Genomic DNA, 57,671 nt, shown 5'->3' with positions numbered 1-57,671 from the left:
TGAACAAAAGCAACGACGACGAGTTCAACTTCGTTTTCGCTCAATTCGGCTCCGAACGGCGGTTCGAGGACAATAACCTGCATTTCCTGCTCGATACGATCTACTCCACGTCGGACTTCGTCACCGTCCCGTTGATGACCGACCTAGTATCAGCGATCGAAGACGACGGTGACGGGACCGACTCGATCTACTTCAATACGTACAAAGAGAACGTTAAGCGATTCATCGAGACTGCAGAGCAACTCAATAGTAAACCGATCATGGGGACCTTACCCCAACTCCCGTGGGGTCTCACGAACGAAATCGTTGAGCTCTACCTCGACAAGGGCATTCGTGCGTTCTGTTTCGATTTCAACGGGCGAACCGTTACAGCGCAGTTCCAACTGTCAAACATGGTCGTGCCGCTCCTCCGTGAGATTGGGAAACGGAAACTGCAAGAAGAGGTGTTCTTCTACTGCTTGAACGCGAATCGCGGTCGCGGTTCAAGTGAAACCGATTTCGTCCCTGCGCGTGATTTCATCTCGCTCGGATTCGGATTCGATATCGTCGGTGACAAACACATGGCGTTACCATTGCCTGCTGATTTCTACGATAAGATGGACGAGACGGGGCCCGAGTTCCGAATGTTCCATCGGGATGAGTACTACTACAAGAACCATGAGTACGATTCTGATTTGATTGATCGACTTCCCTCTGAGACAGGGCTTGACCGGGAAAAGATAGCCGAGAATTCGAGCGATTACCACCGTCGGAAGTACGAAAAACTCCTGAACGGGGAGCAGCAGGCGTTAGAGACGATCGACCTTCGGCCTGCAATCGATGAAAACCGGGCGATCGACCATATCGAATCAAAGTCCGGGGTTGACGACCGGGTGATCTCGAACCTCCAATCGTCCAAAGAGGAGTTCGAGAATGAACGGAAGCAGCAACGGTTGAACGACATCTGGTGAAGGCGTTGACAAGGAGGTGAGTTCGGCCCAGTTCTCACGCCCAGGATGCTCGGCTCCAGGTGCTAACAAAGTCAACCGATTGCTCTGTATTCCGCACCGCACTCGTGGCACTCCGAATTAGCGTTGTAGCCAGTCGCCTCGATATGCCGTAACCGCACTGAACCCCTTCCACAGATGTTTCCTGATGGTAGGTGTAGAACACGGTTAAGAGAGGGTATATCCTTCGATGTCACGGAAAACATTAGTTTTCCTTGGTTCGGCCTCTTTCCCTTTTCCATCATCATCAGACATGGATTCATGCGTGGCTCAATTTAGGGGGCGAATCGAAAACTGAACTTCATTAGTTACACATCTCAATGCGGAGATTTGCTCTACCCTTTCGAATGCGGCGACTCCGGTGGGAACAATCGGTAATGAACGAGTGGTGGCATTTCAACGGCATCCTCTGGGATGTTAGAGGGTGTGCTAAGGAGGTCTAGTACACCGGTGAGATGTTGGATGCCTACTGCTGCAACGATCGTGTCATTGCCGTCCTGCTTTGCGAGCGCGTGGAGGTGTCCGGCCAGTACCTCATCTCGCTCTGCGATGACTGTTTGGAAGGCTTCGGGTGCCCGCCGTGCACTCATTGATCTCCACTTGCGGATCGTTGGCAGATCCAGTTCATAGTAGGTCGACAGTGAAAGGTCATCTTCTGTATTGATGAGTCCAAGTTTGGAGAAGATCTCTCTATCTAGTTTTTCGAAGTCTGTCGTAGTTTCGTATTCCTGTGTATCGATCCCGGCGAGGAGCAGATCGTAGAGATGATCAGTTGCGTATGCAGCAGCTTCGAGTTCGTCCCGAGGAGGCCATCGAGCGTCCTGTACATCGGGATGATACTGTGAAATCGCCTCAGCAGATGCTTCGATGGCTACAACATCTGGCTCGTACCTCGTAATCGCGCCAGATAAACGTGCAATCGTCAGCGGTTGACCATGGAGCACGCCGAGAACATGGACATCACCGACACGACCCGCTGCATCACATTCCGAAATCCCAGTCTCCTTGATACAATTAGTCTGCTTACACATAGACTTCCACCCAACAATTCCTGCGGTTGGTTTCTTCCGGCCAGTGAACAAACCCTCTGCTGAGCAGAGAGATCCACGTAACAACGGGATTGCTACACGCAATCTGCTTCATACAGGCGATAGTCAGCATTTCACTTAAACAATTGCAAAGTTGTGGCGCCTCGCTGATTCCAAGTCACCAACTTGCATGCTGGTGCTTGTAGCCTACTAGTCACTAGAGCAATTCTATCTGCTCTACGTTCACCTGGGTTGGGGGCGGTGTTAAGATAAGGACGAGGCGGCCGAAGTTCGAGGCTCTATGCCCGAATTCGACCGCCTCAGAGAATCTACCAAGTGGATCGACTTGGGATTTGTGGAGAGCGAGCGGAAACCTCGCGCGATCATTGAAAAGGATATTCGGCACCACCTGGCAGGTCAATCACTTTCGAATACAGTAGTGCTTCTTGATTATTTTGGGCGTCGAACGCAGTCGAACAGCGATTCACAATTGGATGCAGAAGGCCGATCTACAGCCTGCGAACGGAGAAAGTCCGGATCGCGTCGCCGTCGATCAGAAAACGATCCGAATCAACGACGGACAGTACTGGCTGTACGCCGACGTCAATCCGCAAACGAACAGAATCCTCCACTCGCGGCTATTTCCGACGTACACGATCCCAATCGCGGGGGAGTTCCTCGCCGAGTTGGGCGAGAAACACAACCTTGCCGACGCCGTGTTTCTCGTCGGCGACGTTGACGATCTGATCGGCGGCCTCCGCAAGGAGGGACTCAGCTACCGCATCCAACGACATGGCTTCAGAAACAAGATCGAACGTGTCTTTCGAGGGGTAGAACGACGAACATCTTCGTTTTCGAACTGCTTCAGCCACGTCGCGCCGTCGACCGCGAAATCGTGGTTACAGGCCCACGCCGTCTGGTGGAATCATGCTTAAGTTAACACGACCGCAGAGAGGGGCACCGTTCAGATTAGCTGATTCCATGAGAATGCGAGTATCTTGAGCCACTTCGGCCGATTCAACTGACGCGTTGCAGAAGTGATTTCCAAACTAGTACGTTCGACGTTTTACTTCTTTAAAGACGCGTTCTACGGCGTTCCGCTGGCCGTGTGCTTCGTGTCGCCATTCGCAGCCGTGACGATGGAGAGCACCGTGCAGCACGGCGCTCCGTCAACGAGAAACACGGCGTCGTCGATGTCGTGTTTCTCTAGCATTTCGGCGATAAACTGCTCGGAGAACGCCATCACGCACCGCTTGTAGAGGCAGACGTGGAGGAATTCATTGGTCGCGGGATCGACGGCGGCGTAGAGCCAGAACCGTTCGCCGTTGACTGGATCACGCTCTCGTCTATCGCGGCGTGATCCGACGATTTGTCTCCCTCGGGCACTAAATCGGCCTTTCGTACCCAGTTGTGAACAGTCAAACGGACGCGATGGACACCGAAGCTATCGGGAACAGAGACAGTATCCGAAAGCGATAGTCCGGCCGCGTGGAGGTGGATACTGAGCTTCATCAGCGGCTCTGGTGTCGACTCACGCTCCACAAATCTATCTCGAACGCGGCGCTAGGTCGGGTGAGGCGCCCGATTTCTGGCATAGGCACCGAGAAATTCGGTCGCTTTACCCCTTCGTTCTTAACTAAAGACTGCCTGTCGTCTCGTGGGAAGAACTAACTACTCGTGCGACTAGCGGCGTGATATGTCGACGAGTGCGATCTCCTCGTTCGAGGAGTCACTATCTACGCGAGGCCTCCCGCTGACGCGGACGGCTGCCGCCGATGCGGCCGACGAGCTCACGGCGCTGGTCGAGCCGCCAGCGATCGGCACGCAGCTTCCCTACAGCGGTGTTTCGCTGCCGGAGAACGTGATCACTGAGCTGTCGCCGAGCGTTCTCGAATCCGCGACGGTTGGTATCACACCGGCGGCCCTGGCCATCGCGGACTACGGCTCGGTCGTGATCCCCGACGACGGGAGCGGGAGCGAACACGTCAGCCTGTTCGCGGACGAGCACGTGGCAGTGGTTGCGGCCAGCGACGTCGTCGCGTCGATGAGTGAAGCGATCGGCGAACTCGGAGAGCAGGTCCGGGACGGCCTGACGAGCGCGATCGTCGCGACTGGCCCGTCGGCGACCGCGGACATGGGCGAACTCGTAATGGGAGCGCACGGACCGAAAGTGGTCGAGGTAGTGCTCGTGACTGACCGATGAGTGGGCGCCAGCAGAAAGCCGAACGGATCCGGGAGCTGATGGCAACCCAGGGCGAGGCCGTCGAGGAGAACACGCGAGAGTTCAACGACGGCCGCTACGAGTCGACCGGCGATCTCTCGGAGTACGAGGCACTGAGAGACGAGGCCCGGGCCATCCAGGAAGACGCCATCGAGCGGATTCCCGAACTCGTGGACCAGGTGACCGAGGCCGTGGAGGCAAACGGCGGGACGGTCTACGTCGCCGACGACGCCGCCGACGCGAACGAGTACGTTCGCAACATCGTCGCCGACGCGGACGCAGACAGCGTCGTGAAGTCGAAGTCGATGACCAGCGAGGAACTGGAGGTCAACGAGGCGCTCGCCGCCGACGGCGTCGACGTGTGGGAGACCGACCTGGGCGAGTTCGTGCTCCAGGTCGCCGACGAGGCGCCCTCGCACCTAGTCGCGCCCGCGATCCACAAGTCCACGGAGGACATCGCGGCGCTGTTCGACGGTCACTTCGATCCCGAGGAGCCCCTGGAAACTGCTGAGGACCTCACGACGTTCGCGAGAGATCACCTCGGCGAGAAGATACGGGAAGCGGACATCGGGATGACGGGTGCGAACTTCGTCACCGCGGACACCGGTTCCATCGCGCTGGTGACCAGCGAGGGGAACGCCAGGAAGTGTCTCGCGGCGACCGACACGCACGTCGCCGTCGCTGGCGTCGAGAAGCTCCTCCCGAGATTCGAGGACCTCCAGCCGTTCGTCGAACTCATCGGAAGGTCGGGTACTGGCCAGGACATCACGTCGTACGTGTCGCTGTTTACGCCACCCGTCGACGTGCCGACGCTGGACCACGAGGCCGACGAGCTCGGCTCTGCGGACGACCGAGAGTTCCACCTCATCCTCGTGGACAACGGCCGGATGGAGATGCGCGAGGACGATCAGCTCCGGGAGACGCTCTACTGCATTCGGTGTTCGGCCTGCGCGAACTCCTGTGCGAACTTCCAGCACGTCGGCGGCCACGCCTTCGGTGGCGAGACGTACACAGGCGGGATCGCCACAGGCTGGGAAGCGGGCGTTCACGGCCAGGAGAGCGCCGCGGAGTTCAACGACCTCTGTACGGGCTGCAGTCGCTGCGTCGACGCCTGTCCGGTGAAGATCGACATCCCGTGGATCAACACGGTCGTGCGAGACCGCATCAACCGCGACGCAGACCAGGAGTTATCCTGGCTCGTCGAGGGACTGACGCCGGACGAGGAGCCAGGGGGCGTCGACCTCCAGAAGCGCCTGTTCGGGAACTTCGAGACGCTCGCGAAGTTCGGCTCGGCGACGGCACCCGTATCGAACTGGCTGGCCGACTGGGGACCGAACCGCTGGCTCATGGCGCGCATCGTCGGGATCGACCGCCGCCGCGACCTCCCCGAGTTCCAGCGCGAGACGCTCGTGGAATGGTTCGCTGCGCGTGACGATCGGGGGCCGTCCGACCCGGGTCGCGAGGTCGTCCTCTACCCGGACCTCTACACGAATCACGTGCAGGTCGAGCGAGGGAAGGCCGCGGTCCGCGTGCTGGAGGCCCTCGACGTGGGCGTGCGCGTGCCTGCTGTCCGGTCGTCGGGCAGAGCGCCGCTCTCTCAGGGAATGATCGAGACGGCGACCGACCACGCCGAGGACGTAGCCACGCAGCTCGGTAGACACGTCGACGAGGGACGTGACGTCGTGGTCGTGGAGCCGTCCGACCTCGCGATGTTCCGCCGGGAGTACGAACGGCTGGTCGACGAGGACGCGTACGATACGCTCGCGGACGACAGCTACGAGATCCTCGAGTACGTGTACGGGCTCCTCGAAGCCGATCCCAGCCGATCCGATCGGTTCCGGAACGCAGACGGTGAGCGGCTCGCCTACCACAGCCACTGTCAGCAACGCACGCTCGGCCTCGAACCCTACACGACGGAGGTGCTCGGAGAGCTCGGCTTCGACCTCGTTACCTCCGAGGTGGAGTGCTGTGGCATGGCCGGCAGCTTCGGCTACAAGGCCGAGTACTACGAACTGAGCATGGACGTCGGCGCCACGCTCCGGGACCAGTTCGAGGACGAACCGCGGGTTGTCGCGAGCGGAACGTCCTGCATGGAACAGCTCGACGACCTGCTCGACGTTCCGAACCGCCACCCGATCGAGGAAGTCGCCGATCGTCTCGAATGACCGTCGAGCAGGACGTAGATTCGCCCCATCGCTGCTGGCAGCAAACTAAACTCGCCGCGGAGAAAGCTCGACGAGCGATAGGAAGCCAGCTGTAGAACCAACGTGGCTGACGGTGCGAAGCCACCGAGAGTAATGCATTTTTACTGTGAGAAAGGCAAATTGGTTAGTATTCAAGTAATCCATTTCAAAGGACATGTCTATGGTATACAGAGCGAGATTCTTTTTTGCCATCACCCCACGTAGCCGGCCGGAACCTCGAAAGGTACCTCGCAACGACTGACGTGACGATGACGATTCGAGCCATCGCCGATCGAAGATCGCACGGCTAAAGCCAATTTATCAGCGGTTCTCTGGCTCCTGAGCAGTTACCGACAATGTCGAGATCTGAGCAATCTCTCGCACTGTACCGGTCGGTGCCCCGCGGATACGAGAGGTTGGATCGTTACGAATATATATTTTAGAAATATGCTATAAATTCCAGACTAATTGCTATACTACCCCATAATAATCTCTATAATTGCAAATAAAAGGTGATTAGTTCGGTTCCAGTCGAGGACCGTCGGAATACGTCTACTCGAATCGAAGAACGACACAGAACCCAACTGTTCGTACAATATACCATCTAAACAATATATTGTTTATGTACATTGGTCATCTCGATGGGTACACGGAGCGTGCGAGTGGCGACGTCCCGCGGGTCGCTATCGCTACCGCTCGTCGACGAGGGGCCTCACTCGGGTGCATCGTTCCCGAACGCGACCAAGTTCGCAGGACGTTCCGTCCAGACGATGCTGGATGACGCTCGGACACCACGCCGGACCGGACTATAGTCGGGGGGGAAAGTGCGAACCGCACGGCCGTCCGTGCGTACTGCCTACTGGATCGGAATCGGCGGAAGTACGAGGGGTCGCTGTGCCGGGACACCCCGTATCCGATTGCTGGGCGTCGGTCGCGCTCGCTTCACTCGCGAGCACGCCTCTGATCACTTCGAATCCTGCTCTGGAAGGTTCGCTCTCTCGTAAATCGGTCGCTACAGACGTTCACGCCCCGCTCCACTCGCCATCACAATCACGAGGCTCTCACTCCGTCCGCGATCGTATACTCCAGCAGGATTCGAACCCTGGTCATTCCCCCGATGGAATGCGGGACGAACGCGTCTATCCAGCCGATTTCGGGATCACTCCCGAACCGTAACTGATCCGTCGCCGAAATCCAGATCGTCCCGAGTTCCGCAATCAGGGTCGGCCCTCGTCGTGTAATTCTTCGCTCGTCCGAGCCTCGTGTTTACTTAAAACTCTGAGTAAGATCCGTGTCTGCCAGCCTACCATCCGGCATCCGTTAGACTGAAAAGACGAGACCGCTTGCCGAATCCCGACGAGGAAAGCGATGCTGGATCGAAGATCCAGCAAGTCTGAGGTTTCGCCTCAGGCACTGCAGGCCGCGAAGCGGCTGAAGCGCACAGCGAGTCGCGGGGGCCAGCGGTCGAGGGCATTCTCCCTGGTTAGCAGTCTGGTGGTTTCCTGATTCAACACTAACTAAATACGAGGCTGCTTCCCCCAAACAAAAGGAAAAGTGAGAGCACATTCGGCCCGCGGCCGTAGTTGTCCATGAGAAATCCGGACAACGATAATGCAAGTACGGCGCCGAGGAAAATAGGAGCAGGATGTACCCGATTTGTTCCTCGTAGATGGCAAGTGTAAGACACCATTTCCGACATTGGCGGGAAACGCCGGTCCCCAGTCCCGATAAATGAAAGCGAGAGGACGACCAGAAGCGGTTGGTCGGAGGGCAATCGCTTCAACGGGATGTGCGAATAGTATCCACTATGTCTCCCTTGACGCATCCACGAATAAGGGCCATATTTCCACTGTAATTACAATTTTAATTACACGGAAGCCGGTCCGTTGCTGCGGCCAGGCGACCTCGGCAGTTCGACGAGCAAGAACGACCGCCTTCAGTCCGCTCGGGAACTTTGAAAAATCCATTATATCAGATGAAGTGAATAATAGCAACCAGTACAGTATGGAGTCTCCGCGGAACGGATTCGTACATACCACAACAAGCTATTTGTGCACCAGTAACCATCAGTGGCTCATGCAGCGTCCGCTTGTAGTTACTGATCCGAGTGACCGCGCGCCGGAATTGATCCGCGAAGCTGGACAGCTTGCAGCCGCTCAGGGTGTACCAGTTCGTGTATTAGCCGTTGTGAGCAGTGAGGAGTTCGAAAAGGATTCTGCAGTGATTGACTCGATAGCGGAGGCAGAGGGAAAAACGTACGATATGAGTGCAGCCGAGTACGCGAAAAACGTGGCACAGAGTGCGATCAGTGACCTGCTGACCGATATCGACGTCGAGGCGGAGCCACTGGGTCGTGCCGTCAAAAACGACCAGAAACGGGCGGAGACGATCCTTGATGTCGCGAACGATAGTTCGTGCGACTATATCTTCCTCATCGGACAACGTCGCCGCCCGACTGGGAAGGCGGTATTTGGAGATACGGCACAACAGGTCATCCTCAACTTCGACGGCTACGTCGTCACCGCAACTGAGTAAACGGGGACCAGTGGGGCAGGGAATGCGTTACAGCCCGCCGATCGCACAGAATGATCGTTCACAAGGCATGGTTCGGGGCCTCCCGAGATGTCCACTCTACCAGTGCAGTCAGCACCTCTTGCGTTCATTTGCGCGTTCTCCAGGAGGAGGGCCGTCTGCTCCTGCGGAGAGCTTCAATGGAGATACTCGGCCGGGTCCTGTTCGACGATGCCTTCGGTCTTCTCTAATTTCGCTGCATGCTCTTCCCGGCCAGTGTTCCGCAGACGGGTTGCATACGTTCCCAGGTTCCCCTGCAGATAGACGGACCCCCCTTCTTGAACGACCTCGAACAGCGGGTCGATGAGCGCCCGTGGCCCCTCGGGGTTCCCGCCGTCCTTTCCTAAGGCGGCGTTCAGTCCCCGCTGACCGATCCATCGATTGAGCAGCGCCATGCCTCGCTCCGCGATCTCGACGTGGGATTGGGCGACGTTCTCCGTCTCATGCGGATCTGCAGAGAGGTCGTAGAGTTCGACCGGATCGAACTCCCGCCAGCCGTCATGATACGTTCGAAGCAGGAACCAGTTATTCCAGCGAACACCGCGTTGACACGCCCAAGCGCCCTGCCCTGTGACGAGGAACTCGCGGCCATCGGATTCCCCCTCCGAGAGCGAATTCAGGAACGATTGACCGTCCCAGCCGGACGGAATCTCAGCATCGACGAAGTCGGCGAGGGTCGCCGAGAAGTCGACGTGATAGTGGAGATCGTCATCGACACCGGGTTCAACACCTGGGCCTTTCACGATCAACGGAACGTTGCACGTGATATCGTCTGCAGTCTGATGGTCGCCGTAAACGTTGAGCTCGCCCAGGTTTTCACCGTGGTCGGCGGAGACGATAATCATCGTCTCTTCGTAGATCCCTTCGCCCTTGAGGAGATCAATGAATTGTCCAATGTATTCGTCCACATACTTGATCCCGACGTCGTACCCGTCCACCCACCGGTCGAAATCATCGAGGTCCGCGATCTCGTCCGGAGTGCGTTCGAGATCATCAGCACCTTCGCCAGTCAGATAGCCGTGATGGGGATCTTGTGCGCTATGTGGACCGTAACTCTCGTACTGCTCTTGAAGCATCTCCTCGGTGAGCCAGTTTGCTGCAGGGTCATCGGCGAACGGATTGCCGAAGGATTGTGGAGTGTCATACGGAGTGTGGGGGTCCCAGAAATTCACGTGAAGATACCAGTCTTCTTCACTGGCATTTTCCTGGAGCCACTCCTCGGCGTGGGGATACACCACTTCAGCACGTTCGGTGCCGGAACCGCCCGTATCGATCCACTCTTCGAATCCGTCGATGACGTGCCAAGCGCCGTGTCGCTGGGGGAAAGGGCTGATGAAGGCAGTGTCGTGATCGTTCTGTTGCAGGATGGTCGGGAGCGTTCGATACTTCCCACGGTTCGCATGCCCCCGAGCGGTGCCTCGCGGACGAATGTCCGCATTCGTCCCTGCGTGCCCAATCGCCCCTGTGTGGATCCCGAACCGGCCCGAGAAGAACGCGGTGCGTGATGGGAGACAAGGAGCGTCCGACACGTAGTAATTCGTGTAAATGCGCCCCTCATCGGCTACCTGATCAATATGGGGGGACGTTGCTCGATCATACCCATAGCAACCCAGGTGATCCGGCCGTAACGAGTCGACGTCAATGTAAACTATTCTCATTATAATTTTGTCATCACGGTCCAGTTGTAAAGTCTTTGTGAAATTCAAGGCTTGTACCCGTACCGGACAGGACCAATCAATAGGAGTCACAGCAATCTACCGAAGGCCAACCGGGAGTCGCAGTGATATGGTGCGATCGCGTTCAGGCGGGACCGCTGGCCGAGTACTGAAGCTTCCGCCACCGTCTGATGACTGAGACCCGTAGTAGCTATACGGATGGACCCGAACAATCATCTCGAAGTCGTGAATCGAGCCGGTCTCCGAGCCGGTGTGGCTGCTCTGGCATGGCCGAAGAGTGGAGTTCGAGCGCAGACGGGAGCCCTAGCGAGCGAGACTGCGCAGTGCGGAGCGAGCGGGGCTGCTGGACGCAGGAACTCGTCTCTCTCCCCACCCAGAAATATTATACTTCACCGTAGCTACTAGAATCCATATACTAGTTCGGAGTCGCTGTGGCGCGCGTCCTCGGCGTCAGGAGGAGCCATGACGAGTCGGATCGTCCGACGTCGCCGTCAGTTCGCTCGTTCGTCGCAGGTGTAGCGGTCGCCACGGCCGATCGGTCCGTCGACGGTACGAGCCAGGGTACCCCGAATCGGTTCCGCTTGCCGAGAATCCGCATCCTCCCCTCGCTCCATTACACCTATACGTCTGTAACATATTCTTCCGATATCGATGAGCGAGGACGATTCACGGCCCGATAGCAAGGTTGCACGGGTTATCGATGCCTACGAGCTGGACGGGTGGGGCGAGACGCTGGAGCGACGCTGGACGAGCGAAGTCGGCGAGCGGACCAGCCTTCGTGACCTGGCGGACACACTCAACGAGGAAATCATGGCCGCCGCGCTTCGGGACGCCGACGTCTCGGTCACTGCGCCGGATGCAGCCAGCACGTATCGAACGCTCTCTGGCGAGGGAGACGTCTCTCGTGCGGATCGACACCGGAAGGAACGAGAACTGGAACAGGCGGGGATCGACGTGGAGTCCGTTCGGTCGGATTTCGTAACTCACCAGGCAGTCCACACGTATCTGACGTCGTATCGCGACGCCGAACTAGAGGAACGCTCGGAGGATCGAACGCAGCGAGCGGTCGAAAACCTGCAGCGGCTCCAGGGACGAACTGGAGTTGTGACTGAATCGACGATCGAACGAATGATCGCCACGGAGGAGATAACGGACCACGAGTACGAGGTGTTCGTGGATATCCAGGTGGTCTGTGAGGATTGTGAGAGGAAGTACTCCGTTAACGAGCTATTGAGAGCGGGGGGATGTGATTGTGATAACTGAACCACGACGATTCTACCGGAATCATCGACCTAGGTCCGAATAAACGAACTCTGGCTCGTCTTCGCTGGTTGCCAACGCTGGGGTTGTTCCCGTCAATGCTGGCGACGGTGCTGTGATCGTTTCAATCGATACGATTTACACCGCCCGGGAGTAATTTGTAATGGAATGGATAATTAATGGCGACTGGTAGGTGTAACTGTCCGGATCGGTAATCCGGCGAGATCCAGGAATCGGCCATTCCACGATCAGGTGGTTTTTTAAGCGATCGAGTTGAGTATTCGTTTATGAGTTCCCAGAAGTCTTTGGGACATTCGATGGATATCGATGTCGATAACATCGGTGGGATCGAGGATACACAGGTACAGATCGATCCCGGTACCACGATTCTCTCCGGGCGCAACGCGACCAACCGGACGTCGCTGTTGCAGGCCATCATGGCTGCGATGGGTAGCGACCAGGCGACGCTGAAAGCCGATGCAGACGAAGGGGCGGTCTCACTTTCGATCGGTGACGAGACGTTCGAACGCCAGCTCCGGCGCGAGAACGGGGCCGTGTTGCTGGACGGTGAACCGTATCTCGACGAGCCAGAGCTCGCGGATTTGTTCGCGTTTCTCCTGGAGGACAACGAGGCGAGGCAAGCCGTCGAACAGAACAGAGACCTCCGGGAAGTGATCATGCGGCCGGTCGATACGGATGCAATCCACGCGGAGATCGAAGAACTTTCAGCGGAGAAACAACGGCTCGACGACAAGATCGCCGAACTCGAAGAGGAGAAGGACCGCCTGCCGGAGCTCGAAGCGGAGCGATCCCGGCTCGATGAGAAACTTCAGAAGAAAAAGGCCGAACTCGAGAGCAAAGAAGAAGAGATCGACGAAACGGACGGGGCCATCGAGGAGACGCGAGAGACGAAGGACGAACTGGACGAGAAACTCGAGGAGCTTCGGGAGACGCGATCCGAACTGGACGACGTTCGCTACGATCTCGAGACGGAGCGTGACGGCCTCGAATCGCTGAGAGAGGAACGAGACGATATCGAGGAGGAACTCGAATCACACAGTGATACCCCGGCAGGGGAGCGAACGGAGATCGAGACGCGCCTCGACGCCCTTCGTGAACGCAAGCAATCGATTTCCTCGGACGTCTCACAGCTGCAAACCATCATCCAGTTCAACGAGGACATGCTCGACGGCGGGGACACCGACCTGCTCGATGCTGTCTCTGCGGGGGAGACTGCCGGGACTGACGACGCTAGCTCCCCCACCGACAAACTCGTCGACGATTCCGAGGAGCTCGTCTGCTGGACGTGTGGGAACGAGGTCGAGCGGGCACACGTCGAATCGATCGTCGACGACATGCGGGAACTGCGCCAGCAGAAGCTGAGCGAGCGCAACGACGTCGACGACGAAATCGGCGAACTCAAGTCCGAAAAGCAGGAGCTCGAACGTCAACAGCAGCGTCGTGAGGAGCTGTCTCGGAAACTCGATCGACGAACTGATGAAATCGAGCGCACCGAGGAAACGATCGAGGAACTCGAGGCACGGAGTGAGGAACTGGTCGACGCCGTTGCATCGCTCGAAACGACGATCGAAGAGCTGGAGGAGCAGGAATATTCCGAGCTACTGGAACTTCACAAGGAGGCCAATCAGCTGGAATTCGAAATCGACCGTCTGGCGAGCGAGTACGAGTCGACCGAGAAAGAGATCGAGTCGATCGAGGAACGGCTCGATCAGCGGAGTGACATCGAGGAAGAGCGATCGGAAATCGTCTCCCAGCTCGAGGACCTCCGGACCCAGATCGATCGCACCGAACGACAGGCCGTCGAGTCGTTCAACGACCACATGGACGAGGTCCTCAACGCGCTCGAATACGAGAACATCGAGCGCGTCTGGATCGAACGGCAGGAACGCGAAGTCAGGGAAGGACGTCGAAAAGTCTCGAAGAGTACGTTCGAGCTACACGTTGTCCGTGAATCGGCGTCCGGGGCGGCGTACGAAGACACGATCGATCACCTGAGCGAGAGCGAGCGGGACGTTATCGGGCTGGTGTTCGCGCTGGCAGGCTACCTGACGCACGAGGTGTACGACGAGATGCCGCTCATGCTCCTCGACTCGCTCGAAGCGCTCGACAGCGAACGTATCGAAGCACTGGTCGAATACCTGCAGGGATACGTCGACTCGCTGGTGATCGCCCTCCTCGAAGAGGACGCGGAAGCCTTCGACGAGTCGGACAATCACGTTTCGATCGAGGCGTTCTCGAACTAGGCCCGACCGGAGGCTCCGTTTGCGCGAGGTGCCGATGGCGAAACGATTTGAATTCTTGGGAGTATTTTCAAAGACTGCCTTGATAGAGCTAACGCTACATTCGAGATTTATATCGCCCATACAATAGTGAGGAGAAAGAAAGTGCAAGTCACTACTGACTATCAGCGCCCACATCAAGAAACCATACTACCACTTCAGATGCTGCGTCCGTTTTCGAGTTATTTCGTGTCGATCGGATCAGACGACTGTGACCTCTCTCCTGGAATCGGTGACGAGTGTGATCAACGAGGGGTTGCTCAAAACCAGTTCTGTCCAGTCTCGTATACCGCCGAGCGAATCGAACGAACGTCGGCTGTACTCTGGGCGCAGCCCGTTCGGTACTCTCAGTGCGGACCCGCTTTATCATCACTCGCCGTTCCGAAGTCAGATGACCGACGATTACACCACCAGCATCGTCGGTGGAGGACGGCACGTCGGTGCTTCGATATATGTACACGCTCTTCGGGGGACATTGTGGTGGAGAGCCATCTGGAGGTTTCAGGAGTGTGGATGCTATTCGGAAGATGAATCTAATTCTCGATATTGGCGGCTATTCGGCTGGATATTCGGTCTCTGCTACTGATCGAGTTCTGTCCTACAATCTCCGATGCAAGAACGATACATATAAACCATTAGCTTCAATCGAGACATTCGCATGTCATTATGTGGGAACAAGTCGTCGGCTGACGATCTGAACAGGGCGCAGCAACCGGTCGGCGATCGAGAGCCCTTGCGTAGCAAGACCCCGAGGTAGCGTCTGAAAGACCATATGCGGCGACGGCCGTGCGGAAGTCGGTGGCAGTGTTGTGGGGTAACGGTGCGACATCGTGGAGACTGCCGATACCTCGTTCCAATTCCAAGGAATCTCGCGAAGCCATACATTACTTGACGCGACAGCATACCGTCCACGGAAGACGCTTATCCCAGGCAACGAGGGCTGGCCCGACGATGGCGATCGATGCCGAAAGAATAAAATGGCAGAAATAGTATTAAAAATACGTATGGTCAAGTATCTGTATTTCGTCCTGTGAGCTACTACAGAGAATTATACGAGTGGAGCCGCAGCCGAACTGGTCAATAGCCATACTCGCTCTTCGAGGTAATTTCTCGAGAAGTATTTCAACGACCACGTGGATCGAGGTGCAGATATCTCCGAAAATCGGTAGATTTGGAGGCGGTCAGCAGCTTTCGGACACTGATCTGTCGGCAAGGCCGCCGCCCCAAGATCCGGTCCTCGGATTTCAACCGACGGATGACGCCGGAAACCTACATCGAACGAACGATAGCGGATATTCATAAGATTGGTGGTGGAATAATATACAAAAGACGAATATTGATAATACATAGTGTCCATATGACCATATAATGCAACTGGAATCCATATTACAAAACCTCATTCCGTGTGAACCGGGGAGACAGCCAATACAGTCGAATCAGACAATATAACAGAATTATTTTATACCATTGAGATAGTCAAATTCGGTTCGGGCAGAATACTATTTCCGTGACAAATTCCAAGAAATGTACGAATTCATGGTGACGGTCCGTCGCTACGAAGAGTGCCTACAGGAAAGGAGTTGGACTTCGAGAAGCAACCGGCGTTCGGTATCTCCGCCGATCCGATTCCCGGAGAGCTGCGTCTCGCCCCGGCAACGAGGCTGCCGACACTGTCGTCTGCCGGCAACTCCGCGACAACGACACCGCCCACACCACACACTTGGGAAGGGCGTTGACCTAGACTGCAGGACCGCCGAGTTTTCGCCCGCCAGACCGGCCTCAGCGAGAGGAAGAACGGCCACGTGCACCTCTACGATCCCGACGTCAACCTCGCCTGTAGCGGCAGCATCGCCCAGATCTGTCCGCCAGCCATTGGCAGGGCATTCACAGCGAAACAGCGAAGCACCGACAACGTCCACGGCCTGCCGACGTGTTCGTCGTCAAGGAAACCGACTGGGCAATCAGCATGCCGGAGGATTAGTTCACCGTCAGTGAGAACGGCGCCGCTGCTCGGATCCTCGATGTGGCCGTCTCCAAGAGTTCCAACGTGAAATCGTGCCCGACCAACTGGGAGGGCTCTCCAAACAGCGCGTAACGAAAAGACGAACTCAACCCGAATCAAGGAGACTTGATTCTCATGCAACCAGACCCAACCGCTCGAGTTGCTCGGGAGGTGCGTCCACAGCCCGAAGCACCCCAGCCAGTGCATCTTGCATCTCGGTCAGTTTCTCCGGTCGCTCGTCGGCTAGATTCTCGTATTCGTTCGGATCCGTCCGCTTGTCGCTGAGCCACGTTTCCGTCTCCCACGACGAGCAGTCGACCGGACGGCGGCCGTTCTCGAACTCCCCGAGATCGTAGGGCAGGAACATCGCATCGCGGTAGCTGTACCAGTACAGCGGTTCGTTGTCTTCGACAGGTGACTGGTGGAGAATCCAGTCGCCGTCGGTGATCGTGACGCTCTTGCCGAACTGGCCAGCAATCGCGTACTCGCGGGTTTGTTCATCCGGATTCTGGAGTACTGGCTCAAGATCGACTCCGTGCCGGTCATCGGGACACGGCCGATCAACAGCGTTCAGCACCGTCGGATAAATGTCGACAAGCTGGACGGGCTGGTCTCGGCGCTCGCCGCGGCCGTGTTCGGGATGGGCGACGATAAAGGGGATATGCGCCAGGGGATCGTGTTCGTGGGTCTGGAGTTTACCCATACGACCCCGATCGCCGTTGAACGTCCCATGGTCTGTCGTGAATACAATCATCGTATCCTCCCACAGCGCCAGTTCGTCCATCGCATCGAGTAGCTCCCCCAGCCATCGATCGACCAGCACGACCTGTGCAGCGTACCGGGCTCGGATATGTCGGAGTTCGTCCTCCGTATAGTGGTCGTCCCACTCGTCGTATGCTCCCTTCGAGGACCACTCGTCCACGTCGTACCCGCGTTCGTCGAACTGTTCGACGAGATGCTCGGGTGGGTCCCATGGCTCGTGAGGGTCGAAACAGTCGACGTGCAAAAAGAAATCGTCGTGCTCGTGATTGCGCTGGAGCCAGTCCGTGGCCTCACCGAGCACCTGTGCCGCGAAATGGTCCGACTCGTCTTCCCGGGTTAGATGGGTATTCCTGAAGTGACGCTCCGACTTTGACATCGGGTCGTCGGGACTGGAAAACTCGACCGGGTCTGTCTTCCAGTTGTCAGATTCGTGCCCGCGGATGAACTCGACGCCGGTGTAGCCCATGTGATAGTTACCCGAGCCACGCTCCCACAGGTGAAAGTGATCGGAGACCAACTGGCTGACGCGATACCCATCACGCTGTAGTTTCGCGATAGACTGATTCGGCGGCCCGGACACCTGTCGTGGAAGATCCTGGTCGTCGTCTTCGAGTGGTCCCCATCCCCGCTCGAGGAATTCGTACCGGCCAGTGTAGATATCGCGACGGGCCGGCATGCACGGTGTCGAACCACACCATGCGTTATCGAACGTCGTCCCACGGTCGGCGAGACGGTCCATGTTTGGCGTCGGAACTACCCAGTCGGGCTGTTCGGGGCTCTGCACCTCGTTCAACGGACGGCCGTGATGGTACGGACCGCAGTGATCTCTGCGCAGGGTATCACAGAGGATAACAATGCAGTTCATACCCAGCACAACAGGACAGGAGACAATAAAATTGGTGTTTCCACCAGCCGATCACGACAGCAATCCCAAACTGACGGGCACAGGTAGGCGGGGAGAATCCACTGACACGGTGGCCGTCACCGCGGACGTATTGTCTGTCTGTGGGAGAACGGGACGGACTGTGCCGATCGCGGAGACCACGTAAAAAGAACGAGACGCCCTCGGTGGCCCCCTTCGAGGTATCGGCCACTGGACGTCGGCCCTTGCTACCGGAGTAACGTGGGGAGCGCGGCCGGTCCGTCGTTACGCTTTGGAGACGGACGCGAAGTAGGCTCCGCGCTCGACACCGTCGTTCTCGAACCAGCTTCGCAGTTTCGTAGGACCCTCATCCAGATCGACGGTAAACGTAACCGCTTCAACTCCCTCCGAAACCAGACGCGTGCGCTCTGTCTGTCCCAGTTGGATGCCGGCGGTATCCGGAGCGACGGTCTCGGCGCTCGCAGCCCAAAAGCCACCGGAACTGCCGTAATCCATTTCGGTGAAGTCTGCTGGAACTCCATCGATTGGTGCATCACTTTCGGGGGGCCATCGCCGAAGTTCGATGTCGTACTCGCCCGGGTCCGCGACGTCAAGCGCCCAGAATCCGTTGGCCGCGTTGCCCTCGAGGATCTGACCCTGATGCCACGGCACCGCTTCGCAGCCGTGCCAGTCGTGACAGGTGAGGTCAACCGGATCTTCCTCCTCGGTGCCGACGACGATTCGCGAGTACCCCTCGAAGGGACCGATATCGTCCCACCAGTCCTCGTATCGCTGGCGCAGTTCGGACACGACGTCGGGGTGCTCGTCGGCGACGTCGTTCTCCTGGCCAGGGTCGGCCTCGATGTCGTACAGTTCTTCGCCTCGAATGAGTCGCCAGCGCTCGGTCATGACGGCACAATCTTTCCACTTCTCGGGCCACTCCACGCGCTGGCTATCGACGAACAGCGTTCGATCCGAAGGCGACGTATCCGCTCCCTCTAGCACCGGTCGGAGGCTCCGACCGTCGAAATCGACGTCTGGTGTGTCGACGTCACAGAGATCTGCGAGCGTCGGCAACAGATCGTATCCGGCTGCTAGCGTGTCGATCGTTTCGTTCTCGATCCGGTTCGGCCAGTGGACGAACCCTGGCACCCGGTGACCGCCGTCGTACGCAGATCCCTTCTGACCACGCATCCCGGCGTTGTATCGCGCACAGGCGCTCCCGTTGTCGCCCATGAAGACGATGATCGTCTCCTCGGCGATCTCGAGTTCGTCGAGGCGGTCGCGGAGTCGGCCCAGGTTGTCGTCGATGTTCGAGATCATCCCATAGAACCGCGCGACGTCCTCGGGGACGTCGTCGATGTACTGCTCGAGATACTCGTCGGGAACTTCCCGGGGACCGTGGGCGGCATTCGTCGGCACGTAACAGAAGAACGGCCGATTCTGTTCCGCGTTCGACTCGATGAAGTTCAGTGCCTCGTCGAACCACACGTCAGTGCAGTAGCCCTCGGCGTCCTCGTGGTCGCCGTTTCGCGAGTACGTATCATCGAAGTAATTATTCCCCCAGTAGTCGGGCGTCTGGGCGATGCCGCCCCCGCCGTGAACGAGGGATTCGTCGAATCCGCGGTCCTGCGGTCTGAAGGGGTAGTTGTCTCCGAGGTGCCACTTTCCGAAAATTCCCGTTCGGTAGCCCGATTCCGCGAAGATTTCGGCCATCGTCGTCTCTTCGCTATCGAGGATCGAGCGACCCATGATCGTATGCCAAACGCCGGTTCGGGTATCGTAGCGCCCAGTCATGAGCGCTGCCCGCGTCGGCGCGCAGGTGGGGCTGACGTGGAAGTCAGTGAGTCGAGCGCTTTCGTCGTGAAGCCGGTCCATTTGGGGCGTCTCGAGGGTCGGATTCCCGTGACAGCCCACGTCACCGTAGCCCTGGTCGTCCGTCACGACGAGAATGACGTTCGGCCTACCGTCGGCAGTCGTTGACATATCAGCCGATTCCGATTTTGGAGCAATAAGCGTTCCCATCTCAGCCAGCTCGGGCGGGAGTCTGGCTACGCCTCACACGGCAATCCACAATATGTCGGTTGCGACCACCGCCGCACGTTTGACATCATCGAGTTGGCGCTGTGTCGTCGACACGAGACGGCAGCGGTCGTTCAGCCACTGAGTCGCGGCGCTGGAAAACGGTACTGTCCGCAGGAGATACAGCAGTCGTCACTCGCGGCGTTCGCCAACCGATCAAAACGATGAGCACGTACACGTCAGGGCGAACCGGACCACAGAGTATTTACTGCCAGTTCCCCGATTATGTGCCCATGTCCGAGGATAACCCAGCCTGTTGTGCTGCCTCCAGGACCGAGGACGCGGCGTGCGACCCAGAGCGTGAGGACGCAGTCGACGATCGCCACGCGACGACACCCGCATCGTCCGATGACGACCGAACCGCGAGAATGGTCCGAGTCGACGGGACGACGTTCACGATGGGGACGGACTCTGACGAAGGATTTCCAGCAGACGGCGAGGGGCCAACCAGAGACGTAACGGTCGACGCCTTCTTCGTCGACAAGTACGCCGTAACGAACGCCGAGTTTCTGGAGTTCGTCCGCGAGACGGGCTACACGACCGACGCGGAACGATACGGGTGGTCGTTCGTCTTTCAGGATATCCTCACCGACCAGGCTCAGGATAACGTGTTCCAGAACGTAGACGCTGCTCCCTGGTGGCTCGCCGTTGAGGGAGCGACCTGGTACCGACCGTACGGCCCCGGATCGAACGTCATCGAGGAAGAGTTGCTGAAACACCCGGTCACGCACGTCTCCTGGCGTGACGCCGCGGCGTACGCAAACTGGGCAGACAAACGCCTCCCGACCGAGGCCGAGTGGGAGTGTGCTGCCCGAGGCGGCCTCCAACAGCGTCGCTTTCCGTGGGGCGACGACCTGAAACCGGACGGGGAACACCGATGCAACATCTGGCAAGGCGAGTTCCCCGAGCACAACACTGAGGACGACGGCTATCATACGACTGCCCCAGTCAACGCCTTCCAGTCCAACGGCCACGGCCTGTACAACGTCTCCGGCAACGTTTGGGAGTGGTGCGGAGACTGGTTCAGCCCCGACTATCACACGACCGACGCGTACGATACAGAAAATCCGACCGGCCCACCAGAGGGTCCCGAGCGCGTAATGCGTGGTGGATCGTATCTCTGCCATCGCTCCTGGTGCAACCGATATCGGGTCGCTGCACGTTCGAAGAACATGCCGGATAGTTCCACCAGTAATATCGGATTTCGGTGTGTCGTCGACGCTGTCCCCGAATGACGCAGGCAGGGAACGTATTTTCGGTCATCGGCCATTACCGCGACTCCATACTCGCGTCGTCGGAAAGATCATAGTTATTATTGGAGCGTGATTCTGTTGGGCAACTATGGCAGAAGAGGCACCAGCGTACCTATCAGGATACGGGAACTGCTACCGCGAGAACCCTCGCCGGGCAGCCCAAGAGTGGTTCAAAAACGCGAAGTTCGGTCTCTTCGTTCACTGGGGGCTGTACTCGAAGTACGGCGAAAGTTGTCCGTACCTCTATAATAACGACGACGTCAGCATCCCCGAATACAAAGGGACGATGGAGGAGTTCGACGCGCCAGCGTTCGATGCAGATGCGATAACGGATCTCGCGGTCGACGCCGAGATGAAGTACGTCACGTTCGTAAGCCGTCACCACGACAGTTTCTCGCTGTGGGACACTGACCATTCAGATTTTAAGAGCACAAACGCGCCCGCAGGTCGCGATTTCGTGAGAGAACTCGCAAAACAGTGTCGAGAAAAAGAACTGGGGTTGTTCCTGTACTACTCGTACGGCCTCGACTGGACCCACCCCTCGTTCCCGACCGAAGCGTCGGGGATTGTTCGCGCCTCAGAGCGGGTAGATGGACACCACCGCTGGGAACCCGGTGACGACAACGACGAATACGTCGAATTCATGCACGACCAGATCCGGGAGCTCCTGACCGACTACGGGCCAATTGCCGGGATATGGCTCGATCCGATATCGAGTTACTATCAGAGGCCAGATCTGTTCCCCATCAGAGAAACGTACGGGTTAATCCGCTCGCTCCAGCCACAGTGCCTCGTCTCTTTCAAGAACGGTGCGACCGGCACGGAGGATTTCATCACTCCAGAACAGCGGCTCCAGGGGGGAGCCCTGGACTATCTCGACCGGGGACAGATGCCCGAACTCCAGAGAAAAGCCATTCGACAAAACTGGAACATGCAACTAGACGGAATCAAGGAGTTCTGCGCGACGCTCGAAGAGGAGTGGGGGTACGTCGAAGACACGGAGCGAATGAGTCCGGAGGACGTTCTCGACCTCCTCGGGTACGCGAACGCGACCGATTCGAACCTGCTCCTGAACACGGCCCCGACGTTCGAGGGGAACGTTCACCCAGCGTCCGAACGCATCATCAGACAGGTCGGAGAACAGCTCCGATCGGACGGATGGCCAACCGAACAGCGAATTCTGGAGTAGACAGTTCGTTCAGAGACGGAACGGGCCAGTTGGCGACGGGGTGTTACAGTAACGAGGTACCGCTTGGATATTGCCGGCGAAATATTTATTAGTGAACTTGTCGAGTAACCTCGCGTGCCACCGATTGGCCGAGGCGCCGGTGCCGACCAGCCGAACGTAATCCTCTGCATGACCGACGATCAAGGCTGGGGCGACACTGGGTACAACGATCATCCGCAGCTTCAGACGCCGAACATGGACGCGATGGCTGACGATGGCGTTCGATTCGACCGGTTCTACGCAGCATCACCGGTTTGTTCGCCGACTCGCGGGAGCTGTCTCACAGGCCGGCATCCATACCGGTACGGAATCGAGTACGCGAACGTTGGTCACCTCCCCGCGGCGGAACGCAACCTTGCCGAGACGCTCTCCGAGGCGGGCTACCGGACGGGGCACTTCGGCAAGTGGCACCTCGGTACGTTGACGACCGTCGTCCAGGAGAGCAACCGCGGCGGTCCACGGGGCACCGACCATTACGCCCCGCCCTGGGATCGCGGATTCGATACCTGCTTCTCGACAGAGGCGGCGGTTCCAACGTACGATCCGATGCGGGTTCCAGCTATCTCCGACGCCGAGGATGGAGACGAGACTACTGTCGGCGATGCGTACGGCAGTCACTACTGGACCGGGCCGGGAGAAATCGCTACAGAGAACCTTGGCGGCGACGACTCCCGAGTCATCGTGGACCGCGCTGTGCCGTTCGTTCGCGAGGCCGCCCGCGAGAACGAACCCTTCTTCGCAGTCGTCTGGTTCCACTCGCCACACGCTCCGGTGGTCGCCGGCGAGGAAGACCGCGAACGATACGCTCACCGGTCGGTCGACGAGCAGCATTACTACGGAACGATCTCGGCAATCGACGCCCAGATCGGCCGGCTTCGCGACGAGCTCTACGATCTCGGCATCGCCGAAGAAACGATGCTCTGGTTCTGTTCCGACAACGGGCCGGCGGCCGAAGGGGGCGGTCCCGGTTGGGATAGTGGGATGCGCCAGCGCGGCGAGACGGGGCGACTCCGCGGACGGAAGGGGACGCTCTACGAGGGCGGTGTGCGCGTCCCGGGAACACTCGTCTGGCCCGAGGGCGTCGATCCCGGTGTCGTGGATGCTCCGTGTGTCACCACGGATTTCTACCCGACGATCCTCGACGCGGTCGGGAGTAACGTGTCTGGCCCAGAGCCACTCGACGGTGAGTCGCTCCTCCCGTTGCTCCGCGGAGAGCGCGACGGCAGGTCGTCGCCAATTGGGTTTCGAGACCGAAACCTCACTGGCGATGGGGGCGATATCGCTGTGATCGACGACGACCACAAACTAATCCGGCCTCACGCAGACGCCACGTTCCAGTTGTACGACCTCGCCGAGGATCCATACGAGACGGAAAATCTAGCGGACGAGCAGCCGGAACGGGTCGACGAACTGGAGACGTGGGTACGCAACTGGCGAGCATCGATCGACGCTGAAGAGAGGAGTACCTGCACGTAACCCTCTCGTCACGACACGGAACAGCGTAGCCCTGCGAACGAGACCCGATAGACTCAGTGAGTGATCACACCGTTCGATCCCGAGTACATCCGCATCGAGTAGGGGTTGTATGATCCGGAACGATCCTCTCCTCGATATGTGCCTCGGACCGTCTACTGTTGTTTCCGTGCAGAAACGTGGCGGGTAGCTGGTGGCGAATTACCAGTACGGCTCCCAATCAGTCGTTGCTCGCGCCAGTCCCTCCAGGTAGAAGTAGTCGCCCCAGATAGTGGCGTTCTCGTGCTGGTCGACCTCGTCCGACGACGCGTACCAACTCTCGGTCAGGAGCGCGTTCGAATCCTCCCCGTCGGTTGCGTAGTTGTCGCCGAGGGACGCGAGCGTTGCGAGCGCGAGTTGCTCACACTCGTGGCGCTCGGGATCGGCGACTGGCAGGTGTGATGCGAGCTCCGTGAGGCCGCACGCGGCGATGGCCCCAGCAGAGGTGTCACGCATGTGGGTCTCGGGCGCGTCGAAATCCCAGCGGGGAACGAAATCGGTTGCCAGGTTGTCGACGTAGTACGCGGTAGCGTGGCGAGCAGTGTCCAGGAAGTCCGCGTTTCCTGTGTAGCGGTACGCGAGTGCGAACCCGTAGATCGCCCACGCCTGTCCCCGCGCCCAGCACGAGTCGTCACCGTACTCTGCACCGTGGTTCGGTCGGTGCCCGACTGGTTCGCCAGTCTCGACATCGAACTCGAACGCGTGATGCACTGACCCATCATCTCGAACGAGATGTGCAGCAGTCTGTTCCGCGTGGTTCGTCGCAATCGCTGCATAGCGGTCGTACCCGGTCTCTTCGCTCGCCCAGAACAGCAGTGGGAGGTTCAGCATGCAGTCGACGATCGTCTCGCCGTAGTGCTCGTCGGCCGGATCAGTGTGATCGCCCCACGCCTGAATGATCCCCGCAGTATCGTGATAGCGATCGGCCAGGTAGTCGGCTGCCCGGAGAGCGATCTGTCGAGCGCGCTCGTCACCGGTACGCCTGTACTGGGCAACGGCAGAGAGTGAGTACAGAAATCCAAGATCGTGCGTGAGGACGCCCTGTGTATTGCCAGCGAAGGAATCGTCGTCGACTTCCAGTTCACCGGTGATGCGGGATTCGTACTGATCGAGATGCCCGGACGCGACGTCACGGTACACGTCGTCTCCGGTGATGTCGTAGGCGAGCCAGCACAGCCCCGTCCAGAACGACGGCGTCCAGTCTTCGGCAGGCCAGGCATCGTAGGTCAGGTCCGCCCCAGTGTCGGCGGAGGGGAACTGGTCGTGGAACGAATCGAGATTGTCCGAAACCCGGTCGAGCGCGAACGAGCGGCCATCGTCGAATTCGTCCGGCTCGAACGTCGTCTCTGTGAGATCGAAGATAGTCTCGCGGCTGTCTAGGTCCATAGGTTTGAACTGCTGTGGTGCAACATAGTAGTTTCCTCTTTGGATGGGATCGCACTGTCGCCACGCCGGGAGCCGCCTCGGAGTTACGGCGAAGGCTCTTCGAAGCTCCCCTCGTATGCGACTGTACCATCGGCAGTGCACACCCGGAAGGTCTCCTCGCGTACCTCCACGGACGGTCGTGTTTCGAGGGCGCCACGTTCCCCTGCGTACGCGGCCGTCGCGAGCACGTGGGTACCGGGATCGTGGGAGGACCGAAGCAGTGGGACCTCAGTCCGGGGGTGCAGTACGTTGGTATTGGGCATCGTATCGATCTCGTCGCCCTCCCGGTCACCACTCGCGTCCACTAGCACGGTTTCGTCGTCACCGTCGTCGATCCTGGCGATACCAGCATCTGTTTGGCGAACTGCATCCGAGCGTGGGAACGGGAATCCGCCTTCGACACTTTCCAGTTCGCGCTGTGTTTCTAGCTGGTGTACGCGTACGTGCCAGGATCCGCTTGGAACGAGCCACGTATCGACGGTCACGGAGTCCCACGGACGCCAGCGCGAGGCGAGCGTCCCGTCGGTCGTTCGTCGCTGTTCGACCGAGGTTCGACGACGATAGTGGGTACCATCCGCAGAGAGAAGGAGTGTACTGTCGGGAGCCTGTGACTGTAACGAGGTCGGCGAATCGGCGACGGCGAATCCGTATCGGTTCGAGTACGCGAACTTGCTGTACTTGTCCGGGAATCCACTTGTCTCTCCCATGTATTGCCCAGACGAAAGCAGGACGACGTGCCCCGAGTCCTCGGTGTGACACGTCGTGAGGCCTGCTGAATGGTGGTGTACGGCGCCCTGTTCGGCCGTGAGCGGGGCAGGATCAGTTCGCCAGAACGGGTGTGACGCTGGCAGCGCGAGGGGGAGGAAGTATTTGAATGCCCAGTACGGCGAGCTCGGCGAGTTGTAGTCCTCCATCGTCTTGTTCGTCGGATATCGATATCCGACCGATAACACGCCCCCGTCGGTGAAGATCGGTTGTTCGGCCCACCACTGGAGATTCCGCTGCCAGAGTCCACGGATCTCTCCCCAGGGAAGCGCCTCGAGATCCGCGTAGGCCAGCGCTCCCCAAAATCCACCCTGTGCGAACCGGTACGTGAGGCTGCGACCATACGGGACTGCGCTCCCGTCGGCCCCAAACCATCGACGAAACTCCGCCGCAAAGTCGTCCGCTCGAGTCCTGAACTGGCGAGAACGGTCGTCCTCGTCAGTCAGCACGTCGTAGAGGAGTCCGTACAGGTGAATTGCCCACGGGCCGTAGTAATCGAAGTGCTCGCCGTCGGCGTACCAGCCGTTTCCTCGATAGAACGAGGCGAGCCGATCCAGATCTGCTTCGAGCCGTTTGGGGTCGTGGTCCGCTCCGATAGATCGCAGCCCGACGTTCGTCAACACCCTGAAAAACAGCCAGTTGCTGTCCGGTAGTTCAATGTCGTTGATTCCATAAAGCCACTCCGCGACTCGCTCCTGCGTCGCACTCGAGAGTGGTTCCCAGAGAAGCTCTGGGATCACCGAGAGCCCGTACGCGATCGGAGCCATTTCGACCGCTTTCTGACTGTATCGGCTCACAGGACCCCAGTACTCTGGATGATCGGGATCGGTTCCGTTGGTCAACCCCTCTCGAAACGCAGCCCAATCGGCGAACGAGCCGTCACCTTCTGCAAGCGGGACGAGTCCCCAGAGCGGCCGTGCGAATCCTTCGAGTCCAGCGTCGGCAGTCGGAAACAGCGCTCCACCGGGACCAGGTTTGACGCGAGCGCCTCCGGAACTTCGGTGAGCAGCCAGGGGCTCGTAGAGTTCCCGAACAGCGTTTTGAAAGTCCGCCCGGTCCTCGAGAGGGTTGTTTGCTAATGGAGTCACACAACACGTAATTCCGATCTGGCACTTATAGCTATTGTTGCGATTCGGGCCTCGTTGAAACGTTCGAACCGAGCCGCCCAGCGAGTACCGTCGAAAAAAGCCCGGGACGAGTCGATCTCGGTGCCCGGAGCTTACGCCCCGCTGCTGGCGTCGAAGAACACGGGTAGTTCGGTGCCGTCGGCGAGCACGAACGTGACGACGAGATCGGCCTGTTCACGGGATTCGACGACGCTCTCCAGTGAAATTCCGGAGTCCCACGTGAAGCGTTCGAGCTGGACGCGCGAGTCGGTAATCGAACCCGTCGAGTCGAACTCGTAGGTCGTCCCGTCGAGTTGGATTGGCTCCTCGGACTCGTAGGCGATCCCCGCCTGGTAGACGAAGAAGTTGTGCGTCCGGTCGGTGTAGGGTCGCTCCGTCTCCGTGACCGACTCCAGATCCCCCAGCGTCTCGATCGAAAATCCAGTGAGCTCCAGAGGATCCGCTGATTCGATCTGGAAGGAGGGGTGCGTACTGCTCTCCGAGAGCCCCGATACGCTCGCTTCTTCCGCCTCGAACTCCAGTTTGAGAATTCTGGTAGATCGTGGCGAAACGGCAACAGATTCGCCCTGAACTCGCTCGCCAGTCATCAGATCGGTGGCTGCCGAGGCACCGTCCGGTAGCTCGAGTTCGTACGTGCTTCCCTGACCGAACCCACGTTCAGGCGCTCCCGAACTGTTCATTCCAATCAGGTACTCGCCGTAGCGGCATTCGCGATAGTGGATTCCCATCGCGACCCGAGGATCTGGCTGCGGTCGGCCGAAGCTATCGGGATCGAACTGGTCGTCGTCCTCGGCGAGTGGCCATGGATCGCCGTCCGGGCTGGCCGCCTGGGGAAGTGTCGCCCCGGCCATCGCCTGTTCGATTTCGACAGTTCCATCGCCCGGGAGACGGCGAGTGCGAGCCTCCTCACCCATACCGACGCCGAGGAACTCACCGGCGAACTGTAACTTGTTCGGCCGCGACCACGTTCCGCCGGTCGAGGGGAATTCCGTCCGCGTGAGATCGATATTCAGGATACGATCCACCTCGGAGTTGTGATGATGGATGCGAGCCAGTTCGTTCACTCCCTTGTCGTGGAGATTGGAGGCGGCGCCGAATCCGAGATTCATAAGCATTCGCTCCGATCCGTCGGTGATGCTGACGACGCCGATATCCTCGTCAGCCCACGCGAACCGATCGCGATGCATCGGCGTCTGGTACGAAGGATCGTCCAGTTCCTGGATCGTCTGATACCCATCGACCCGGTGGATCCAGCGCTCGAGCGATCCGACGCCCCACACGTTGAGCCACCACTGTTCTATGAGACCCGCAACGTTGTGCTCCATCGCCAACTTTCCGAACCGAACGGAAGTCGGGTCTCCGAGCAGGTGTGCGTGGAATAGCGGCTTGAATCCGTACCCGCGGAGATGACTGGACATCCCGGGATGCTGGGAGTTCCGGATGCTGATCACCCCATCGGTTGCAGCCCATCGATTGCCTGTCTCGGCGTCGTTTACCATCAAGCGAACCGCAGCCCGGGCCTGTGACGCTTTAACCGCTCGCTCACGTACGCGTTCGAGACCGGTTTCGTGATACAGCTTTGCGAGAAGACTGAACCCGAGTTCGCCGTAGTGGGCAACGTGGTCGGGTTCCTTGGACAAGCCCTTCTCGCTGAAGACGTGGTAACTTCCGGTCTGGTACCACGAATAGGGTTTGTCTTCGTCGTCGTTGAGACTCACCCCCGACAGACCGATCCCTTCGTCGATCCACCGGTCGATCGTCTCCCGGGAGCGTGCACGATCGGACCCGAACTTCTCCAGCACTGAGTTCGTGCGCACGAGGCATATCGTCACGAACATGAACTGGTTCGTGAGGTCGCGACGGCCCGTGGAGCGCCAGTCGAGGCCTTCGCCGAAGAACTGGACGTAGGCATCCTCTCGCGTGATCTCGCCATCGGGATGTCCTTCCAGCGTCTGGGAGAAGGCGTCACGCTCCTTGAAAAGATCCCAGAGAAGCGTGACCGCTCTGGCGAACCGACCGTGCTCTTCCCAGCCACGATGGACGACATCCTGTGGGGAACTCTCTGCCTGACGTATCGCCCAGTCGTCTACTGTCGCCCGCACGGTCTCGAAGACTGCGTCCTCGTCGACGACGTCGATCCAGTCCCGCTGAACAGCCATCGCCAGACCGAGCGCGCCTCGTGGCGAAATCTGGCTGTTCTGTTGGCCCGATTGAACGAGTTCGTCGATTTTCGCCACGACGGGATCGATCTGGTTCTCGGCGGGCGGGTCCCGGATGGGCCCGAGTTCGAACTCCTCGCCGCCTTTGTCGTTCGCTGGGAGGTGGAGATGTGGATCGGTGTGGGTGTAGGCACGGTAGATGCCCTGGCTGGGCTGTTCACCGTCCCAGCTAACGATTCGAAGGTCGACTTCTTCGGAATCCTCGGTGAGATAGCCCGGCAAGCGATGGGTTGCATACCAGAAGTCCCCGTGTGTCGAGACTGCACCCATCGAGGTATTCATGTTCATGTCGAGTGAGGGCCATCCCACACCCTGGTGCATGTAGCCGATCATGTCCGTTCCGTCGAGGAGGAACAGACGTTTGGCGTTCTCAGGATTCGACTCGAACTTCAGCGTGATGTACGTCCGGTATTCCGGGTCGCACTCGACGGTGAACGACATCGCTCCCAGCTGGTTGTCCGGGGCGTCGAGAGGCAGCAACCGTCGTGCTGACCGCCCGCTGTCACCCTGTATACTTTCGCTCGTTCCCGCGTCGAACGCGTGGTTCGACTCCGATCCAGGGTTGCCGAAGTCGAGTTCGTCGAGCGCATTCGTCCCTCCCTGCGGTGGTTTCTGTGGCGCAGGAGCAGGGCGGTTCTCACGTCCATCAGCTCCGACTCCACCGGAAAACGCGGCTGGGACGGCGGCTGCGGAAATCGTTCCGAGCACTGTTCGCCGATACCAATCACCATGGCTGTTACTATCAGACATGCAGTTCCCATGTGAAAGCTATCGTATTTATAATTTATTTCTGTGAGTTGATGAGTAGTCGGTCGTGGCTGGCTCATTGTCCGGGGTTTGAGAAACGTAGAGCAGAGAGTTCTACGTGTACGAACGCATCTTGACGGGAACGATTACGGCGAGTTCGATTCCCACAGCCCGATTTGGCCCGCTGGATCATCGAATTCGACGCTTCGTCGCTCGTCACCGCTTCCAGTGCGCTCGCCGTCTGCAACTGGCAGTGCTCGGAGCGGCGGTCTCCCGCTGCCCCCACGGACGACGCCGACGGGCGATGGACCTCCATTGTGGCGAAACGATTCCCCCGGACTGGCTTCGCGATCGATGCGTACAATCGACAGCCAAGAACCGCTCTCCCATCCAACCAGAACGTTAATCCGCGACACCTGATTATCGATATTCGATGCAGTACGAGACACTCGGCAACACTGACGTCGAAGTGAGTCGCGTCGGCCTCGGCCTCTGGAACATCAGTGGTGGGTCGGACTGGGAGAAAACCGACGAGGACGACGCTATCGAGACAATTCACACCGCCTACGATGCGGGCGTGAACTTCTTCGACACGGCGGAGGCGTACGGCGACGGTTACTCCGAGGAAGTACTCGGGGAAGCCCTCGACGGCATGGATCGAGACGACGTAGTGATCGCGAGCAAGGTCTGGGTCGACAACCTCGCGTACGACGACCTGAAAGCCGCCTTCGAGGCCAGCCTCGACAGGCTCGGCACCGACTACATCGACGTCTACTATCTCCACTACCAGAACCCGGAGATTCCGGTTTCGGAGTCGATGCGTGCGGTGCGAGAGCTACAGGAAGAGGGGAGCATTCGCGTGCCTGCCGTCTCGAACACCGGCCCCGCTGATATGGAGGCGACACTCGAAGCAGGGCGCGTAGAGGCGAATCAGGTGCCGTACAACCTCTTGTGGCGCGCAATCGAGCACGAGGTAGCCGACGCTTCCCGCGAAAACGACGTGGACCTCGTAGCCTACAGTCCGCTAGCGCAGGGTCTGCTCACAGGCGAGTACGAGAGCGCCGAGGAGTATCCGACGGGCCGGATGCGAACGCGACACTTCTCCGGAGACCGACCAGAAGCCCGGCACGGCGAGGACGGTGCTGAGGCGGAAACGTTCGAGACCGTCGAGCGAATTCGAGACATCTGTGAGGAGTACGACCGCGACATGGTGGAAGTGGCCCTTGCGTGGCCGCTCCACAAGTCCGGCGTGACGTCAGTTCTCGCGGGCGCGAGCTCCCCCGAACACGTGCGAGCGAACGCCGAAGCGGCAGAGGTCTCACTCTCCGATGACCTGTTGGCCGATCTCGACGACGCGACCAACGACCTGAAGGATGCGCTCGGGCCGAACCCCGACCCGTGGCAGTCCGATTCGCGATACAACTGAACGTTTCGACTCCCTCGTCGGTGGTCGGGTCGAGTTGGCCTTCTTCTGCTTCGACGTCGTACCACGATCGACGCTCACATCGCCGAGGGCACTGAGTACGATGGTCCGGTCCCGTTGCTACCGGGCCGTGCCATCCACAGAACTGCGGAATTACTATCCAGCACAGCGAGAGAGTGAGTGAGAGCGTCGACGCCGCGACGGCATTGTGGCTCCCCGCCGACGACGTTCCGTGTGGAACGCGACGAAGAACAACTGGTCCAGGTGTACTGATGGGCGCGGGACGAATCGAGAAATACTGTCACCGAATCCGCCTGCCGACGCGCACGAAAGCGCCCTGTTGCTCAGCGATAGGCCCGATCTACGTTATGGAGGAATTTTTGCCCGGCAGCACAGGCAGATCCGTCCGAAGCAGCGCAGTCGGTGTGTCAGCGGGAACCAATCAGACGACGACGGTGCGGTCGAAAGCGACCCACGTGCAATCTTGAGAGAGAACGACGGGGAGAAAGATGAGACCCTCCTCGAATCTCCCGATCGGGCTACCTCAGGAGTTGGGGTACCGTGCAGTGCCGTCCGCGTATTCGATCCGGACGTCGAGGATTCGTCGGAACCAGTCCGAATCGACGGAGGTCGGACCGGCCTCATTCGCCTTTCCGCCGGCCGTCATCGATCGATACCAGGTGTCTTCGCCCGACTCCTCCGGGGCTGTGTTCACTACACGGAAGTACAGTTCGTCTTCTACGTGTTCTTCTTCGAGGTTCACCATCTCGTCAGTCGGGGCGGTGTAGTCCCACCCCTCGGGCGAGACGACGTCCTCTGGTCTGGTTCCCTCCCACAGGACCTCTCCCTCGCTCGTCTCCAACACCATGCGGAGGTCGGACGTCGTATCCCAGTTTGATTCGTGGGTGAACACGATCCGCTCCACCGGCGCGTTCAGCGGAAGTGCGAACGTGACCGGTTCGTCGTGTGTCACTTCTTGTTCTTCGTCGACGCTCACCTCGAGTGCATCGTCCGTTCGCACGGTTGCACCCGAAAAGCCTGGAGTATCGACATCCCAGGCGTCGTAGGAATCGAACGTCGGCAAGATCGCCGTCGCCTCGATTTCACGCGCTCCCGAATCGGGCGTTTCGACGACCAGTCGGTTCACGCACCCGTCGATGGTCTCCACTGCGAGTTCCTCGTCGTCCTCGGTGCTGACGGTCACCGGGTTACGGTCGCCAACTTCGTCCGGCCGGTAGAACGTCGGAACCTGATTCGAGTGCTGGCCCGTTCCCAGGGTGGCTGCGTCCTCGTAGTAGGTAGCCACCTGGGCAGTCTCGTCACTTTCGTCGAGTGGCAGACTGTGGACCTCCGCACCATCATCGTTTCCGCGGATTCGCCACGACCAGTGCTTGCGCCGTGTAGCCGAATCGACCGACGACCGCTGCAGTTTCGGCTGCGGGCCGGGATTCGTCGGACTGGCGTGCTGTCGACGGTCGAGAACCAGCGAGTCTCCCGCATCGAGGATCTGGTCGTTCGAAGCCATCTTGCCCTCGCCGCTGACCAGATCGAGCAGAGGACCGTTGCCCTTTCCAGACGACCCGTTACCCCTGCCTGGTGGACCGTTTCCGGACGGGCCATTGCCCTTGCCAGGATGTCCGTTCCCGGACGAACCGTTACCCTTGCCCGGCGAATCGATCCCGGGAACGTGAACGCGGGGACCGCCTTCTACCCGAACGTCGCGGTGGTTACTGGCGTTCACCGCGACTTCGTAGGGGCCGACCGTGGTGGAGCCAACGTGGGAACCGGGACAGAAGTCGGTCTTCGCGTCACCGAACGCACGATACTCGTCCGTGATCCGGTGGTAGGTGGGTTGATTGGCCCACTCGCCCTCTCCCTTCGTCGTCGCCCATCCAAAGAGGTAGTGAGTACCCTCTTCGTCGTCGATCATGCTCAGGCCCGCCATCTCGTCGACCCACGCAGCAGCACCCTCGCGTTCCGTCGGGAGGCGGTAATCCGTCGGTTCCGTCTGCTCCCACCAGTCCTCAAGATCGGGCAACTTCGTCAGCAACCGGTACAGATGGGCTGGACTCGGGGACTCGAATCCTCCTTCGAAGTCGTCGTGGTACCGGAAGTGCTCGCGTACGACTCGTTTCGACGGTTCGTGGTCCATGTCCACCGCAGCCAGGACGTAGGCCAAAATCGGATTCCCCACACCCTGGACTCCGATCCCTTTCCAGGGGTTCCCGGGGTTGCGGCTCCCGATAGCGGCTACCTTCCCCCAGCGCTCCCCGTTCTGGGACAGCGTGGGATAGAGCACGTGTTGGAACCCATCCATGAAGGTGCGGAACTGGTCGTTGATCTGCGGGTCGTCGAGGAACTCAGTTGCCGCCTCGAAATGGTGGAAGGCAGCGTACCCGTACCCCGGATCGTACCCGAACTCCATACTGATTCCATCCGGTGTAATGGAGTTGTAGTGCCTGCTGGCCGACCAGTGCCAGTGTTGACTCTCGTAGTATCGTCCATCTTCGATAGTGCCCGGGGCTTGCCCGTACTCACCGGCGTTCCGGGTCTGTAACTCGAGGGAGAAATCGACGACGTCGTCGTCTATCGGTAAGATGCCCGCCTTTGCCCGCATCTGTTTGAGAATGAGATCGTCCGGGGCTGCGTCCTCGGGTGAGAGGAACTTCAGAATCTCGTTGGCCCGCACCATGCTCACCCCGTTGACGATAATCTGGTTGAACACTTTCTGGGCGATCCCGAACCGCGGTAGCATGTTCTCCCAGAGATAGTCCCGCCAGAACTGCGTGTAAGCCTCTCGCCGCGTAACGCTCTTCTCACCGTCGGCATTGTTGTCGATTTCCTCGTCGAGAAGTTCCGGGCGCTCTTCGAGGATCGGCTGTAGCTCGGCGAACGAGCGTGCCAGATTCGTCGCCATGAACCCGGGGAGGCCGCCACCAATCCCCGATCGGTCAGGACCGCCGAGCCAGGGAGTGATACCCCAGAAGATTTCGAGCGTGCCGCGATAGCCCTGATACCGGCAGTGGCCGTCGAAGACGGCGAGTGCCCGGTCGACGAGTTCCTCGTCACCGTAGTGTCGAGATTCTTCGAGTTGGTAGGCGCGAACGAAATTGCCGGCCGCCTTTGGCCAACCTCGGGAGCCGACCGATGCGAGCCCGTACGCCCTGTTGGTCGGGTCGTCGTAGTTCTGTCGATCTTTCTGTCGATCGACACCCTCGTCGAACGCTTCGAGGAGGTTCGAGGACATCCGATCGAAGTTGGGTTCGGACGGCTCTGGCCGTTCGAGTGGCGACCCCTGGACCTCCGCACGTGGCGGCGCGTAGAAGTTCTCTACGTGGGTGTATGCCGAGTAGGCGTGGCTGGCATCGTCGCTGTCAGCCGTGATCGTGACAGTCACCCGTTCCTGTCCCTCCGTGTGATCGGTGGGGATCAGGACCGTCTCATAGAAGAACCGCCCGGGCAGCTCCGGGCTGTCTACGCTAGCTTGGGTACTGATCGATTCGCCGTCGACTGCGAATCGCAGCTTGGTAGCCGACGGATCTCCGCCCCACATCCGCACCGTAAACAGCGTTTCCTCGGTTGGATCACACTGGAGGGACACTTCGATTGTACCCCCATCTCCCGCGACGGCTCGGGCGGAGGTCTCGAGTGCGCCCTCGACGGCCGGGGCGTCAGTGGCACTAACGCGGTCCCCCTCGGAGTCCTCGTCACCGAAATAGACCGCGTCGAGGAACTTCGTTTCGTCGTCGCCTGGCGAGGACTGTGGATTACCTCGTCCGTCAACCTCGGACACGGTAGCCTCTTGGCCGTACGTCGATCCGGTACCGACGAGCGATCCGATCGACGCAGCACCAGTTGCAATCACTGTCCGACGACTCAGGTTCGGTATAATGCCATCTAGTGGCATGTAACCAATCACCATGGCCAAGGTATAAATAGCTACTGGACGTTCAGAATATTCCGAAGAAATCCTATATAGAAAACTAAATCCTGCGTATCTAGAGGGTAGATAACGTAGATCTAAGCAGAGATTTGTGAGTCTTCTCGAACGTGACGTCTGGTTTCGTTCCATTGTCGCGAATCGATTGTCGCACGTTCACGACCAGTCGTGTTCCACCGTTCCACCGCGATGGGATCGAACGGCGTTCCATCGAGATACGTCGTCTCCATCGAGACGGCGGGAGAGGCGAGAGCGAGGAAAGCACAGAACTCGCGATGGCTGAAACCGAGCTCGCGGAGTTCCTTCGCACGCACGAGGGACCGCACGCCGTCGACGGGGATGCATGGACCGACTCGAAGCACCCGTCCAACTCCGAAAAACAGTCCGGTCGAACCGCGAAAATTCGTCAGGGAGATGCCGGCGAACGGAGGAAGTGAACCACTCACCACCTCGACGGCCCGCAACGTTTCGTGGGCGCCGTTCGACCGAGTGGCTCTCCTCCCGGACATCCTGGCTTACGCGTCGAGTTCGGCGATCCTTACGACGGTGTCCGTCCCGTAGGGGTAGCCCGTGCAGTCGATGGTCGTTATCTCACCGTCCTCGCTCGAGCACACCTGCAACTCCTCGCCGGAGTCGAGCCACCGCCCGCCCCCGACGTCGCGTCCGAGACCCTTGACCGCCCGTGGACCGGTCCCGCCGCCGCTGACTGTGACGTCTTCATTACCAGACACGGAGAGGTCGAATGCGAGGTAATACAGATCGTCGTCGGTTTCGAGGACGGCGTCGCGGCCGGGCGTTTCGCAGTCGATCGGCTGTCCCTCATAGAGCACGTCCCCGTGCATTGCAACCCACTCGCCCGCTCGCTTGAGCGCGGCAGTTTCGTACTCTGGTATCGAGCCCTCGGCGGTTGGGCCGACGTTGAGCAGGTAGTTTGCCCCGCGCCCCCGGCAGGTTGCGAGCGTCTCAATGATATCGGCCGGCGATTTGTAGTTGAAATCACACTCGCCGTTCCCCCAGTGGTTATTCATTGTCTGACACATTTCAGCGGCGACGTACTTGTCCATTCCGTCGCGATCCATCGGGTCGGGCTCGCTCTGTTCGAAGGTGACGCAGTCGATCTCTGGGTGGCTCACTTCGCCCTCGTTGCCGATTCCGGTGTTGTTGATGATGAGCGCATCGGGCTGGTGCTCCCTGATGAGCGAGTAGCGTTCGTCGAGGCGCCAGTCCACGTCGTCGCGCGACCAGTCTCCGTCGAACCAGAGTCCATCGATGTCGTACTCGGTGAGCACGACCTCCAGAGAATCGTGGAGAAAGTCGACATACTCGTCGAACTCTTCGGTCGAACACTCGAGCGTATCATGGTGCCAATCGAGCGTCGTATGATAGAGAAGCGGCGAAATCCCCTCGGCGCGACAGCCCTCCACGAAATCTCGGACGAGGTCGCGATCCGCCGCAGAGTTGGGCGCGTCGTAGTCGGTGAGTCCCTGGGTGTCGTACAACGAGAATCCGTCGTGGTGGCGTGCAGTGAGGACCGCGTAGTTCATCCCCGCCTCGTCGGCAACGCGAGCGATCTCGCGACCGTCGAACGCTTCGGCGGTGAACGTCTCGGTGAGTTCTTCGTACTCGTCGTGGGTAATATCGTCGTCCTGGTGGAGTACCCACTCACCCCGACCAAGTTGAGAGTAGACCCCCCAGTGGAGAAACATACCGTACGCTTGCTGTTCGAACGCTGCGACTCGAGGAGACGGTTCTGGTCTCGTCATAGACAGGAGAAACTGATCCTGTCGCTTGAATTTTCGGGTCGCAGCAAGCAACGCTCGCGACGAGACCACCAATGTTGGGGACGAACACCAGCCAGAACGGTCCCTTTTTGTATACGTAGTGAGGCCGCCAACTATGGCAGAAACACAGTCTGTCTTCGAGCATCTGGCCAACCCGCACCAGGCAGTGGCCAGGGACACCGCGAGCAGACCAGTTTTCAGTAATCGTCGGAGTAGTACACAGCGAATAGTGACAAAACGAGTATCTATCGATACATTCCCTACTGTGGTACGATGAGCGGAGCGTCACGGCCGAACGTCTTGCTGGTCGTCGCGGACGATCAGCGCTTCGACACGATAAGCGCGCTCGGAAATGACCACGTCGAGACGCCCAACTTTGATTCACTCGTTCGCGATGGGACCGCGTTCACCCACCACTACAACGTCGGCGCCGATCAGGAGGCAGTCTGTGTTCCTGCCAGGTCTATGATCATGAGCGGCCACTCCCTGTACCAGCTCGAGGGGCCGGGTGGAATGACGACGGAGCACCCAACGCTCCCCGAGACGTTTGGAGATGCAGGCTACCGAACGTTCGGCACCGGAAAGTGGCATAACGGCCGTCAGGCGTTCAACCGTTCATTCGACGAAGGGGCGGACATTTACTTCGGCGGGATGGGCAACCACTGGAACCTCCCGGTTTCGGATCGCCACGCCATGGGGGAGTATCCCGAGCCGCGACCGACTCGTGGGTTCTCCGGGACCGGGTCGGTCTGGCCCGGTCGACATCAGTACGACAGGTACGCTTCTGGGACCCATTCGAGTGAACTGTTCGCCGGCGCGACTATCGACTTCCTCGACGATCACGCAGATTCGGCCGACGAGCGGCCCTTCTTCGCGTACATGGCGACGACGGCACCCCACGACCCGCGGACCTGCCCCGGCGAGTACCTCTCGATGTACGACCACGACGAGATCCCTCTCCCCGAAAGCTTCCAGCCGGAGCACCCCTTCGACATCGGGTGGTGCGGCAGGGACGAGAATCTGGAGGACCACCCACGGGACCCCGAGAACGTGCGTCGGCACATCGCGGACTACTACGCGATGATCACGCACCTCGACGCTCAGATCGGCCGCGTGCTCGACGCACTCGAAGAGATGGGCGAGCGCGACAACACGATCGTTGCATTCACCGCAGATCACGGCCTCGCGGTCGGTCGACACGGCCTCATGGGCAAACAGAACCTCTACGACCACAGCGTCCGCGTCCCGCTCCTCCTGGCGGGACCAGGCGTTCCTGACAGTGAGCGCTGCGATACGTTGACCTGTCATTACGACCTGTTCCCGACGCTCTGTGATATTGCGGGGCTTGAAACGCCCGATGCGGTCGAGGGGGAGAGTGTCGTCCCAGCGTTCGACGACCCCGGATATAGCCCGCGAGATGCCGTGTTCCTCGCCTACGAGAACGTCCAACGGGCAGTTCGTGGCGATCGATTCAAACTCATCGAGTACTACGTCGACGGTGACCGACACACGCAGTTGTTCGACCTCGAGGTCGATCCGGACGAGACCATGGATCTGTCGGACGACGATGAGTACGAATCCGAACTTGCAACGCTACGCAAACGACTCGCCCGAGCACAAACGGAGATGGGCGATCCAATGGCCCGGGAGTAGTCTTCGAGCGGAGACCCTGCTCACGCCGCCCCACCGGGCCACCGGTGCTGGGGTCGATCCGAGTGAAATGTCCGGTCAAGCCACTGGTGAGATCGGTGATTCCAGCGTACCATAGCTCGGTGCTCGGGTTCGATTGTCGCGCACACCTAACGAGGGTGCTCAGTACCGATAGCGAGACACTGTACACTGGATCCACTGACTTACGTCGTTCGATCGACGAGTCGTTGTGGAATCCGTAATGACTTCCCCAGCGCTCTCAGCCTCGATTAACAGTGGCATCCGCTCCAGTATATCTGTCCTCGATGAGGAGGAAACGCTCACTCAACCACTTTCCATTACATATCTACTTTTGTAACGGATTGGTGTCCCCCCTCAGAATAACTGTAATATCGCACTTCATCTGCGAAGAGATTCAGGTCTAATGAATGGAGGCCCTGATAACGAGACCTGTGAAGTGCATTCACTGAGTTGGCGTGTTTGATCGACGGTTCGCTGTCGAGTGCTCGCTGCCCGCGGACGTGACTGTAGGAGGCCCTTGAGACAGTCAACCAGCGCCGAGCGCTGGCTCGGCTGCCGTTCTAAGGCTCGTGATATCATCCAAGATGCATTGTGAGAATCCGGAGCAACGTCTCGGCGATAGTTCGCTCGGAGTAATTGCGATCGCAGCTCAGATCAGTTCTTGCGAGGGAAGTCAGATCGAGCCTCGATACGTTGTAGAAGACCTTCCATCGCTTTAGCCTCTCAATGTAACAGTGCCCATGCACGGGGCCATCCGGTTCGGTGAAACCAGTGTCCACACACGTCGATTGCTCAGAGTCCGGTCGCGGTGCGGTGGGTCTGGAAGCCGTACAACACACTAAAATACCCGGCAGGTGATCCTTAGGTATGGTAGGAAGAGCAGCGTTCGATTACAGCGGCGAGTCTGCGATCGTGACCGGATCGACGAAAGGAATCGGTCGCGGGATCGCTGAATCGCTCGCAGCGGCGGGGGCAGACGTAGCGATAAACGCCCGGACGCCGGCCGACGTCAAGGAGACGGTCGCGGAGCTCGACGCCGAGTACGACGGGACGTTCGTCGCTGCACCGGGAGACATCAGCGATCTTGACGCCGTTGAGAAAATCGTCGAGACGGCGGTCGATGCGTTCGACCAGGTCGATCTACTGGTCAACAACGCCGCCGTGTGGCCGAGGGAGGAGTCGCTGTTAGAGGCGTCGCTTGACGAGTGGGAGGCAGCAGTCAACGTCAACGTCCGATCGCAGTTTTACCTCTCCAAACTCGTTGCCGAACACATGCTCGCAAACGACATCCAGGGTAACGTCATCAACATGACGAGTCAGACAGGCGACCGACGGAGCGGTCCGCGAGGGCTCTACGGGCTCTCGAACACTGCGGTCAACGGTCTCACCTGGCGGATGGCGTACGACTACGCACTCGAGGGGATCCGGGTGAACGCGATATCGACCGACGCCGCGCGGAGCTATCAGCTCCGTTACGAGGCCGAACAGGTGGCCGATGGTGACCCTGACCGCACCGCCGACGACGTGCTCGACGAGATGGGGGAACAACGCCCCATCGGACGGCTCGGTCGGCCGGACGATATCGGCAACGCAGTCCTATATCTCGCCAGTGATGCAGCTTCGTACGTCGTCGGGACGATCCTCCGCGTCAGCGGTGGCGGAAACCTCCAGGGCGGGTAAACTCGTCGTACAGAACGTATTTCCCGGTCGGTGGTGAAAATTGTGTATGCGATTCGTCGACACGCATACTCACGTCTGGGGTGAAGACACGGACGAACTGCCTTGGCAGGCAGAGATGCTTCCTCCCGAGTGGGAGGGATCCTACACCCACACCGACCTCGTCGCCGATATGGATGCGCTCGGCATCGACGAGAGCGTCATCGTAACGACGCCGCTGTACGGTCGTGGGCGCCGCGCCAACGAATACACGATGCGTTCAATCGAAGCCCACCACAACCGGCTGTACGGTGTCGGGCTCGTTGACTTTTACGCCGACGACGTACGGGCAACCGTCCAGCGGGCGGTCGGTCACGACCGGATGCTCGGCGTCCGAATGCACGCACCGTTCTCCTATGCCGAAATCCCGACAGATCTGGATCCGGACGCGGACTGGATCGCCGACCCAGCGCTCGACCCCGTGTGGGACGAACTCGGCCGCCAGGACGCCGCGATGTTCGTCTTTCCGAAGGCACGACAGCTGTCGCTGGTCGCCGACCTGGCCGAGCGACATCCCACCGTTCCGATCGTCGTCGACCACATGGGCTGGCCTGACGAGGGGACTGCACCCGACGAGTCGCCCTGGACCGACTTCGAGCGCGTCGCCGGCCGTGAAAACACCTACGTCAAGCTGAGTTCGCTGCCCCGATCGTCCGACGAACCGTGGCCGTACTCGGACCTGCATGGGTACGTGCGGCGGCTCCTCGAGTGGTTCGGCCCGGAGCGACTGATGCTCGGTTCGGACTATCCCTGGATGGACAACTGGGGCAGCTACGAGGAGTGTCTTTCCTGGCTCGAAACGACCGAGTTCGTCTCGGCGCGCGACGTCGCGTATCTCTCCCACCGGACCTTCGATTCTCTCCACGGGTGACGTGGCCGTCGTGACAGTTATCAGAAGGGGCAGCGCTCACCAGTGCAGTATCCTCGAATGCACGCGGCCACCTCGTCGTTCGTCGGAACTCGCCCCGATGACGGTACGCCCACGACACGCGTGTTATCGGTGGCTTGCGCCGGAACGAGTCCCACAGACGACCGTTGCGTACCGGGATCTCGTAGATAGACGGTTCCCCAACGTATATGTGAGCAACTGCCGATTTGCGTACTATGCAGGTAGATCCGATAGCCCCAGGCGAAGGCGCCCCCGAGTTCGAACTCCCCGGTGTAACTGGCGAGGGCTTCGCAACGCTCGATTTCGAAACGTACACCCTCGAGAACTTCGACGCCGCTGCCCTGGTCGTCGTGTTCACGTGTAACCACTGCCCGACCGCCCAAGCCTATCAAGACCGAATCAAGGCCATTCAAGCAGAATACGACGACGCGGATGTCGTTGCGATCAACTCGAACAATACCATCGAGGAACACGCTGGCGACAACGAGTACTATCCGACGGATTCCATCGAGCATATGAACGCTCGGTCGGAGATCGAGGAGTTCAATTTCCCCTATCTGAGAGACGAGTCCCAGGCGGTCGCAAAGGCCTATGGCGCACAATGTACACCCCACACGTTTGTCTTCGACGAGAATCGCGAGCTGGTCTACGAAGGGGCTATTGACGACGATCGAGAGGGAGAGAACGTGACTGAACGATACGTTCGAGGTGCTCTCGATGCCATCCAGTCCAACGAGGACTATCCCACAGATACTGTCTCCCCGATGGGCTGTTCCACGAAGTGGAAAGCGACGCACGAACTGGTCTGAAGTGGCCGAATGGCGTCGTTCGAAAGATCAGAGATCTCTCGTGACTGATCGGGAGCTTCGCTTCCGGGAGGTCGGCGGAATCCTCGCTTTCGGCCGGGTCGAGAGAGAACTCGCTCTCTTGGTCGCCGGCGAGTCGCGGGAGGCAAGCGTTCGAGTGCTTTCTACCGCCGCAGTGTCCAGGTATGCCCCAGTGTGAACGCTAACTAACCATCCGCGATCCCGGCCGCACGCCAACACTTATGCGCCACAGCGGGGAAACTTCAGACATGTCCGCGGACAAATCGGACGACCTGGAACGGATCGTTACGGTACAACGCCTGAAGTCCGACGCTGTCGACGACTACGTCGCGGCCCACGACGACGTTCCTGACTCCGTCGTCGAAGCGATGGAGGACGGCGGCGTCGCGGAGTACGAACTCTACGTCGACGGGGACATCGCCATCGGTATCATGGAGGTCGAGGACCTGGAAGCGTTCGAAGACGTCTACGGGAGCGACCCTGACAACCAGAAATGGGAGGAGCGCGTCGGGGAGTTTAAGCAGTCCGGCGTCGACCCCGACGAGATGGAAATGCCCGTCATGGAGCGAATCTGGTCGCTCGGCGACGAGTGCGAGTGAGTCCGCTCCTGCGCCGAGTCACCAGGAGGTGATGCAGACGTCCCGCAGGGGACGATCGAGCGGGACCGACACCTGTCCGGTGGTGTAGTGAGAGACGTACAGACCGGCGATAATCTCGAGCGACCGGATCGCCTCTCGCCCGGTCGAGTGGTTCTCTACCGCCCCGTCGAGGAGCGCCTCGACGTGGTCGGCGGCGTTCGCGAAGGCGTTCTTGTAGTCGTCCTCCCAGGTCCACGCCCCCTCGATACCGGGGAGTGGGCGCTCGACGTGTTCGCCGTCCTCGAGCGCCCAGTAGCGCCACTCGCCGTCGTCGTTGTTGAGGTACAGTTTCCCCTCAGTCCCGACGATATTGAACGTCATCGAGGAGATGTCTCGAGGGATCGTACAGTCGATGGTGACGAACGTCTCGTCGTCCATGACGACGAATCCGCCGCCGCCGGCATCGTCGACCGTCTCGTCGGCGTCAAGTCCGTCGACGACTTCGTTTTCGCCCGTGATGTGACCCGCGATGTATTCGGCGCGAGCGTCGAGCAGATACACGAGCGTGTCGAGCAGGTGCGTAGAGTTGCGCAGCAGTTCCATCCGGAACTGGGTCGACACGGACCGCACGTCACCGATGAGGTCCTCCTCGTCGACGAGTCGCTGGAGCTTCTGAAGTTTGTCTGTAAACCGGAACGAGTGGTTGACCAACAGTTCGGTTCCGGTCTGGTCACAGACCTCGACCATTTCCTCGGCAGTGCTCACCTGCGAGGCGATCGGTTTCTCACACCAGATCACGTCGGGCGCCGCGGCCGACTGTGCAGCGTCGACGACGTGGTCATGATGGAGAAACGACGGCGTACACACGGAAACGACGTCGAGGTTCTCCGCTTCGAGCATTGCCTCGTGACCGACGTACCGTCTGTCCTCGGGGATCTCCCAGGCGCTCCCGAACTGCTCTAACTTTTCTTCGTCGACATCGGCCACGGCGACCAGTTCGATGTCCTCTGTTGCCTCGTAGCCACCGGCGTGGCTGGCCCGTATCTTCTCGCGGCCGATCTTCTCCTCATCGTGCATCCCGAAGATGCCCATGCCGGCGATACCTCCAGTTCCGATGATCCCTGCTTTGTAGCTCATTGTAGTATGTCGTGGTGGGTTCGCTTTTGCTGGGTTGTTCGTGTCAATTACTCGTAGACGTGGACGCTACCGGTGGCGTTGTCCTGAATGTAGTCCCAATCGTATTCGACGCCAAGACCCGGGCCGTCGGGGACGGCGACGTGGCCGTCGGCGTCGATGCTGTCGAGCTGGTCGTCGTAATCGCCGGCGTAGATCGGCGGCGTCGTGTTCGGCGCATCCGGATGGACCAGCGCCATCTCGTAGTAGTTGGTGTTACGCGTCGCGGCGATGCAGTGGCGTTGGGCGGGCCCGGGTGCGTGGAACTCGACGTCCAGGCCGTGGCCTTCTGCGACGCGGACGCGTTTCATCGCGCCAGTGATGCCGCCGTCGTACTCGGGATCGGCGCGCACGAAGTCGGTGGATTCGGCGTCGACGAAGTCCGTGAACGATTCCAGTCCGCGGACGTGCTCGGACTGGAGGAGCGGCGTGGAGAGTTTCTGGCGGAGTTTGCGGTGTGCGTGCTGGGAGACACCGCCGTCGCGATACGGATCCTCGTACCAGAAAAAGTCCTGTTCGTCGAGTGCGCGCCCGAGTTTGAGCGCGTCACCAAACGTCTCGAGTTCGCAGGCGGGGTCGTGCATCAGGTCCATCTCCTCGCCGACGCGCTCGCCGACAGCGTTGACTGCCGCGATCTCTCGCTCGAGGTCTCTGGAGCCTTCGCTACCGCCCCAGCCGTGGATCTTGAACGCGGGATAGCCCAGCTCCTGGCACTCTACGGCGAACTCCGCGAAGTCCTCGGGCGTTTCAAGTCCACCGTTCTCGTCGCCGTGGTACGTCGACGCGTAGGCTGGGAAACGCTCGCGGTACGTCCCCAGGAGTTCGTGGATGGCGGCGTCGTGGTACTTGCCGGCGAAGTCCCACAGCGCGATGTCGATAGGCCCGATACCCATCCGGTCGTACTTGCGTAGTGCCCGTTTGATCTCGGACCAGCAGCGCTCCCGGTCGAGAGGGTTCTTCCCGATGAGGTAGTCGGCGAACATGTTGATCTGGGCTGCGCTCGGGGAGTTGCCGCCGACGTACTCGCCGGTGATGCCCGTATCCGTGTGGATCTGCAGCGCGAATAGTTTGCGCTCAACGGACTCGCCCGGCGCGTACACCAGGTTGAACCCGTGCTGGTCCGTTCCGAGATCTTCGACCAGATAGGAGAATTCGATACTCTCGATACGCGTGATTTCCGGCGCCATATGCTATTCGTTTTTATCCGCCGTTATAAAATACTGTCGTCAGCCTTCCGATCGGCACCATCCGAATGCCTCTTTCGTTGATACGTCCGGTGAATCGGGCGTGCGAGTCCCGTGGCCGCACGGATCGGATACGACGCGGCAGCCTGGCACGGGATTGCGTCTCGGCGGTAGCAGTCGGGTCAGTCCGCACGGGGGTTTTCGACGTCGGACAGCCGAACGGCGTACGCGTGGTCGGTGGCGGGTCGTTCGGGGATCGAGAGCGAGAGTTCGTCGTTCGACAGCGTCGCGTCGACCGGCACCTCTCCATCGGTAGTCAGTAGTGTGGCCTCAGGGGCTGCTGAGAGGTCGACGTGTTCCGGAACGGAAAGCGACAGTCCGTCGTCCGGCCACGCGAGCGCAACGGCGAACAGGTCGTCGTCGCGGTGCGTGTACCGGACCTCGACGTCGGCGGCGTCGTCCTCGGCGACGGCCCAGGGGCGGGTGCCAAAGATCGCCGCGCCGTTCGCGTCGAGCCATCCGCCGAGCGCCCGAAGGCGGTCACGCTGGACCTCGGGAATGGTCCCGTCGGGCTTCGGGCCGACGTTCAGGAGCAGGTTCCCGTTCTTGGAGACGATGTCGACGAACGAGTGGACGAGTTCCTCGCCAGTGAGGTGGTCGGCCTCGTCTTCGGCCTCGTTGTACCCGAACGAGTGGCCGATCCCCCGGCAAGCCTCCCACTTCTCGTCGCGGATTTCGTCGAATGAGGTGTACTCCGGCGTGACGAAGTCGCCGTGAAACTCGCCGTCGTCGTTTTCCTCGATGTCGAGCGTTGGCCCAACTGCGTCGGTGGACGCGCGGTCGTTGACGGCGACCTCCCGGTCCCACTCCTCGGCGGTGTTGTAGTAGTCAGCGACGAGTCTCTTCGCCTCGAGGTGGTCGGCCTCGGCTTTCGGGACGTCGAACCAGAGCAGGTCCGGTTCGTACTCGCGGATTAGTTCCCGGTGTTTTGCGTTCATGAAGTCGACGTACTCCGAACCGGGCGTCGTATCCTCGTCGTCGGCTCTGTCACCGTGGAAGTCGGGATGGCCGAATTGCCCCTCGAACCCGGGCTGGTAGTAGTTGAGGTTCGCGTGATACGAGGCCGCAAAGCGAAGGTCCCGATCTCGCACCGATTCACAGAGGTCCCCGACGAGGTCACGTTCCGGACCGCGTTCGACCGCGTTGTGTTTCGTGTAGTGACTCCCCCAGAGCGGGAATCCGTCGTGGTGTTCGCCGGTCAAGACGACGTAGTTCGCTCCGACATCTGCGAACAGGTCCGACCACTCGTCGGGATCCCAGTTTTCCGCAGTGAACTCGTCGATGAAGTCGGCGTACTCCACGGTCTCGCCGTAGTGGTCGCGGTGGTACTCCTGTGTCAGCGAGCCATCTTCGTACATGTAGTAGGGGTACCACTCGGCGTACGGCGACTCGTCATCCTCGCCGATGTCGGCCTCGGACGGTGCCCAGGCCGGGACCGAATAGACGCCCCAGTGGATGAAGATGCCCAGTTTCGCGTCGTGGAACCACTCCGGCGTCTCGTGACCGTCTAAGGACTCCCAGGTCGGCTGATAGCTCGACATGAGTCGAATACGTCTCTATGCACTCAAATAATTTTCTTTGGTGCCGTGCCCGTAGCGCAGGGGCGACGCCGTTCGCCGCCGGGGGACTCCAGCTCGCCACTCGAAATCTCTCCGTGGTCGCGAAGCGGCAATAGCTGGTGCTGGGTCGAGAGAGACCGTCCATCCGTCCGTCAGTCCGCACTCGAACCTCGGTGCCGGCCTAAAGATATATTTGCCAGGATTGAGCGCAGTCTACCATGAGTTCGATGGAGGGCACGCTATGACGGCTCGGGAGGAATTCGGCGACGCGGTCGACGTCGACTGGGACGTTCGCTACAGGGAGACGCCCGAGCGGGATTTGCGACTGGACTACTACCGCCCCGACAGCGATCCAGCGGCGGGTCTCCTGTTCATCCACGGCGGCGGCTGGCAGGGCGGCGACCGCGACCAGTTCGCCCGGCAAGCAGCGGCGTTATCTACGGCTGGCTACGCCTGTGCAACGATCGACTACCGACTGAGCGACGAGGCAACGTATCCGGCTGCCGTTGCGGACGTCGCGGCCGCGGTCGACTGGCTGTACGACCGTGGGATCGACCGGGTCGCGGTCCTCGGCGGGTCCGCTGGCGGTCACCTCGCTGCACTGGTCGCGTTGGCGCCGGATATCGTCGACGCGGCTCCAGTCGATGCCATGGTGCTGTTCAATCCGGTGCTCGACATGGCGCCCGACGGCCACAATCCCATCCGGGATGGCTGCCAAGCATTCCTCGGAACCGACTCCCAGACCGACCCCGAACTGTACGAGCGAGCGTCGCCGATCAGCTACGTCGGTGCCGAGGCCGACCGGGAACCGACCACTCCGGGAAGCGAACCGCCACCTGCGCTGGTCTGTCACGGTACCGACGACGATATCGCGCCATTCGAGAGCAGCGAGCGGTTCTGTGCGGCCATCCAGGAATCCGGGGGCCGCGCCGATCTCTTCGCCGCGCCCGGTGCCGAACACGCCTACTTCAACACCACGCCCTGGTACGAGCTGACGTTCTCCGAGACGGCAGGGTTTCTGCAGGCGGTCTGCCCGCCGTGACCTGGCAAGACGTTACCGAAGACGGCGCGACAGTTCTCCAGCGAAAGGCGGCGCCGACCGCGAAGGGATAGCGGATCAGTTCGCCGTCGGGACGCCCGGTTCGTAGCCAGCATCTTCGTAGTCAGCGACGGCGTCCGACCCGTACCCAAGTTCGGCCCGACGCGCACGGAACCGTTCGACTGCATCGCTGTATTCGGGATCGTCGACCACGTTGGTCGTCTCGCCGGGATCGGCATCCAGATCGAACAGGACAGCTGGATCGTCCGGGAAGTGGAGATACTTCAGGCCGCCGCGCTTGATCATACACCGTTGGTCCTCAGCCGAGACCACCTCGTCGTTCCACCGCTCGCTGTCGCCTTCGAGTAGCGGAACGAGACTCCGGCTGTCGAGGGTGTGATCCGCGGGGAGCGGGACGTCGGCCAGGTCACACAACGTCGCGAACAGATCACAGAGACTGACGTTTTGCTCGACAGTCCCCGGTTCGAACCGTTCCGGCCAGCGGATCACCAGCGGGACGCCGGCACTGGCTTCGAAGTGGTGACCCTTCTCCCAGATCCCATGCTGTCCGAGCATTTCGCCATGATCCGACGTGTAGACGACGATCCACTCCGAGAGGTCCTCGCCGACGCGTTCGAGCGCATCGAGCACGCGGCCAAAGCACTCGTCGACTGTCTCGATCATTCCGTAGTAGGCCGCGGTCGCGCGGCGGACGTCACGAGGGCTGACAGCCCCTGGACGGTCGTCAACGCGACGTTCGTCGTCATCGCGTACGTGGACGCGGCGGCGGCTGAGTCCGTCGTGGTCGAACGCCTCCTCGTCGACGTAGGGGTCGACTCTGTCGAGGTAGTATTCGAACTTCTCCTGCGTGGTGAGGTAGGGGTAGTGGGGCTGAGTTAGGCTCACTTTCAACATGAGCGGCCGGTCGTGCTGCTCCCGATCGTAGTGTGGGTCGAGAAACCGGTCGACGAGGAAGTCACAGGCGCCACGAGTCCGGTACTCGTCGATGCGGCTCTTCCAGCCCGCGTCGGGATGGCCGACACCCGCTCGCCGGACTTCGCGGGCATCCGACCACTTCACTCGCTTCGGTTCTGGGCCGTCCGCGGTGGCCTCTTCCACGCGTTCGACGTTGCACCCTCCCGAACGGCCGATCAACTGAGTCCACCCCTGTGCCTTGTCCTCGCCGGTGTGGTGGAGTTTCCCCGCGGCGACGGTGTCGTAGCCGTACTGCGCGAACCGTCGGGCGAAGGTCATCGACTGCGGATCGAGATCGTCGCCGTAGGACTCACACCCACTCGTCCGCGGGAGCTGTCCCGTCATCAGACACTGACGGGCCGGCATGCACCGCGGAGCAGGCGTGTAGGCGTTCTCGAAGACGACCCCGGTCTCGGCGAGTCGGTCGAGCGTCGGAGTTCGAACGACGTCGTCGCCAGCGTATCCGAGTACGTCGGACCGGTGTTCGTCGTCCATCAGGAACAGAACGTTCGGTCGGTCAGACATTGGTCACACGTGAGCAGACAGTGGAATAGTCCTTTGGATCGGTTCGGGGGTCGAGTGCAGGTAACGTTCACACTGGGTCGTACCTGAGCAGCACGGCGATAGAAAGCTCTCGTCCGCTGGCCTCGCCCTTTCAGTTTGCCAGAAGACTGCGTCTCCTGGCCGCCAGAAAATCCTCGAAATGAGCAGACCGCCTGGACGACGGTCGTGTGGCCGACTCTCGCTCGTATCTCCGCGTTCGAACAGCGACATCGCCTGTACGGGAGATCTCACCGTCGAGTCTGCGGAGGGTATCGCGTCCGTTTCTGACCACGATGATTTAAGTTGCATCCACACGATGCGAGAGTAGTGCTAGAAGACAGGCCCCAGTACGAGAATCGCGAACTGCTGTACGAAAATCCACTCCGATCCGAAGAGGACACCGAGGACTTCGTCATCGAGGGCGAGGGGCACGCGTCCTACCCACGAGACCGACTGCGCCTCGAGAGCAACTACGGCTACCCCAGCGACGAGGATGTCTACGGACACTTCCTCTACTGGTGTCCAGAGACGTTCCCGGACGAGATCGCGATCTCGTGGGACTTTTACCCCATCCGCGAACCTGGACTGGCGATGTTCTGGTTCGCCGCCCGCGGCCTGAACGGGGAACACGTCCTCGACGACAGCCTGGACGACCGACACGGACGATACGGTGAGGACTACGGCGACAGCGACATCGACGCGCTTCACACCTCCTACTTCCGTCGGAACGACGACGTTATGACGTCGAACATGGAGGGAGAGCAGGTCGGCTATCTCGAACAGGAGTTCCAGACGGTCAACCTCCGCAAGAGCAAGGGACTCAACCCAGTGATGTGGGGCGGCGACCCGATCCCGTGCGTCGATCAGGCCGAACCCCCGTATCGGATTCGCGTCGTCAAGTACGGCCCCGACGTCGTCTTCTCGGTCGAAGGACTCGAAGTGTACCGCTGGACCGACGACGGAGAGACACACGGCCCGATCCTCGGCGAGGGAAGTATCGGATTCCGCCAGATGGCGCCGCTGATCGCGGAGTACACCGATCTCGAAGTCCACAGCGTCGAAAAGGTCGACTGACTCGACGGGGATCGGACACCAGACGGATCGACGCCGAACTCGTCTCCCTCTCGAGGGATCCGACCCCGGCTTCGGCGGAGGAATCGTACGCGAGTGTAACTCACCGACGCTCGCTGCAGGTGTAGATCCGAAGACCGGCGGCCCGTTCCGAGCGATTCGATACCCGTTTCGCCGAACCTCACGATCCACGAGCTATCGCTCAAACGAGATCGAATGAGGGCGATACGCGGTGCAACCCACCGAACTAGCCGTTCAGAACGGCTCTCCGGGGCGAAAGGAGTAAGCCACGGACTCGACTACGCGGTCGTATGACGATCGACGCGTTGGCAATCGGCGACGACGAGTTCGACTTCCACGAGTTCGCGGCGGTCGGCCCTGTCCTCTCGGACGTCTTCGACGGCGTCGCAGAACTCGATCAGACGACCGACCGCGACGCGGTCTTCGATCTCGACGCGTACGACGTGTTCGTCGACTACACGACGAAGGCCGACTGGACCGAGGACCAGCTCGCTGAGCTCACCGCCTTCGTCGCCAGCGGGTGCGGCTACGTCGGGATTCACTGCGCGATAGTCGTCGATTCGTTCGTCGAGAAGCCGTGTGACGAACTGGCGTCGATGGTCGGCGGCCGGTTCGTCACACACCCCGAGATGACGGCGTTCGACGTCGAGATCGTGGACCGTACCCATCCCGTGACGGCCGACGTCGAATCCTTCCGGACCTACGACGAACCGTATCACCTCGACTGGGACGAGGACCGTGTCCGCGTTCTCGCGGCGTTCGAACACGAGGCAATGGGGACGATGCCAGCCGCCTGGGTACGGTCCAAAGGCGACGGGCGGGTGTTCTACTGTTCGCTCGGGCACGACGCAGGGGCGCTCGAAACCGACGGCGTCCGTCGACTTCTCCGAAACGGTCTCGCGTGGGCATCGGGAGACCAGTGACCGACACGAGACAGCCCTCCGTCGCAGAGGCTGTCGACGGCTCCTCTCGATGAACCGAGGCCCCGGCCAGTGCTGTGACGGTCCGATTGCGTCGGACGCCGCGCTGGCCCAGCACTGTCCGAGACGAGCGTGCGGAAGTTCCGCAGTTCCCGATGTCGGCCTCTGACTCCGGGGCCTTCCCACAGACTCACGCCAGTTCGTCGGCGTCCCACTCGTCGAGTGGTCGCGGTTCCGGAACTTCCGGCGGAGACTGCTCGCCCGGAAGCGGGACGAACTCGACGGCGATGCGGTCGTGACCACCCCGACGCGGCCGGTGGACGGTCAGTTTCTGGACTCCGTCGTGGCTGGCCTGTTCTGGGTCCGGCGACTCCGGAAGCGGTTCGGCATCTCGAACGGTGAACTCGGCGTCGTCGGGGGCGAGAAGTCTGGCCTGGAGCCGTTCCCCGTCGCGTTGGAGCATCGCTGTTCGACCGTTCGACTCCACCTCGGCGCGAGTGTGCATGAACCAGTAGGTCTCGGCTTCGAGCGCCGGGCGCGTGCCGAACACGAGCTCGTCCTGGACGAGTGCGCGCGAACGACCGTGCGTGAGCGCGATACCGCGCTCGATCGACTGGACCGAGGTCGACCACGAGTCGGCCGCGTAGGCGCTGGAGAGATCCATGCGCGTGAACGCCCCACCGTCGGTCTGGTCCGAAGCAACGATTCTGCCGCTCGCGTGACGCGCCTGGCTCGGCATTCCACCGTGGTGTTTGTAGTTCTCGGGGGAGACGCTGTGCAGGACGGTGAGCGTATTGTGGCCCTCGGGTCGGTTCTCGTAGTAGTCCCAGCGATCTCGATAGAAGTCGTACCAGTGGTCGCCACCAGCAGGCGGGCGCCGCGACGGCGTTCCGAGGTCGGTCGCCCAGCGAGTTCCCAGCGCGTCGAGACAGAACGACCCCACGTCCATCTGTGCGTGGCCCGCCGTTGGCGAGACGCCGACGAGTCCGATCCAGAGCGTCGAATCGTCGAGGTCCCAGTTGGAACGGTGAGTCGCTATCGGGGCCTCCCGATCCACGTAATCACGGTCGAACGAAGCGGCGCTGACGTAGTCGGGATCGTACCAGAGGATCTGGAGGACGCCACGGTCGTTGAACCCGCCCATCACGCCCGTCTCCGAACGATTGTCCGGTGCGATTCGGTTGCCCTTGCCGACGACCCATCGCTGGAACTCGCCGAGACCTGGCTCGTCGAACTGCTTCGCGAGCCAGTGGAGTTGCGGGGCGTTGATCGTCCCCTGGCTCGACGACCCGTAGTTCAACACGCCGGCCGGGCCGGTGATTGCAGGTGGAAAGTCTCCGTAGTGGCGCACTTTCGGATGATCCAAGAGACCGTGTACGTGCCCCAGCGCATTGTACGTCGACGCCAGATAGAAGGTGAGATATCGTGACGCGTAGCCCCAGTACGTCGGGCCTTCGGGGTAGGCACCTCGATCACCGTAGTCCTCGATTGGATTCTCGCCTTCGGAGTGGTTCCCGCCGAGCATCGAATTACGGGTCATTCGGATCGTCTCCCGCGCTATCGAATCCACAGACGGGTCCCCGAGGACGGCGAGCGCGCCGTTTACGATACCGCCGTTGACGACGGCCGTCCAGTTGCCACCGCCGTTGAACGGTTCGTCCATCGGGGCCAGTCCGTTCTCGACGATGGCGTCGCGGATCGTCGTCCGCTGGTCGTCGGACCAGTAGTCGTAGAGCCAGTCGTACGCAATCGCCATGCCCTGCGTTGCTTCGGCGGTGCCGAGGTCTGGATTCTGTGGATGTGCGACCCACCGGGACTTTCCTGCCAGTTCTTGGCACGCGGTCCAGAGCGTCTCGGCGTACCGGTCCTCGCCCGTCATCCGGTATGCATACGCCAACATCGCGATCCGGCTGGTGTTCGTCCGGAAGCGATCGAGCCCGTCGCGTTCGAGCGCCTCGTAGTCGACGTCGGTCAGCGGGTTCGCATCGTCAACCGTCGAAAGCTGGTCGGTGAGTTGGTCGTGCCACGAACCGACGTACTCGTCGGTCTCAAGCAGCTGCTCGGCCCTGTCGAAGTCTTCCTGCGTGACGAGAATCCGGGGACGCGTGAGATCGACGGCCCCCTCAATGGATCTGGTAGGTTGAATGGCCATAGGGAATCAGCTACACTCGAATCAATAAACGATTGGGTATCGGACACCGTCTGCGTCACTCGCCCGCCAGTCCGACGGACGCCAGCTAGAGGGACAGTCGATCATCCACGTTGACGGATCCCGCGACGCCGACGACCGAACGATCTGGGCAGGAAGTACAGCACGCGCGAGGGAGTTGGTGAATCGGAGAACGCAACCGTGAATCGATGCGCTTCAGGACGACTGGATCGGCTCTACCTGGATTTCGAAGCGGATCCGGGAGTCGCCGTCGACGGACGGTGAGAATCTGGCCCGCCAGACGTCCTTGTCGTTGACAGCGCCGGAGAGACGCTCGATTTCGTCGAGCGTTCCTCCCTCACCCGAGACGACTGCACGGCCGCTGTCTCCAGTCACGACGAGGTCGCCGTCTTCGGTGTCCATCTCGTGGAACGACACCAGCACCGAGTCGAACGCGCCGTCGTCCGACCGTCCAAAGGCTACGTCGTCGCTGACGGTCAGACGGCCCGGATCCCCGCGATGCAGAGTGATTCGTCGGCGGACGGAGTCGGCGCCCGCCGTCGACGGATAACAGTCCGCGAGTTCGTACTCGATGGACTCTCGATCAGCAGCGCTGTGCACTTCGGTGACCGCTGCTTCGTGCTCGCGTTGGAGTGTCGCTTCAGCGTTCGGGTCACCGAGATTTCTCGCGATCGAACCGGCCACCTGTTCGCTCCCGTCGACGTACGGCACGGAGTGGCCGAGTGACCGCGCAGCGAGGTACTCATAGCGCTGCGGTGAGAAGTACTCGTCGTCGTATCTGGCCGAGCCGAGGTCGGTGAGCAGCGACTCGCCGCGGTAGTGGACGACGAAGCTTCCGCAGTCGTTGTGGTTGTGGCTCTCGTTGTTGTGACCGCCTTTCGCGGCGACGGTGAGACTCTGCGGGGCCGACGGGTCGTCCCTGGCGACCCACCAGTCGTGGCCGTCGAAGAAGTACTGACGTGGCGGAGCGGCAGACGAACGCTCAGCCGGGACGTCGAGACACCATTGCAGCGTCCGAAGTACCGACGGGAACAGCGGAGTCGGAACTGCATCGATCCCCTCCTCGTTTAGATTGCGCCGGCCACGCGAGACGAGACCGGGAAGTTCGAGACGCGTCCCGAGCCAGCAGGCCGCGTGGGGCGAGACTGCCCCGTCTTCGCTGGCGTCGGAAAACGGAGGGAAGCGACCGGGACTTAGTTCGACCCTGTCCGGAAACTTCGCTACTTCGCGAACGACAGGCGGCGTGGTCAGCGAGTACTCGCCCCCAGTGTGTGCAGAGAGTGCCCCGGCAGCCTCGACGTAGTTGCGCACTCCGAAGTCCCAGTAGCCGACACCTTCAGCGGTACAGCCATCGGGGTCGAAATTGGACAGGTAGCGTCCGAACGCCTGGACGGCCTTGTGTACGATTCGGGCCAACCGTTCGGGGTCCTCCTCGAACACGAGCGCGGCGGTTAGCACGCCGTTGGCACAGACGGCCGTCCAGTTGTTGATCGGCGGTTCGAGCCAGTGGAGGTCGTCCCGAACGAGGAACGGCCGGAAGACTCGTCGGTCGATCGAACGGCGAACGTGGGCTTCGAGTGCCGGGTGGAGTTCGTCGCCGAGGACGTGGACGACGTCGGCGAGTACTTTCGCCGTCTTGGCTACCCCGAGGTCGATCGAGTTCGACTCCGGGGGCCCTGCTCGCGGGAACCCCTCGTGGTTCACTTCGGTGTGGCCCTCGTTCGTGAGGTGGAACGGGCGGATCCACGTGGGCTCTGCACAAATTTCCCACGCGTAATCGAGGATCGCCTCCATTCGTTCACCGTCTCGCTCGAAACACTCGGCGAGGGCGAGCAGGGACAGGCGCTGGCGCCGCTCGCTCCCGCGATACTCCCCACTGACGTTCGTTCGGGTCGCTGAAAGATACCCGGTGGCGGTCGCATTGCTAAAATCGTCGGGGATGTCGCGGGCTCGGCCCACGACAGCGTCGACCAGCTGTTCACCGATCGGGTTCGTCTGTACCTCCTCGTACCAGGGGTCGTCGTGCGGGGGAAGTGGGTACTCCCCGGACGCGTCGCGGAACGCCCGCGTGAGTTCCTCGACGCTCCACTCGCCGGGCTGGTACTGGTGATCGAAGTCCGCAAGCATACTACCTCGTCTCGAATCCGCCCGTATAAACCCACGTGTACGTCGGCCTGTACTCGAGAGTGAGAGAAAACGAGGTGGCGACGAGTGCGTATGCCGAGTCCTTCCCCTCGGCTCTGCGTCGCCTCGTCGACAGTGGCTCCTCGAACTCCGCTACCTCGCCGCCGTTTCGAGTGGGACGGCGTCTGCTACCCGCTTGGACCCGATCGCCCGCCCCGCTTTGTCACAGCGACGGGAGCGATCGATCGTCGATCGGTTCGACTACTTGGACGGGCCGATCGCGTTCAGATTCTCAGCACGTTCCCACTGCTGGACGTATCCGTTGTGCGAGCCATGGAAACGACTGTAGCGAGGAGTATTTACAACGAACGGTAGAAGAGCAGGGTATGATTTCGAACAGAGACCAACTCGAGACGAGCGCCGAGCGCGAACTCGCACTCGACTGTATCGAAGCGGCGATCGATGCGGCCGCACCGGAGAACGCGGCTCGATCGGGGATCGACCGCGAGGGAGACTCCCTTCACATTGGCGGGACGCCGTACGACCTCGACGCTTACGAGACAGTACTCGTCGTTGGAGGCGGCAAGGCCGCAGGCGGCGTCACCCGAGTCCTCGAATCGATCCTCGGGGATCGGATCACCGACGGATTCGTCGTTACCAAACAGCCCACGGAGACCGAGCACGTCCGCACCGCCGTCGGCGACCATCCACTGCCCAGCGACCGGAACGTTACGGCGACCGCAGAGCTACTGGAACTCGTCCGTGCGGCCGGAGAGGAGACGCTCATCCTGTTCGTACTGACCGGTGGTGCGAGCGCGCTGCTCACAGCCCCGGCAGGCGAGTTGACGCGTGCGGATCTACACGAGACGACTGAGCTCCTCCTGGAGGGTGGCGTCCCCATCGGCGAGATCAACGCAGTCCGGAAACACCTGTCGGCGAGCAAGGGCGGGCAGATCGTTCGCGAAGCAACGCCAGCCACCGTGGTCGGCCTCCTCCTCTCCGACGTCGTTGGTAATGACCTCTCGACGATCGGGAGCGGCCCGACGGTACCCGACGATACGACCTACGCCGACGCACTCGCAGTGTTCGATCAGCACGACCTCGACCCGCCGCAAACAGTCTTGACACACCTCGAGTCGGGGGGAAACGGCGCACTGCCAGAGACGCCATTCCACGACGACCCAGCGTTCGAGCACGCGCAAAATACGCTTCTGGGCGACAACACGGTTGCACTCGACGCCGCACGAGACGTTGCCGCCACAGCCGGATACGAGCCGTTGATCCTCACCTCACGGCTGCGCGGCGAGGCCAGTGAGGCCGCGAAGCCGCTGGTCGCAATCGCCGAGGAAGCTGTCGTGATGGAGACGCCGGTCGAACCGCCTGCAGTGTTGTTGGCAGGCGGGGAAACCACCGTCTCTATTGCAGGGGACGGCGGCAGCGGCGGGCCGAATCAAGAGTTCGCCCTCTCGTCGGCGCTCGAGCAAGCAGACGGCGTCACCGTCGCCGCTGTCGACTCTGACGGCGAGGACGGCGACTCCGACGCTGCTGGAGCGATCACCGACGGGACGACCGTCGACGGAGAGGTTGAACGTGCGCAGGCGCATCTCGATTCGAACGACGCCGGCACCTATCTCTCCGAAATCGGCGCGACGATAGAAACTGGACCGACTGGGACGAACGTCAACGACGTCGTTGTGTTGGTCGCCGCCGAGTCAGAGGCCTAACGGGCACCGAATCGCCGCATCCGTTACTCGCCGACCACAGCGTTCGTGAGCGTTCCGATTCCTTCGATCTCGGC

35 protein-coding genes and 3 pseudogenes (2 of these 38 cut by a window edge) are annotated in these 57,671 nt (G+C 60.4%); 21 read left to right on the top strand and 17 right to left on the bottom strand.

Features of this window, described 5'->3' with window-relative positions; translation table 11 throughout:
- Nucleotides 1-950, top strand: partial view of a hypothetical protein gene (locus MXF70_RS05410; RefSeq protein ID WP_248517985.1) — the 3' portion only. 253 nt of this gene lie to the left of the window's left edge; 950 of the gene's 1,203 nt are visible here — the last part of the coding sequence; its start codon lies beyond the left edge, outside the window; its stop codon occupies nt 948-950.
- Between the two features lie 371 nt (nt 951-1,321).
- On the opposite strand, the gene MXF70_RS05405 is transcribed toward MXF70_RS05410, so the two are convergent.
- Nucleotides 1,322-2,017: a TraB/GumN family protein gene (locus MXF70_RS05405; protein ID WP_248517984.1), complete on the bottom strand. Its 696-nt coding sequence runs from the start codon at nt 2,015-2,017 to the stop codon at nt 1,322-1,324.
- 298 nt (nt 2,018-2,315) lie between these two features.
- On the opposite strand from MXF70_RS05405, the pseudogene MXF70_RS05400 reads away from it, so the two are divergent.
- Nucleotides 2,316-2,949: pseudogene (locus MXF70_RS05400) on the top strand (transposase domain-containing protein).
- A 29-nt stretch (nt 2,950-2,978) separates the two neighbouring features.
- On the opposite strand, the pseudogene MXF70_RS05395 reads toward MXF70_RS05400, so the two are convergent.
- A pseudogene (locus MXF70_RS05395) lies at nt 2,979-3,609 on the bottom strand (IS6 family transposase).
- 101 nt (nt 3,610-3,710) lie between these two features.
- On the opposite strand from MXF70_RS05395, the gene MXF70_RS05390 reads away from it, so the two are divergent.
- The 3 genes from MXF70_RS05390 to MXF70_RS05380 all read left to right on the top strand — a co-directional run bounded on the left by MXF70_RS05390 (nt 3,711) and on the right by MXF70_RS05380 (nt 8,953).
- The gene (locus MXF70_RS05390; RefSeq protein WP_248517983.1) at nt 3,711-4,217 is read left to right on the top strand and encodes an LUD domain-containing protein; all 507 of its coding nucleotides are present in this window, start codon (nt 3,711-3,713) and stop codon (nt 4,215-4,217) included.
- Nucleotides 4,214-6,400, top strand: a complete 2,187-nt coding sequence (locus tag MXF70_RS05385; RefSeq protein WP_248517982.1) for an LUD domain-containing protein — start codon at nt 4,214-4,216, stop codon at nt 6,398-6,400. Before MXF70_RS05390 ends, MXF70_RS05385 begins: the two co-directional genes overlap by 4 nt.
- Nucleotides 6,401-8,494: 2,094 nt before the next feature.
- Nucleotides 8,495-8,953: a universal stress protein gene (locus MXF70_RS05380; protein ID WP_248517981.1), complete on the top strand. Its 459-nt coding sequence runs from the start codon at nt 8,495-8,497 to the stop codon at nt 8,951-8,953.
- A gap of 173 nt (nt 8,954-9,126) precedes the next feature.
- Here the strand turns inward: MXF70_RS05380 and MXF70_RS05375 are convergent, their stop codons facing one another.
- Entirely contained in the window at nt 9,127-10,647 is a 1,521-nt protein-coding gene (locus MXF70_RS05375) for a sulfatase family protein (RefSeq protein ID WP_248517980.1), read from the bottom strand.
- Nucleotides 10,648-11,316: 669 nt separating this feature from the next.
- Between MXF70_RS05375 and rdfA the strand changes: the two genes are divergently transcribed.
- The 3 genes and pseudogenes from rdfA to MXF70_RS15410 form a co-directional block, all read left to right on the top strand.
- Nucleotides 11,317-11,928, top strand: coding sequence for a rod-determining factor RdfA (gene rdfA, locus MXF70_RS05370; protein ID WP_248517979.1), 612 nt, complete (start codon nt 11,317-11,319; stop codon nt 11,926-11,928).
- Nucleotides 11,929-12,212: 284 nt separating this feature from the next.
- On the top strand, nt 12,213-14,189 hold the full coding sequence (locus MXF70_RS05365; protein WP_375140831.1) for an archaea-specific SMC-related protein: 1,977 nt from the start codon (nt 12,213-12,215) through the stop codon (nt 14,187-14,189).
- Between the two features lie 1,560 nt (nt 14,190-15,749).
- A pseudogene (locus MXF70_RS15410) lies at nt 15,750-16,203 on the top strand (thiamine pyrophosphate-dependent enzyme); the annotation flags it as partial.
- A gap of 157 nt (nt 16,204-16,360) precedes the next feature.
- On the opposite strand, the gene MXF70_RS05355 reads toward MXF70_RS15410, so the two are convergent.
- Together MXF70_RS05355 and MXF70_RS05350 are read right to left on the bottom strand one after the other, a co-directional pair.
- Nucleotides 16,361-17,854, bottom strand: coding sequence for a sulfatase family protein (locus tag MXF70_RS05355; RefSeq protein WP_248517977.1), 1,494 nt, complete (start codon nt 17,852-17,854; stop codon nt 16,361-16,363).
- 282 nt (nt 17,855-18,136) lie between these two features.
- Nucleotides 18,137-19,837, bottom strand: coding sequence for an arylsulfatase (locus MXF70_RS05350; RefSeq protein WP_248517976.1), 1,701 nt, complete (start codon nt 19,835-19,837; stop codon nt 18,137-18,139).
- Between the two features lie 329 nt (nt 19,838-20,166).
- On the opposite strand from MXF70_RS05350, the gene MXF70_RS05345 reads away from it, so the two are divergent.
- The 3 genes from MXF70_RS05345 to MXF70_RS05335 all read left to right on the top strand — a co-directional run bounded on the left by MXF70_RS05345 (nt 20,167) and on the right by MXF70_RS05335 (nt 23,890).
- Nucleotides 20,167-21,168, top strand: coding sequence for a formylglycine-generating enzyme family protein (locus MXF70_RS05345; RefSeq protein ID WP_248517975.1), 1,002 nt, complete (start codon nt 20,167-20,169; stop codon nt 21,166-21,168).
- A gap of 106 nt (nt 21,169-21,274) precedes the next feature.
- Nucleotides 21,275-22,375, top strand: coding sequence for an alpha-L-fucosidase (locus tag MXF70_RS05340; protein WP_248517974.1), 1,101 nt, complete (start codon nt 21,275-21,277; stop codon nt 22,373-22,375).
- Between the two features lie 114 nt (nt 22,376-22,489).
- Nucleotides 22,490-23,890, top strand: a complete 1,401-nt coding sequence (locus MXF70_RS05335; RefSeq protein WP_248517973.1) for a sulfatase family protein — start codon at nt 22,490-22,492, stop codon at nt 23,888-23,890.
- A gap of 198 nt (nt 23,891-24,088) precedes the next feature.
- On the opposite strand, the gene MXF70_RS05330 is transcribed toward MXF70_RS05335, so the two are convergent.
- The 3 genes from MXF70_RS05330 to MXF70_RS05320 all read right to left on the bottom strand — a co-directional run bounded on the left by MXF70_RS05330 (nt 24,089) and on the right by MXF70_RS05320 (nt 29,903).
- Nucleotides 24,089-25,312: a glycoside hydrolase family 88 protein gene (locus tag MXF70_RS05330; protein ID WP_248517972.1), complete on the bottom strand. Its 1,224-nt coding sequence runs from the start codon at nt 25,310-25,312 to the stop codon at nt 24,089-24,091.
- A gap of 83 nt (nt 25,313-25,395) precedes the next feature.
- Nucleotides 25,396-27,204 (bottom strand): DUF2264 domain-containing protein, encoded by a 1,809-nt coding sequence (locus tag MXF70_RS05325; RefSeq protein ID WP_248517971.1) that lies wholly within the window; start codon nt 27,202-27,204, stop codon nt 25,396-25,398.
- Between the two features lie 131 nt (nt 27,205-27,335).
- The gene (locus MXF70_RS05320) at nt 27,336-29,903 is read right to left on the bottom strand and encodes a hypothetical protein (protein WP_248517970.1); all 2,568 of its coding nucleotides are present in this window, start codon (nt 29,901-29,903) and stop codon (nt 27,336-27,338) included.
- Between the two features lie 739 nt (nt 29,904-30,642).
- On the opposite strand from MXF70_RS05320, the gene MXF70_RS05315 reads away from it, so the two are divergent.
- Entirely contained in the window at nt 30,643-31,635 is a 993-nt protein-coding gene (locus MXF70_RS05315; protein WP_248517969.1) for an aldo/keto reductase, read from the top strand.
- A 541-nt stretch (nt 31,636-32,176) separates the two neighbouring features.
- On the opposite strand, the gene MXF70_RS05310 is transcribed toward MXF70_RS05315, so the two are convergent.
- Nucleotides 32,177-35,497, bottom strand: a complete 3,321-nt coding sequence (locus tag MXF70_RS05310; protein WP_248517968.1) for a hypothetical protein — start codon at nt 35,495-35,497, stop codon at nt 32,177-32,179.
- Between the two features lie 590 nt (nt 35,498-36,087).
- On the bottom strand, nt 36,088-37,335 hold the full coding sequence (locus MXF70_RS05305; RefSeq protein WP_248517967.1) for an alpha-L-fucosidase: 1,248 nt from the start codon (nt 37,333-37,335) through the stop codon (nt 36,088-36,090).
- A gap of 291 nt (nt 37,336-37,626) precedes the next feature.
- On the opposite strand from MXF70_RS05305, the gene MXF70_RS05300 reads away from it, so the two are divergent.
- The 5 genes from MXF70_RS05300 to MXF70_RS05280 all read left to right on the top strand — a co-directional run bounded on the left by MXF70_RS05300 (nt 37,627) and on the right by MXF70_RS05280 (nt 43,055).
- Nucleotides 37,627-39,006, top strand: coding sequence for a sulfatase family protein (locus tag MXF70_RS05300; protein ID WP_248517966.1), 1,380 nt, complete (start codon nt 37,627-37,629; stop codon nt 39,004-39,006).
- 885 nt (nt 39,007-39,891) lie between these two features.
- Entirely contained in the window at nt 39,892-40,704 is an 813-nt protein-coding gene (locus MXF70_RS05295; RefSeq protein ID WP_248517965.1) for an SDR family NAD(P)-dependent oxidoreductase, read from the top strand.
- Between the two features lie 46 nt (nt 40,705-40,750).
- Nucleotides 40,751-41,611: an amidohydrolase family protein gene (locus MXF70_RS05290; RefSeq protein ID WP_248517964.1), complete on the top strand. Its 861-nt coding sequence runs from the start codon at nt 40,751-40,753 to the stop codon at nt 41,609-41,611.
- Between the two features lie 233 nt (nt 41,612-41,844).
- A complete protein-coding gene (locus tag MXF70_RS05285) occupies nt 41,845-42,438 on the top strand; it encodes a thioredoxin family protein (RefSeq protein WP_248517963.1) in 594 nt (197 codons plus the stop codon).
- Nucleotides 42,439-42,704: 266 nt separating this feature from the next.
- Nucleotides 42,705-43,055: an L-rhamnose mutarotase gene (locus MXF70_RS05280; protein ID WP_248517962.1), complete on the top strand. Its 351-nt coding sequence runs from the start codon at nt 42,705-42,707 to the stop codon at nt 43,053-43,055.
- An 18-nt stretch (nt 43,056-43,073) separates the two neighbouring features.
- Here MXF70_RS05280 and MXF70_RS05275 read toward each other — a convergent pair whose 3' ends face one another.
- From MXF70_RS05275 to MXF70_RS05265, 3 genes are all read right to left on the bottom strand, one after another.
- Entirely contained in the window at nt 43,074-44,171 is a 1,098-nt protein-coding gene (locus MXF70_RS05275; RefSeq protein ID WP_248517961.1) for a Gfo/Idh/MocA family protein, read from the bottom strand.
- A gap of 47 nt (nt 44,172-44,218) precedes the next feature.
- Nucleotides 44,219-45,394 (bottom strand): enolase C-terminal domain-like protein, encoded by a 1,176-nt coding sequence (locus MXF70_RS05270; RefSeq protein ID WP_248517960.1) that lies wholly within the window; start codon nt 45,392-45,394, stop codon nt 44,219-44,221.
- A gap of 179 nt (nt 45,395-45,573) precedes the next feature.
- Nucleotides 45,574-46,992 carry an alpha-L-fucosidase gene (locus tag MXF70_RS05265; protein ID WP_248517959.1) on the bottom strand — a complete coding sequence of 473 codons (1,419 nt, stop codon included), beginning with the start codon at nt 46,990-46,992 and terminating at the stop codon, nt 45,574-45,576.
- A gap of 259 nt (nt 46,993-47,251) precedes the next feature.
- Between MXF70_RS05265 and MXF70_RS05260 the strand changes: the two genes are divergently transcribed.
- Nucleotides 47,252-48,052, top strand: coding sequence for an alpha/beta hydrolase (locus tag MXF70_RS05260; RefSeq protein WP_248517958.1), 801 nt, complete (start codon nt 47,252-47,254; stop codon nt 48,050-48,052).
- Nucleotides 48,053-48,127: 75 nt separating this feature from the next.
- On the opposite strand, the gene MXF70_RS05255 is transcribed toward MXF70_RS05260, so the two are convergent.
- Nucleotides 48,128-49,549: a sulfatase-like hydrolase/transferase gene (locus MXF70_RS05255; RefSeq protein ID WP_248517957.1), complete on the bottom strand. Its 1,422-nt coding sequence runs from the start codon at nt 49,547-49,549 to the stop codon at nt 48,128-48,130.
- Nucleotides 49,550-49,894: 345 nt separating this feature from the next.
- On the opposite strand from MXF70_RS05255, the gene MXF70_RS05250 reads away from it, so the two are divergent.
- Complete coding sequence (locus MXF70_RS05250; protein WP_248517956.1) at nt 49,895-50,641, top strand: DUF1961 family protein; 747 nt, start codon at nt 49,895-49,897, stop codon at nt 50,639-50,641.
- Between the two features lie 308 nt (nt 50,642-50,949).
- Complete coding sequence (locus tag MXF70_RS05245; RefSeq protein WP_248517955.1) at nt 50,950-51,582, top strand: ThuA domain-containing protein; 633 nt, start codon at nt 50,950-50,952, stop codon at nt 51,580-51,582.
- Between the two features lie 187 nt (nt 51,583-51,769).
- Here the strand turns inward: MXF70_RS05245 and MXF70_RS05240 are convergent, their stop codons facing one another.
- Both MXF70_RS05240 and MXF70_RS05235 read right to left on the bottom strand, forming a co-directional pair.
- Nucleotides 51,770-53,731 carry a heparinase II/III domain-containing protein gene (locus tag MXF70_RS05240; protein ID WP_248517954.1) on the bottom strand — a complete coding sequence of 654 codons (1,962 nt, stop codon included), beginning with the start codon at nt 53,729-53,731 and terminating at the stop codon, nt 51,770-51,772.
- 213 nt (nt 53,732-53,944) lie between these two features.
- Nucleotides 53,945-55,876, bottom strand: a complete 1,932-nt coding sequence (locus MXF70_RS05235) for a heparinase II/III domain-containing protein (protein ID WP_248517953.1) — start codon at nt 55,874-55,876, stop codon at nt 53,945-53,947.
- A 383-nt stretch (nt 55,877-56,259) separates the two neighbouring features.
- On the opposite strand from MXF70_RS05235, the gene MXF70_RS05230 reads away from it, so the two are divergent.
- The gene (locus tag MXF70_RS05230; protein ID WP_248517952.1) at nt 56,260-57,597 is read left to right on the top strand and encodes a glycerate kinase type-2 family protein; all 1,338 of its coding nucleotides are present in this window, start codon (nt 56,260-56,262) and stop codon (nt 57,595-57,597) included.
- Between the two features lie 23 nt (nt 57,598-57,620).
- Here the strand turns inward: MXF70_RS05230 and MXF70_RS05225 are convergent, their stop codons facing one another.
- Nucleotides 57,621-57,671, bottom strand: partial view of a fumarylacetoacetate hydrolase family protein gene (locus MXF70_RS05225; RefSeq protein ID WP_248517951.1) — the 3' end only. It continues 801 nt past the right edge of the window; 51 of the gene's 852 nt are visible here — the last part of the coding sequence; its start codon lies off the right edge, out of view; it ends in the stop codon at nt 57,621-57,623.

The sequence above is a fragment of the Salinarchaeum laminariae genome (genome assembly GCF_023204835.1).
GTDB lineage: Archaea > Halobacteriota > Halobacteria > Halobacteriales > Salinarchaeaceae > Salinarchaeum > Salinarchaeum laminariae.
This window is presented reverse-complemented; position numbering and strand designations above follow the sequence as displayed.

Coding starts and splice junctions, on each gene's coding strand:
- MXF70_RS05405 (WP_248517984.1), bottom strand. CDS start 2,017: ATGTGTAAGCAGACTAATTGTATCAAGGAGACTGGGATTTCGGAATGT.
- MXF70_RS05390 (WP_248517983.1), top strand. CDS start 3,711: ATGTCGACGAGTGCGATCTCCTCGTTCGAGGAGTCACTATCTACGCGA.
- MXF70_RS05385 (WP_248517982.1), top strand. CDS start 4,214: ATGAGTGGGCGCCAGCAGAAAGCCGAACGGATCCGGGAGCTGATGGCA.
- MXF70_RS05380 (WP_248517981.1), top strand. CDS start 8,495: ATGCAGCGTCCGCTTGTAGTTACTGATCCGAGTGACCGCGCGCCGGAA.
- MXF70_RS05375 (WP_248517980.1), bottom strand. CDS start 10,647: ATGAGAATAGTTTACATTGACGTCGACTCGTTACGGCCGGATCACCTG.
- rdfA (WP_248517979.1), top strand. CDS start 11,317: ATGAGCGAGGACGATTCACGGCCCGATAGCAAGGTTGCACGGGTTATC.
- MXF70_RS05365 (WP_375140831.1), top strand. CDS start 12,213: ATGAGTTCCCAGAAGTCTTTGGGACATTCGATGGATATCGATGTCGAT.
- MXF70_RS05355 (WP_248517977.1), bottom strand. CDS start 17,854: ATGAACTGCATTGTTATCCTCTGTGATACCCTGCGCAGAGATCACTGC.
- MXF70_RS05350 (WP_248517976.1), bottom strand. CDS start 19,837: ATGTCAACGACTGCCGACGGTAGGCCGAACGTCATTCTCGTCGTGACG.
- MXF70_RS05345 (WP_248517975.1), top strand. CDS start 20,167: ATGTCCGAGGATAACCCAGCCTGTTGTGCTGCCTCCAGGACCGAGGAC.
- MXF70_RS05340 (WP_248517974.1), top strand. CDS start 21,275: ATGGCAGAAGAGGCACCAGCGTACCTATCAGGATACGGGAACTGCTAC.
- MXF70_RS05330 (WP_248517972.1), bottom strand. CDS start 25,312: ATGGACCTAGACAGCCGCGAGACTATCTTCGATCTCACAGAGACGACG.
- MXF70_RS05320 (WP_248517970.1), bottom strand. CDS start 29,903: ATGTCGTTCACCGTCGAGTGCGACCCGGAATACCGGACGTACATCACG.
- MXF70_RS05315 (WP_248517969.1), top strand. CDS start 30,643: ATGCAGTACGAGACACTCGGCAACACTGACGTCGAAGTGAGTCGCGTC.
- MXF70_RS05305 (WP_248517967.1), bottom strand. CDS start 37,335: ATGACGAGACCAGAACCGTCTCCTCGAGTCGCAGCGTTCGAACAGCAA.
- MXF70_RS05300 (WP_248517966.1), top strand. CDS start 37,627: ATGAGCGGAGCGTCACGGCCGAACGTCTTGCTGGTCGTCGCGGACGAT.
- MXF70_RS05295 (WP_248517965.1), top strand. CDS start 39,892: ATGGTAGGAAGAGCAGCGTTCGATTACAGCGGCGAGTCTGCGATCGTG.
- MXF70_RS05290 (WP_248517964.1), top strand. CDS start 40,751: ATGCGATTCGTCGACACGCATACTCACGTCTGGGGTGAAGACACGGAC.
- MXF70_RS05285 (WP_248517963.1), top strand. CDS start 41,845: ATGCAGGTAGATCCGATAGCCCCAGGCGAAGGCGCCCCCGAGTTCGAA.
- MXF70_RS05280 (WP_248517962.1), top strand. CDS start 42,705: ATGTCCGCGGACAAATCGGACGACCTGGAACGGATCGTTACGGTACAA.
- MXF70_RS05275 (WP_248517961.1), bottom strand. CDS start 44,171: ATGAGCTACAAAGCAGGGATCATCGGAACTGGAGGTATCGCCGGCATG.
- MXF70_RS05270 (WP_248517960.1), bottom strand. CDS start 45,394: ATGGCGCCGGAAATCACGCGTATCGAGAGTATCGAATTCTCCTATCTG.
- MXF70_RS05265 (WP_248517959.1), bottom strand. CDS start 46,992: ATGTCGAGCTATCAGCCGACCTGGGAGTCCTTAGACGGTCACGAGACG.
- MXF70_RS05260 (WP_248517958.1), top strand. CDS start 47,252: ATGACGGCTCGGGAGGAATTCGGCGACGCGGTCGACGTCGACTGGGAC.
- MXF70_RS05255 (WP_248517957.1), bottom strand. CDS start 49,549: ATGTCTGACCGACCGAACGTTCTGTTCCTGATGGACGACGAACACCGG.
- MXF70_RS05245 (WP_248517955.1), top strand. CDS start 50,950: ATGACGATCGACGCGTTGGCAATCGGCGACGACGAGTTCGACTTCCAC.
- MXF70_RS05240 (WP_248517954.1), bottom strand. CDS start 53,731: ATGGCCATTCAACCTACCAGATCCATTGAGGGGGCCGTCGATCTCACG.
- MXF70_RS05235 (WP_248517953.1), bottom strand. CDS start 55,876: ATGCTTGCGGACTTCGATCACCAGTACCAGCCCGGCGAGTGGAGCGTC.
- MXF70_RS05230 (WP_248517952.1), top strand. CDS start 56,260: ATGATTTCGAACAGAGACCAACTCGAGACGAGCGCCGAGCGCGAACTC.